The following is a 57,671-nucleotide window of genomic DNA, read 5'->3' as shown; positions in this document are numbered from 1 at the left end:
CCGACTATTGGGACAATCTGGGCAGCGCGCTGTCGTCCGCCGGCCGGCCGGCCGACGCGGTGCAGGCCCACCGAAACGCCGCCACCCTGGACCCGCAAGGGGCGCAGCGACGGCACAATCTGGGCAACGCCCTGGCCGTCCTCGGCCGCCACGACGAGGCGGAAGGGGCCTTCGCCGCAGCGCTGACGCTGAAGCCGGACTATGCCAAGGCCTGGTACAATCTCGGCAACGGCCACGCTGCGCGCCATCGCCATGGCGATGCGGTGACGGCGCTGGACCACGCCGTGCGGCTGGCGCCGGGCATGGTGGAGGCGCACAACAACCTGGGCGATGCGCTGGCGATGAGCGGACGGCTGGACGAGGCCATCGTCCAGCACCGGCTGGTGACCCGGCACCGTCCGGACGACGCCACCGCCCATTACAATCTGGGCGCCGTCCTGCAGCAGAAGGGCGCGCTGGAGAGCGCGGAGATCGCCTATCGTCAGGCGCTGAAGCGCAACCCGCGCCACAGCGCGGCGCTGAACAACCTCGGCAGCGTGCTGAAACGGCTGGGCCGTCCCGATCAGGCGGAAATCTGCCACCGGCAGGCGCTGGAGCTTCATCCGGAGTTCGTGGAGGCGCGATACAACCTCGGCAACGCTCTGCAGGCGCAGGGGCGGTATGACGAGGCGGCGGTCTGCTTTGAAGAGGCGCTGGCCCAGCAGCCCGACCTCGCCACCGCGACCTACAACCTGTCGCTCCTGGCGCTGCTTCACGGCGACCTGACGCGCGGCTGGACGGGGTACGAGCGGCGGTTCGCCGCCGGAGAGGCGATGCCGGACCGGCGCTTCGCCACTCCGCGCTGGGGTGGGCAGCTGTTGCGCGGCAAGCGGCTGCTGGTGTGGCGCGAGCAGGGGGTGGGCGACGAAGTCCTGTTCGCGTCCTGCTATCCGGACGTCGTCGCCTGGGCGGGCGGGCCGGTCACCATCGAATGCGATCCGCGGCTGGTCCCGCTGTTCCGACGCTCCTTCCCCATGGCCACGGTGCGGGCCGAAAGCTGCACCGGTGACGCTTTCGGCGACGTCCCGCGCGAGAGCATCGTGCCGCCGGACTGCGACCTGCAGATTCCCGCGGGCGACCTGCCGGAACTGCTGCGCGGCAGCCTGTCCGCCTTCGAGCCGCAAAGCCCCTGGCTGGTGCCGGACCCGGCGCTGGTGGAGCGCTGGCGGGAGCGGCTGGCGGCGCTGGGACCGGGCTTGCGGGTCGGCATCGGCTGGCGCAGCCAGCTGATGACGGCGGATCGCAAGGCTGCCTATGTGCTGCTGGAGCATTGGGGGCCGTTGTTCGCCGTCCCCGGACTGGTGTTCGTCAACCTTCAGTATGGCGACTGCGAGGCGGAACTGCGGGCGGCGGAAGAGCGCTTCGGCGTGACCATCCACCGCTGGGCCGACCTGGACCTGAAGGACGACTTCGACGGCGCGGCAGCGCTGACCGCCAACCTCGATCTGGTGATCTCGCCGGCGATGTCGGCGGGGGAGCTGGCGGGGGCGCTGGGCGTCCCGGTCTGGCGGTTCGGCAGCCGCGACTGGACGCAGCTCGGCACCGGCGTCCGGCCCTGGTTCCCGACCATGCGCCTGTTCCAGCCCAAGCCGGGCGAGGGGCTGGAAGCGACGATCCGGGCGATGGCGGACAGCTTGCTGGCCATCTCGCCGGAACCGGCGCCGGAGTCCGTACCGGTGGTCGCACCATCGCCGGAACCTGAGCCGCAAGCCGATTTCGACACCCTGCTGAACCGGGCCGCCGACCTTCACCGCGCCGGGCGGCTGGCGGAGGCGGAGGCCGCCTATCGCGCCGCCATCGCGGCCGATCCCGGACGCACGGCGCCCGGCCATGCCGATGCGCTGCATCTGCTGGGTTTGCTGATGCACCAGATCGGGCGGAACGACGAGGCGCTCGACCTGATCGGCGGGGCGTTGCGGGTCGACCCGGCCTTCCCCCAGGCCTGGAACCATCTGGGACTGGTGCAGGAGGCCGACAAGCGCCATGCCGACTCCGCCCGCGCCTTCACCCGCGCGCTGGCCCTGCACCCCGCCTTTGCCGAGGCGCTGACCCATCTGGGCCTCGTTCACCAGTCCTGCGGGCGGGTGGAGGAGGCCGTGAAGCTGCATCGCCGCTGCATCGCCCTCCAGCCGGAGCATCTGCCGGCCCATGCCAATCTCGGCCATGCCTGCGAATTGATGGGCCGTACGGCTGAGGCGAACGGCCATTACCGCCGGGCGCTGGCCCTGCAGCCCGGATCCGCCGAAGCCGGCAACAACCTCGCCACCATGGCCACGCTGGCCGGCCGGCCGGAGGAGGCGAAGACCCATCTGCGCCGCGCCCTGCGGATCGATCCGGACTTCGCGCTGGCGGCCTGGAATCTCGGCCTGCTGGATCTTGCCGACGGGCGCATCGCAGAGGGCTGGGCCGGCTATGGCCGCCGCTTCTCCGCCCGTCAGCTGCAGCGGGCGCGCCGCATCGACCGGCCGGTGTGGACGGGGGAGCCGTTGCAGGGCCGGCGGCTGCTCACCTGGTCGGAACAGGGAGTGGGCGACGAGATCCTGTTCGCCTCCTGCTTCGACGCCCTGCAGGGGCTGGACGGTCCTGTTACGGTCGAATGCGACCGCCGGCTGGTGAGCCTGTTCGCCCGCTCCTTCCCCTGGGTGACGGTGCGGGCGGAGACGGCGGACGCCGCCGGGCGGGAAACGATCATTCCGCCGGATTGCGACCTGCAGATGCCGGCCGGCACCCTGCCCGCTCTGGTCCGCGACCGGGTGGAGCGCTTCCCCGGCCGGCCGTCCTATCTGCGCCCCGATCCCGGCCGTCTCGCCCTGTGGCGCGACCGGCTGGCCGCCCTGCCCGGCCTGAAGGTGGGGTTGGCATGGCGCAGCCAGATCGTCACCGCCCAGCGGGCCGCCGCCTATACCGGCTTGGCCGATTGGACGGCACTGCTCGATCTGGCCGGCGTCAGCGTGGTCATGCTGCAATATGGCGACTGCCGCACCGAACTGGCACGGGTGGAAACGGCGACGCGCCGCCTGCACCGCTGGGACGACCTGGATCTGAAGGACGATTTCGAGGGGGTGGCGGCGCTGATCGCCAACCTGGATCTGGTGATCTCCCCGGCCACGGCGGTCGGCGAACTGGCCGGCGCCCTCGGCGTCCCGGTCTGGCGGCTCGGCACCCGCGATTGGACGCAGATGGGAACCGGCGTGCGGCCCTGGTTCCCGTCGATGCGGCTGATCCAGCCGCCGGAAGGCGAAGGACTGGCCGCTGCCGCCCGGCAGGCGGTGCGCGCGCTGGCGGCATTGGCGCCGGCCGGATGACCGGCCTTCGCGCCCTGCTTGCCGAAGCGTTCGACCGTCACCAGACCGGCGGATTCGAAGAGGCCGAGCGGCTGTACCACCGAATCCTCGCCATCGAGCCGGCCGAGCCGGACACCCTGCACCGTGCCGGATTGCTGGTCGCCCAGCTCGGCCGGCTGGAGGAGGCCGACGGACTGCTCCGCCGGTCGCTGGCGCTGGACCCGGCGGAGACCGAGGCGGCGGTCAATCACGGCAAGATCCTGCGCGCGCTTCGCCGTCCCGGGGCGGCGGCCCGCCGCTTCCGTCACGCCCTCGCACTCGTCCCCGCCATGCTGACGGCGCTGGAAGGGCTGGGCCATGCCGAGCGCGAGGGCGGAGATGCCGCCGCGGCGGCCACCGCCTATGGCCGGGCGGCGCGGGTCGGCTCCGGACCTGCGGTGCTTCACCAGTGGGGCGTCGTGCTGGACGGCATCGGCCTTGCGGACGAGGCGGTGGAGGCCCTGCATCGCTCCGCCCGTCTCGACCCGACGGTCCCGTCGGTGGCCCTGCGGCTGGCCGGGCTCCTGCAGCGGATGGGACGTGGCGGCGAGGCGGCCGGCTGGTATCGCCATGCACTGGTGCTTCAGCCAGGCCATGCCGAGGCGCGCCGGTCGCTCTCCGTCATCACCGCCCCCGGCACCGCGGCGGGAGGACCGCCACTGATGACATAACCCTTTGGTTCAAAGGGTCGGTTTACCTCCGGATGGTGTTGCGCGAAATGATTTCAAGACCCCACCCCTGCGACCCACTGTCATACGTCTGAACGGTTGGGGCATTTTTTCGCATGGTTTGACCGCATAAAACGCAAGATTAGGGTTGTTCGGCGCTTCGGATGGGTGAACACTGATGTCACCGGCCCGTCACATTGAGGCGGGACGCGGACTGATCCTATGGAGAGCGACTCATGCACACTGAAGCTCGCCTTTCGTCTCTGCAAGACAAGCACATGCGCCTGGACCGGGCGATCCTCGACGAGGAGAAGCGCTCCTGGCCGGATGAGAGCGCAGTGAAGCGCCTCAAGCTCGAAAAGCTGCACGTCAAGGAAGAGATCGACCGCCTGACGCGCACCGGCACGATGAATTAATCCCCCCAATCACAGCATCGACCTTCAGACATCACCCTTGAACAGGGTTTCAAAAGGCCGGGTTGAGGCGGATTGCCTCACCCGGCTTTTTTGATGCGCGGCTCTCTGACAGTCGGCTGTTTCATCCGATGGCCCGACGGAGACGTGCAAGTTCCGCCGCCACCGCCGGCAGCAGATCGGCCACCCGCTGGCCGGGGCCGGTTCGGAACAGACGCATCGACGGGAACCAGGGCCGCACCGCGGTGCCGAGCGTCGTCCAGTCACCCGTCCGTGCCAGCCGCCAGACCGGCACGCCCAGCGCCGCAGCCAGCTCGCCGGTGGAGGTGGCGGGCGCGATCACCAGATCCAGCGCCGACATCAGCGCCGCCGTGCCGTCGAGGTCGTCGCGCAGGTCGAGGTCGGGGAAGGCGTGCGGCGCGCGGCCGAACGCCTCCCGGGCCGCCGCCAGTTCGGCCCCGCAGTCGCCATATTGCAGGTTGACCGGGATCAGGCCCGGCAGGGTCAGCACCGGCCGCCAATCCGCGATCCCCGTATAATCGGGCATGCGGTCCGGATCGAGCTGGCCGCTGCGCCAGGCGATACCGACCCGCAAGCCCTCCCCCAATCCCTCAAGCCGCCGGCGCCAAACTTCGGCCGCCGCCGGATCGGCACGCAAGGCCGGCTCCAGCCCGGCGAAGCCGGTCAGGGAAGCACCCATATGGCGCGACAGCGATCCGATCGGGACGTGGCAGTCGACATCCGGTGACGGTTCGGCCGGAGAAGCCGGCGCCGCCCGCACCGTCGCCCGCGGGAAGGAGCGGGCGAACAGCGGCACGAAGCGCGGGTCGCATTCCACCACGATGCGGCCCCCGCCCCGGCCGGCCCGCGCAATCAGTTCGGGCAGGCGCTGGGCGAACATCAGCTCGTCGCCGATCCCCTGCTCGCGCCAGACCAGAAGGCCTTTGCCCGACAGGTCGCCGCCCGTCCAGAGCGGGACGGCCGGGCGGCGGGCCGCGGACAACAGATCGCGCGTGTCGAACCGCCGGTCATAGCCTTCCCAGCCCGAGGCCAACCGGCCGGCGGCGAGATCGAGAACCCCGGCATTGAAGGCCGCCGCCGCATGGCCGGGTTCAGCCGCCAGCCCGCGGCGGCACCAACGGGCCGCTGCGCCGTCGTCTCCGATCTCGCGCAGCAGCCGGCCGCGGTTCGCCATTCCGTCGGCCAGGGCGGGGGCGAGCGCCAGGGCACGGCGGCCCGCCCGCTCCGCGGCATCCAGCCGGCCGAGGCGCCGCAGCGCCATCGACAGGTTCACCCATCCCGCCTCCAGCGTCGGCGCCTGCCGGAGTGCCTGGGCGTGCGCCCGCTCCGCCTCGCCCCAGCGGCCGAGTCGGGCGAGGGCCGCGCCCAGATTGTCATGGGCCTCCGCAAGGTCGGGGGCGGCGACGACTGCCCGCCGGTGGAGCGGCTCGGCCGCCCCGCTCCGCTCCAGCGCGTCGAGCGCATTGCCGAGGTTGGTCAGCGCCGCGGCATTGCCGGGCTGAAACGCCAGGGCCGTTCGAAAACTGGCGGCGGCCGGTCCCGCCCGTCCGAGAGCAAGACGGACATTCCCCAGGCTGATATGCGCCGTCGCATAGTCCGGGGCGGCGGCGACCGCCGCGGCGATGCGCGCTTCGCCGTGGTCCGGCGCGCCGGTCTGGTGGGCGAGCAGGCCGGACAGATGGAGAGCCACCGGATCGCGCGGGCGGTGGCCCAGCACCCGCTCGTAAAGGGGAGCTGCCGCAGCGAAGGAACCGGCACGGTGGGCGGCGACCGCCTCTTCCAGAAGCCGATCCGGGTCGGGGTCCGCGGCTTCTCCATCCCCGACCCCGGCAGGCGCCCCGGCAGGTGCCTTCCCCTTCCCACGCGGCGATGCGGTGGCCCGCAATGCCTTTGCCATCTGGACCAGCGCCTGTTCCAGCCCCTCGCCGGGGTTGGGCTGGAACAGGCGCATCGACGGAAACCAGGGCCGGACGCCGGTGCCGAGCTGCGTCCAGTCGCGGCTGCCGAACCGCCAGACCGGCACGCCCAGCGCCCCCGCCAGCTCCCCCGCCGACATCGCCGGCGAGATCACCAGATCCAGGTTCGCGGTCAGCGCCGCCGTCCCGTCGAAATCGTCCTTCAGATCGAGGTCGGCCCAGCGGTGGATGGTCACGCCGAAGCGCTCTTCCGCCGCCCGCAGTTCCGCCTCGCAGTCGCCATACTGAAGGTTGACGAATACCAGTCCGGGGACGGCGAACAACGGCCCCCAATGCTCCAGCAGCACATAGGCGGCCTTGCGATCCGCCGTCATCAGCTGGCTGCGCCAGCCGATGCCGACCCGCAGGCCCGGTCCCAGCGCCGCCAGCCGCTCCCGCCAGCGCTCCACCAGCGCCGGGTCCGGCACCAGCCAGGATGGCCGTTCGGGGAAGCGCTTCAGCTCGGTGCGCAGCAGGCGCGGCAGGCTGCCGGCGGCGATCTGGACATCGGCGTCGCGCGGATCGGTACTTTCCGGGCGGACATCGGCGTCGGGGAAGGAACGTGCGAACAGCCGCACCAGCCGGCGGTCGCATTCGATCACCAGCCGGCCGGCGCGCCGCGCCGCCTCGTGATAGCAGGAGGCGAAGAGGAACTCGTCGCCAACGCCCTGCTCCCGCCACACCAGCAGACGCCGCCCGGCGATGTTCTCGCCGCGCCACGCCCGTATGGACAGCCGGCGCCGCTGGTTCCGGAACGGCGGCGTGCCGAAGCGCCAGTCATAGCCGGTCCAGCCCGGCCGGAGGGCGCCGGTCTCCAGAAGCAGGAGCGCGCGGTTGAATTGGGACTGCGCATGCTTGGGATCGGCCTGCAGGGCCGCATCGAAGGCGGCCAACGCCTCCTCATGCCGGCCTTGCCGCTTCAGCAGATAGGCCAGATTGCCGTGCACCTCGGCAAAGGACGGTTCGAGGCCGATCGCAGTGCGGTGGCAGGTCTCCGCTTCCGCGACCCTGCCGAGCGCTTCCAGGCTGTTGCCCAGGTTGGTCCAGGCGACGGCAAGGCCGGGGTTGCTGCGGGTCGCACGATCCGCCGCGCGTACGGCCTCGGCGAAACGGTCAAGCTTGTGGAGAGCGGAGCCGAGGTTGCTGAGCATATCGGCGGACCCCGGCATCAGGGAGACCGCGATGCAATGGGCTGTCACCGCTTCCTCGGGACGCAGCGCCAGTTCGCCACGATGGCCGTGGGCGGGCGCAAGATCGGGGCGCAGGCGCAAGGCATGGACAACGGCGGACCGTGCATCCCCGTCCCGCCCCATGCGGCGCAGCAGCGCGGTGCGGTTGACCCAGTGCCCGGCGCCCTCGGGCTGCACGGCGACACAGGCGCGTGAGGCCCGTTCGGCCGCGTCGAAGCGGGCCAACCCTTGGTAAACCTCGCTCAGGGCGGCATGGGCCGAGGCATTGACCGGGTCGGCGGCGACGGCGCGGACCAGCAGTGCCTGTGCCTCCTCCAACGCTCCGCGTCGCTTCGCCAGCACGCCGGCCAGATGCAGGGCAACCGGATGGCCGGGGGTCGTGTCGAGCACCTGCCGCACCAAGGCGTCGGCCGTCGCCGCGTCGCCGGCGCGGTAATGGGCGACGGCATCCGCCGTCAGTCTGTCGGCCTCGCCTTCCGGCATTCCGTCGTCCACGTTGGGAGCCGGAAGCTGTGCCGGAGTCCTGCAGGATGCCGCGCGCGCCAACTCCTGCGCCATTCGGACGAGCGTGGCTTCCAGCCCCTCGCCGGGGTTGGGCTGGAACAGGCGCATCGACGGGAACCACGGCCGGACGCCGGTGCCGAGCTGCGTCCAGTCGCGGCTGCCGAACCGCCAGACCGGGACGCCCAGCGCCCCCGCCAGCTCCCCCGCCGACATCGCCGGCGAGATCACCAGATCCAGGTTCGCGGTCAGCGCCGCCGTCCCGTCGAAATCATCCTTCAGATCGAGGTCGGCCCAGCGGTGGATGGTCACGCCGAAGCGTTCTTCCGCCGCCCGCAGCTCGGCTTCGCAGTCGCCATATTGCAGGTTGACGAACACCAGTCCGGGGACGGCGAACAGCGGCCCCCAATGCTCCAGCAGCACGTAGGCAGCCTTGCGCTCGGCCGTCATCAGCTGGCTGCGCCAGCCGATGCCGACCCGCAGGCCCGGTCCCAGCGCCGCCAGCCGCTCCCGCCAGCGCTCCGCCAGCGCCGGGTCCGGCACCAGCCAGGGGCCTTGCGGCTCGAAGGCGGACAGGCTGCCGCGCAGCAGTTCCGGCAGGTCGCCGGCCGGCACATGAAAATCCACCGCCCGCGGCCGGTCAGGCGAAAAAATCGTCTCGCGGCCGGCGGAATCGACCGATTCCGCCCGGACGGCCGCCCGCGGAAAGGATCGTGCGAACAACGGCACCAGCCGGCGGTCGCATTCGATCGCCACATGGCCGGCGCGCGCGATCAACGCCGGATAGCAGGAGGCGAACAGGATCTCGTCACCGACCCCCTGCTCGCGCCACACCAGCAGACGGCTGCCGCCGGGCTCCTCGCCGCGCCACAGCGGGGCGGCGATCCGGCGGTTCACATAGCCCTTGGCCCGGAAGCGCCAGCGGTATCCTTCCCACCCGCCGGCGAGATCGCCGCGGGCGAGACGCATCATGCCGCGGTTGAGGTGCGCCGTGCCGAGCCCCGGATTGACCGACAGGGCAAGGTTCATGAATGGCTCGGCCGCCGCGTGATCCTGGCGGTATTGCCAGATCATCATGCCGAGATTGCCCGCGGCCTCCGCATGGTTGCCGTCGATTTCCAGCGCGCGCCGATGGGCCGCCTCCGCCTCCCCGATGCGGCCGAGGATCTGCAGAGCCAGGCCGTAGCCGGTCAATGCGGTCGGGTTCCTGGCGTCGACCGCCAAGGCGCGCCGGTATAAGCGCACCGCACCGGCGGTGTCGTCGCGCTCGAGCAGCAGGCCGGCGAGGTTGGAATAGGCCTCCACACTTCCAGGATCGGCCGCAGCGGCACGGCGGCAGAGATGCTCGGCGCGGCCGGTCTCCCTCTTGCCGATGTGGGTGCCGGCGAGATTGACCAGCGCCTTCCCGTAAGCCGGGCGAAGGCGCAGGGCACGCCGGTACCACCGCGCCGGCCGTTCGAAATCGCACGCGGGGTCGTATCGATCCTCAAGCGACGTTCCGTGGTTGTTGACCGCCACGGCGTCGTCGGGGCTGAGGACCAGCGCCCGGCGCAGCACCGGGATGGCCTCGCCGGTCAATCCGAGTTCGAGGAGGGCAACGCCCAGATTGTTGCAGGCGCCCTGCATCGTCGGTTCGCGGTCCAGCGCAAGGCGGAACTGCGCGACCGCCTCCCGCAGCCGCCCCATGCCCTGCAGGGCGGTGCCGAAGGTGAAGTGCAACTGCGCATTGCCGGGATGGGCCGAGACCGCCGGTGCGAGAACGTCGCAGGCTTCCCCATGATCGCCCCGACCGTTCAGCAACACGCCCAGTTCCAGCGACAGCTCCTCGTCCGTCGGTGCAGCCTCCAGCGCGCGCCGCAGGCAGGCCTCCGCATCCGGGTGGCCCAGCCCGCGCAGGCAGATCGCCAGGTGGCGCCAGGCGACGGATCGCGACGGATCGGCCTGGACCACCGCGTAGAAGGCGTTGGCCGCCGGTGCGATCCGGCCCATCTCCCGCTGGAGGATGCCGTAGTTGAAACGGGTGGTCAGATTGTCGGGATCGAAGGTCAGCGCGCGGGCATAGGACTCCGCCGCCTCTTCCCGCCGGCCGAGGTGCTGAAGCACGGTGGCGCGGTTGCCATAGGCCTCGACATAGCGGTCGTTCTGCCTGATCGCGACCGCATAGGCGGCAAGCGCCTCCTCCGGCATGTTCAGATCGGCCAGAACATTGCCAAGGCTGTTGTAGGCGGCGGGGAAGCGGGGCTGCAGCGCCAGGGCCGCGCCCAGCCCGGAAAGGGCTTCGGCAGTCCGGCCGGTCTGGTAGGCGATCATCGCCGACAGGTGCAGCGCGTCGGCATGCGCCGGATCGTCGACCAGGATCCGGCGATACAGCGCGAGCGCCTCGGCGAAGCGGCCGGCGCGGTGCAGCGGCAATGCGGCGTCGAGCAGCTCGGCGGCGGTCACGGCATCCGGTCGGTCGTCGGGGTGTCGTCGTCTTCGCCGCCAATCTGGTCGGCGCCGCCATCGGCCGCCGTGGCATCCGCAGTGCCGTCCGCCGCCCTGAACAGCTTGCGGCAGAGCTTGAGCGCCCGGTAGTAATTGCGACCTTCGACCAGCCGCGCGATCTCGTCCAGCGTCTTGCCGGCGTCGGGCCGCGCCTCGCGCGTTTCGTCGAGAATTGAGGCGAAGCGCTGAAGGTTCAGCGTCGAATCTTCCGGGAAGATGTAGACGAGCTGAATGACGAAATAGAGCTTCTTCTCGATACAGTCGATCTGCTCTTCCTTCAGCACCTCGCGTCCACGCAGGAAATTGGCGGTGTTGTAGAGGAAGAACGAGCCCGGACGGTCGCCGGCACCGATGACGGCACCGTTGATGATGACCTTCTCGTTGGGACGAAGCACGAACTTGAGTGGCATGAGTGAGGAACCCGGGGCTTGCGGGCCGTCGCCGTCCGGCCTTTGCCGGCCCGGTCCGGCCCAAAAAAGAAACGGGCGGCGGCCTGATGCCGCCGCCCGCCGGGCGTGATCCTACCCGAACTTGCCGTCCGAACTCTACGCCTTAGAACAGGCGCAGGATCGACTGCTGCGACTGGTTGGCGAGCGAGAGGGCGATGGTGCCCAGCTGCTGCCGGGTCTGCAGCATCAGCAGGCTGGCGCCTTCCTCGTTCTGGTCCGCCAGCGTCAGCTTGCTGGCGCCTTCCGTCAGCACGTCGCTGAACTCCTTGGTGAAGTTCTCACGGGTCGTGATGATGTTCAGGTTGGTCGACAGCGACTGGGAGGCCGAACGGATCGTCGCCTTGGCGTTGTCGAGACCCTCGACCGCCTTGTCGATGTCCTTGCGGTCCGTCCAGTCGTTCTGCGCCTCGTCGAGCTTCAGGCCCTGACCGCTGGTGGTCAGGTTCACCGCGCCCACCGTGATCGAATTGGTATTCGTCTCGTTGAGCTGGACGGTGATGTCGTTCGACGAGTTGGCGTCGGAAATCTGCTTGGTGACGATGTTGGCCGAGCAGTTCGCCGAGGCGGCCTGCTTGATGGTCTTGGCATCGACGTTCAGATGCACCGTGCCGCTGTCGAAAGCGAAGGCCTGGTCGCCGGAAGCCAGCTTGCCGTCGCCCTGGTCGTTCGTGCCGTCGCGGGTGACCTGGGCGCCGTTGGAGTTGGTCACCTGGATTTGCAGGTCGACCTTCTTCTCGATGGTCGAGATGCCGTTGCCCTGGTTGTTCGCCGCTTCCAGCAGGCGGCGGTCGACCGTGAAGGACACGATGGTGCCCGACGCGAAGCTCTCCGAGATCTTCTTGGTCAGCGCGTTGGTCGTGCTGGAGGTCAGGGAGAAGTCACGCACCACGCCGGCCGTGGTGTTGCCGGTCAGGGTGATGGTGCCGCTGGTGCCGATGGAGGCGGTGGCGACATCCTTGCCGGCCAGACGGCCACCGCTGGCGATCGCGCCGCTGATCGAGGCCTGCAGCTTGGTCGCCACGTTGACGGCGGCATTCTGGCCGACGGAGACGTCGCCGCTGGTGGCGGTGTAGCTGAAGGTCTGGCCTTCCACCGTGATGGAGAAGATGTCGCCTTCTTCGATGGTGCCGCTGACGTTCACCGTCGACACCTGCGCCACGCCCGACGTGGCGGCTGTCTTCAGATTGGTCGAGGTCGTCTGCGAGTTGTCGAAGTAGGAAATCGTGCGGCTTTCGTTGCCGTCCGACACGATGAAGTCGCGGGTGCGGCCGTTGGCGCCGCGCACCTCGATCTGGACGTTGGAGAAGCTGCCCGAGGTGCTGGAGATGGTGCCCGACAGCTTCAGGCCGGTCAGGCCGTGCGCGTTCTCGGCCGAGTTGATGTCGGCGGTCTTGCCTTCGATCGAGCCGTCGCCCTTGATGCGGATCGAATAGGTGTCCGGCGCCTGCACGTTGGTGACGCGGGCGTTGTCGACGCCGACGATGGTGTTGACGGCTGCACGGGACGAGCTGGTGCTGTCCATGCTGAGGCCGTTGCCGGCGATCAGGTTCTTACCGCCGTAACCGCTGTCGGCGGCCAGCTTGTCGATCTGTCCGCGCAGCGTGTTGAACTGCGAGGCCAGCGACTTGCGGGTGGCGATGGAGGCGGCGTCGTTGCCCAGCGCCGCATAGGCGGCGGTGGTCAGGCCCTTGGCCTGGTCGACCATGGAGTCGATGGCGGTCAGGCCCTTGTCGGCGGCCTGAATGGTGCTGATCGACTGACCCATCGCGTCCTTCAGCGACGTCAGGTCGCCGGCGCGCTGGTTCAGACCCTTGGCCGAGAAGAAGGCGGTCGGGCCGTCGAGGGCGGTGTTGACCTTGTTGCCCGTCGACAGGATGTTCTGTTTCTTGTTGATCTGTTCCTGCGTGCTTTGCAGCTGCAGCAGGTTCGTCCGCATGGAGGACGAGAGGGTAACGTTGCCAGCCATGACAGCCACTCCTTTGGAGGATCAATGTCCGGACGCGCACCGCTTTCGGAACGCTTGGCCCGGAAGGGGACTAATTCCCCCGCCAAAGGGGTAGGCAAGAAGCGGGCCAGTTCAAATTTGCCGGGTTTCCTTGGTAATCCGTACCGGTAGGCAGGAATGCACCCGGCAAATTTTGCCCACCTGCCGGCAAATTCTGCCGGTCAGGGGGCAGGGGTTGCCGGGGCGGCAGATTCTGCCGGGTATTTCCTGCCGGGCAGGACAACCGTTTCGCACACCGCCAGCGGTCCAACGGCGAGGGCCGCGCTGCCCCACGACCAGCCGACGCCGAAGCCCGACAGCAGCAGCCGGCGGCGGCCCGAGGCCAGCGGCTCCGCCAGCGAACCGGCCAATGCCAGCGGGATGGAGGCGGAACTGGTGTTGCCGACCTCCCGCAAGGCGACGACGGTGCGATCGGCGGAAACCCCCAGCTTCTGGCCGAGATGGCGGATCATCTGGGCGTTGGCCTGATGCAGGACGAGGTGGTCGACCATATCCGTGGTCCAGCCGGCACCCTCCAGCACGGCGCGGACGCTGCCCGGCACCTCACGCAGGGTGAAGGCGAACACCTGGGTTCCGTCCATGAACAGCCGCGGCGGCCGGTCGGGATTGCGCATGGCACCGCCCTCCACCGCCAGATAGGGCGCACCGGCGCCATCGCTGCCCAGGTCGAAAACCATCGGATCAGCTGTTTCGTCCAGTTCCAGGGCGATTGCGGCGGCGCCGTCGCCGAACAGGGGCGCCACGGCGCGGTCCTCCGGATCGACCAGCCGCGAGGTGGTGTCGCCGACCAGCAGCAGCGCCCGCCGACCGGCCGTCTTCAGCAGCCCCGCCGCTGTCCACAGCCCATAGACGAAGCCGGAACAGCCATGGGTGACGTCGAGCACCGCCGCCCCCTTGCGCAGCCCCAGCCGCCGGTGCAGGAGCGAGGCGGTGCCCGGCAGCGTCTGGTCGTGGGTCTGGGTCACCAGGACCAGCAGGTCGATGCTGCCCGGTTCCCAGCCCAGCCGGTCGAGCAGCCGGCGGGCGGCGGCCTCCGCAAGGTCGCTGGTGCATTGGCCGGGGGCGACGATCCGCCGCTCCTCGATCCCCGTGGCGGCGGCGATCTTGCGGGCCGCGTCCCCGCCGAAGCGGCGGGCGAGATCCCCGACCGTCTCGCGTCCTTCCGGCACGCAGCCGACGACGCCGCGCACGCCCACCCCGTCGATCCGGCTGGCGACCATCTCCGCCTCCCCCGTTTGCTTGCGGCGTCTCTTGCGGCCTCAGCAGGTGATGCCGCCGTCCACCGTAAGGGTTTGTCCCGTGATGAAGCCACCGCCGTCACCGAGCAGGAAACGGACCAGTGGAACCACGTCCGCCGCGGTGCCGAGCCGCCCCAGCGGCGTACGGCGGACGATCTGGTCGCGCTGGCCGTCCGACAGGGTGCCCGACATCTCGGTGTCGAGATAGCCCGGCGCCACCGAGTTGACGGTGATCGACCGCCGTCCGACCTCGCGCGCCAGCGCCCGTGTCAGCCCGTCCATCCCGGCCTTCGACGCCGAATAGGCGGCGAGCCCGACATAGCCGCGCTGGCCGATGATGGAGGAGATGTTGACGATCCGTCCACCGCGGGCGCCTGCCCCCCTCTCCACCAGCTTGGCCCGCAGGAAAGCGCGGGCGGCCTGGAGCGCGCCGGTCAGGTTGGTCTGGATCACCGCCTCGGCATCCACCTCCGGGAAGGTGGCCAGCACGCCTTCGCGGGCGATGCCAGCATTGTTGACCAGCCCCCACAGCGGCGCCTCGCCGCCCCAGGCGACCGCGGCATCGAAGAATGCGCGCACCTCGCCGCCGTCGCCGATGCGGCAGGGGTGCCAGAACAGGTCGGGGCCGGCCAGCCGTTCCAGCGCTTCGGAGGAGGAGCGGCTGCAGGTGGAAACCCGATAGCCGTCGGCCAGCAGCGCCTCCACCAGCGCAAGACCAAGGCCGCGGCTGCCGCCGGTGACGATGACGTGGCGCTTCGGCCCAAATGCGACTGAGGCGGCGCCTGGCGCGGTCATGGGGTTCCCTTTCGGCTCTTCTTGCCCGCAGCGCTCAGCGGGATGTGGTCGGCGAAGGTCAGGGCGCGCGGACGGGCAGCGGGCGGCAGGTCGGCGGTGGCGGCGCGCAGGGATGCGCGCAGGGCGGCTTCCCCGGCACCTGGGACCGGAACGATGGTGGCGGTCAGGAGATGGCCGGTGATCGGGCTCGGCACCGCGACGACGGCGGCGTCCGCCACCCCGTCGACCGCCAACAGGCGCCGCTCCACCGCCTCCGGCGAGACCTTAACCCCGCCGACATTGACCAGCCCGTCGAGCCGGCCGGCGAACAGCACCCGGTCGTCCCGGCGTTCCACGAGATCGCCGGTCGACAGCCAGCCATCGGCATCGACCGCCCCCGGTGCCGCGCGCGGGCTGCGCACCTCCAGCACGCCGTCGGCAATGCGCAGTTCCAGCCCATCCGGCGCATGGTCCAGCCAGGCCGCCGGAAAGCCGGCCCGTCCATCGGCGACGGCGAACAGCGCCCCCGCCTCGGTCGAGGCGTAGATGTGGCGCAGCCGGGCATGGGGAAACCGCTCCGCCAGCCGGTCGAGAAGCGGCTGGTCGGCGGCCTCGCCCCCCAGCGTCACCGCAGCAAGCGGCAGTTCCTGGTTGCCAAGCGCCATCAAGAAGGCGCGCCAGAAGCTGGGCGTGCCGCTGACATGGGTCACGGCATGTTGGCGCGCCGCCTGCGCCAGCGCGGCGATGGTCACGCGGCCGCTATTGGGCACGGCGACCAGAACCGCTCCGGCCGCGGCGGCGGTCAGCATCACCTGAAGGCCGGCGAAGGCGCCCGGATCATAGGTCAGCAGCCAGCGCGCGCCCTCCTCCGCCACGCCGCGCAGCCGGCCGCGCAGCCGGGCGAAATCATGGCGCAGGCGCTTGGGCGTGCCGGTGGTGCCGGAGCTTTCCAACGAGACCGAGAAGCCCTGCCCGCACTGCCAGCCATCAGTGCCCACGCTGCCGCGGGCCAGCAGAAGCCCCTGCCCTGCCGCCTCTGCGGCCGCTAGTGCCGCCAGCACGCGCGAGGGCCGGTCGGCTTGCACGATGCCTCCGGCCGGCGCCGGCAGCGCGGAGATTTCCGCCCAGCCGAAGACGTCCTCCCCTTCGATCAGGCGGAAGGCGGGATGGATCCAGTCGGGGCGGCGGCCGGTCATGCAGGAACGGTGTAGAGCGCCGCCAGCTCGCCGACGGTGGTGAACTGGCGGAAGCCTTCGCGGAAGGGATCCTGGCCGGTGCGCTGTTCCAGCACCACCAGCAGCGTGGCGAGGTCGAGCGAATCGATCGGCAGGTCGCCGTCGAGGAACCGGCTGTCCGTGGTCAGGAGCGGCAGCACCTCCCCCTTGTCGGCGGCGATGCGGCCGAGTTCCTCGGCGATCATGGCGAAGATGCTGTCGGTCATGGTCTGGTCAGCTCAAGGAATGGGACTCGTCGCAGCCGTCCAGGAAGGTCCGGATGGCGGCGGTCACCGGGCTGGCGGCCTCGATGTGCGGCAGATGGCCGGCATTGTCGAAGACCCGGAACGGGCCGTCCGGCGGCAGCCGGTCGGCGGGCGGCAGCGGGATGATGCGGTCCTCGCGGCCCCACAGCACCTGGACCGGCATCGGATAGGCGCTCCAGTCCACCGGCGGCCCGCCGCCGTCGGCATGGGCGGCGAAGGACACCTCGATGATGCGCTCCAGCCCGGCACGGCGGACCGGATCGGCGCCCTGGGCATGCAGCACCTCGCCGAAGCGGGGGATCAGCGGCGACGGACCGGCAAACAGCCGTTCGGCGCAGGCACGCCCCTCCGCCACGTCGGCGGGCGCAATGGCCCGGCGCAGGAAGTCGAGGTCGAAGGGCGTGCCGAGCCCGGCGCTCGACAGCAGGGTCAGGCTCGCCACCCGGTCGGGCGCCAGCCCGGCCAGTTCGCGCGCGACATAGCCGCCCATCGAATGGCCGACCAGATGCACCCGCGGCAGTTCCAGCCCGTCGAGGAACTCGACCAGCCAGGGGGCGAAGTCGGCGACCCGGCCGCTGCCGACATCGGGCGTCGATCCGCCGTGGCCCGGCAGGTCGACGGCGATGGCGCGCCGGCGCGACGACAGTGCCGACAGGTTGAACTGCCAGGTCAGGCGGTCGCCGGCGAAGCCATGCAGAAGCAGGACGGGCACGCCGCCGCTGCCGACCGACATATAGGCGGCAGGGCCGCCGGCGACGGTGGCGACACCGGCGCGCAGGCGGCTGCCTTCAGAAACGGGCCGGGTGGAGACAGGCCGGGAAACGGGCACCGGCACCGCTCAGGCCGCGACCGGGGCACCCGCCAGCGCCAGCAGGTCGCCGACCGTCTTCGCCTTGGCCAGCTTCTCGCCTTCGACCACCACGCCGGTCTTCTCGTCCACCAGCGCGATGAAGCTGATGACCGCCAGCGAATCCCAGGCTTCCAGCGATTCCAGGGTCTCGTCGCCGGTCAGCGTGCCGGGATCCAGTTCGAGCATCTCGTCAAGAGCGAGAAGGAATTCATTGCGATCCATAAGCTTTTCTCCTTGGTCGAACCGGGACCGGATCAGTGCAGCGTCTTTTGCCGGACCGAACGGTTGATGTCCACCCAATCGGGGTGGTCGCGAAGAGTTTTGCAACAATCCTGCCAGCCGAAACCGGGGTTGGACGGGACCAGCGCCTCCAACAGGCGGCGGACCAACTCGTAGTCGGCGGGCTCGTCCACGCACCAGCGTTGGTCGGACGGCTCCACCGGCGCGTCTGGCGCCAGCGCGGTCCCCAGCCGGAAACGGTCGGGGCGGCAATAGAGGTAGGGCGTGACATGCTCCCGCTCGGCCGGGTCGGTGGCGTTGGCCGCCGCCTCGTCCAGCAGGCGGCGCGGGAAGATCTCGGCATCGAGGCCGCGCGGGTAGCGGGTGCTGTCGATCGACAGGTAATCCAGCGGCTGGCCTTCGCGGAAGGCGGCGATCAGGCGGCCGACCAGCGCCGGGTCGATCAGGGGACAGTCGGCGGTGACCCGCACCACCAGATCGGCCCCGGCCAGCGCCGCAGCACCGGCGAAGCGGCCCAGCACATCCTGCTCGTCGCCTCGGAAGACGGTGACGCCGAGACCCTGCGCGCACTCCGCCACCGGATCATCGGCGGCATTCACCGTCGTCGCCAGCACCACCGCGTCCAGGCCGGGCGTGCGGGACAGCCGCTCCAGATGGTGGGCCAGCAACGGCCGGCCGGCAGCCGGCATCAGCACCTTGCCCGGCAGCCGGGTGGAGGTCATCCGGGCCTGCGAAATCGCGACGACGCGTGGCTTATCCATGCCGGTCCTCCTGCATTGGAGGCGCCAGCATGTCCCAGGACAGCGGCTCCCCCCGGTTCAGGCGGCGGACGGCGTGGCGGCCGAGCACCTCCGGCAGATGCTTGGGCGCCATGCCGAAGCCGGGACGGATGGAGCGGATATTGGCGGCGGTGAGCGGCTCTCCCGCCTCCACGTCGGCGACGACATAGAGGGAGCGGCGGTAGTCGCGCCCGCCGGCCTCGCTGGGCTTCACCCTATAGTCGACCCGGCCCATGGCGGCGGTCGCCGCGCGCACGGCGTCGGCCATCGCCTTGAACTCGGCCGGCTCCAGGGAAAAGGCGCTGTCGACCCCGCCGTCGGCGCGCGACAGGGTGAAATGCTTCTCGATGATGGTGGCGCCCATCGCCGCGGCGGCGACCGGCACGGCGATGCCTTGGCTGTGGTCGGACAGGCCGGCGGTGACGCCGGCGAAGGTCTCCGCCAGATGCGGGATGGTGCGGAGGTTGCAGTCCTCCGGCGGGGTGGGATAGCCGCTGACACAGTGCAGCAGGGCGAGCGGCACGTCGCCGGCCGCCGCCACCGCCTCCTCGATCTCGCCCAGTGTGGCGAGGCCGGTCGAAATGATGAGCGGCTTGCCGGAGCGGGCGGCGCGGCGGATCAGCGGCAGGTCGATCATCTCGAAGGACGCGATCTTGAAGGCCGGGGCGTCGAGATCCTCCAGCAGTTCGATGGCGGTCTCGTCGAAGGGAGAACTGAAGATGGTCAGCCCCAGCGCCCGCGCCCGCTCGAACAGCGAGACATGCCACTCCCACGGGGTGTGCGCCTCGCGGTAGAGGTCATGCAGGGTGCGTCCGCCCCACAGCCCGCCCTCCAGCCGGAAGCCGGGGCCGTCATGGGCGATGGTGATGGTGTCGGCGGTGTAGGTCTGCAGCTTGACCGCGTCGGCACCCGCCTCCTTCGCCGCATCCACCAGCGCCAGGGCGCGGCCCAGGTCGCCATTGTGGTTCCCAGACATCTCCGCGATCAGATAGGGCGGATGGCCGGGCCCGATCGCACGGCCGGCGATGGACATCGGAGGACGCCCGGGGGAACCATGGCTGGGAATTGCGTTCGGCAAGGGGCGGCTTTCCAAGGGACCAAGAACCGGGGATCAGTTTTCCACGAAAATGTGAAGGAAGATTAATTCGCTCCGGCTCGTTCGGCGCGCAGCAGGGACCGCGCCTCCTCGCCATAGGCGATCAGCCGTTCGACGCAGCGGTGGCGGTCGCCGATCTCGATGAAGCGCGCCTTGGCGGCGGCTCCGGCCGCAGCAAAGGCAGAGTCATCGGTGGCAAGCGTCACGGCGCGCTCCAGATAGGCGTCGCGGCCGGACACGCAGAATTCTGGACCGGAAACCACCGCTCCGTCGCCCCAGCCATAGGTCACCACCGGCAGTCCTTCGGCCAGGGCGAAGGCCGCGCCGCCGCCGCCGCCCTGACGCGGCGGGTTGAGGAAGACGCGGCAGCGGCCATAGAGCGCGCGGATGTCGGGGACATGGCCCAGGCAGCGCATGCGCTGCCCGTTGCGCAGCGGCGCGAGTCGCGCCGGCAGTTCCCGCACCTCGCCGGCGAACAGGAGGCCGGCATCGGGGCAGCGGTCCAGGATATCGTCCAGCAGGCCTAGCACCTCCCCCGTCACCTCCTGGTCCAGGCGGGTGCCGACCACCGCGAACAGGGGCGTGCCGTCGGCGAAGCCGGTGTCCACGCGCACTCCCTCCGAAGGCGGCAGGGTGTAGCCGAAGGTGAAGGGGCGGAACCGGCGGGCAAAGGGGGCGCGATACAGCGCCGGAATCGACTGGGTGTGGTCGCGCTCCTCGAAGCCCAGCACGATGGGGGCCAGCGACAGGGTGATGCCGGAACTGGTGGGCAGCGCCACCACCGGACGGGCGCCGGAGTCGGCGAACAGGTCGGCGACGATGTTCGATCCGCCGAAAGACACGATCAGGTCGGGGTCGTAGCCGTCGATGGCCTCCACGATGACGCGCAGCTTGTCCTGGCTGAAGGCGGGCTGGGTGAAGGACGCGACCTTGACCTGCCGGCCGAACATCCTCAGCGCGTACACGCCCTCCAGATCGGCGGCGACCTCCGCCACCATCGGCGGGATGAAGACGCTCTCGACCCGTGCCGGCAGGCCGTTGACGTTGATGATGGCGACATCCAGCCCGAACTCGTCCTGCATGCGGGCGGCGAAATCGAAGCAGTCGCGGGTCGGCTGATGCCCCTGGTTGGTGAACTGGTTGGTCACCACCGCGACGCGGCGGATCGGCCCGTCGCGCAAGGTCGCCCGCGGCGGCGTCAGGCCCCAGCGCCGCGCGATCTGGCGGACCATCGCCGTGTAATAGCGGAACTGGTCGCAGGGCACGAAGCTCGCCAGCTTGTCGCCGCTGGCCGTGCCGAGGAACAGCTGCCGCGACATGCACCAGTGGGTGTAGTGCAGCGCCGCCGGATCGGCGCTGTCGCCGCCGAGAATCAGGTAATGGAGAATGCGCTCATAGTGATAGAGATCGCCGGTCAGCAGGAACAGGACCGAGCGGAGCCGGACATTGTCGTTCGACGGCGCCTCGCGCTCCAGCCGCTCGGCCAGCGCCAGACGGCCGTCGAGGTCGAGATCGCGGCGGATCTCCTCGCACAGGGCGGTGAACCGGTTGATCTTTTCGGCGTCGAACTGCCGGTCGGTCAGATAGACCATCATGGCGGCGGCGGCCGCGGTCACGCGGTCGGACGGGACCGATTCCGGCATCTTCTGGACCTTTCGACTGACAGCCTTCCCGTGTGTACCGCCGCCGCCACCGGCAGGGCAAGCGGGCACTGTCTCCCGGCCCGCCGATACAGGCGCTCCGAACGTCTCTTGTGCAGCGCAGCGGAAGCCGTTGCACTGCGGGGCGGATTGCGACACACTCCCGATATCCACATTTATATAAGGGATTTTCCCATGGCTGGTTTCGATTCTGCCGCCGGCCCGGCCGGCGTGGTGACCGGGCTGATCGAGAAGGCCGCCGCCGAACTGGACGCCATGTCCGACGCGGCGGGTGAGATCGCGCCGGAGGTCGGCGACCTGACCGGCGTGCTGGTGGAAGCGCAGCGGATCGCCGACCGCGCCGCACTGGAGCTGCGGCGTCTGGTCAATAAGCTGCCGCGGGCGACGGCCTGACCTCCTGGCGCTAAAGCTTCAGGCCGGCGACACCGTCAAGGACTGCCCCCTCGGCCAGGGCGCGGCGTTCGATCTTGGCGCCGAACAGCTTGGCTCCGGTCAGGTCGGTCCTGGCGAGGTCACAGCCGCGCAGGTTGGCGAAGGACAGGTCGGCATTGCCGAGATTGACCGACCGCAGGCAGGCGCCGCTGAGATCGGCATAGCGCAGCTTCGCCCCCGACAGGTCGGCATGGCGGGAACGGTGCTCGTCGAACACCAGGGGCCGCAGATTGACGTTGCGCAGGTCGGCGTTGTTCAGCTTCGCGTTCCGCAGGCTGATGCCGCGCAGATCGCCGTCCGCCAGCTTCGCCCCGCGCATGTCGGCCCTGTCGAGCACGGCGGCCTGAAGCTGCACGCCCGACAGGTCCAGGCCGTAGAGCGTCGCCCCCACTGCGCGCAGCATGGTCAGGCACAGGTGGGCCAGCGACGGGGCATGGCGCAGGTCGAATCCGGACAGGTCGAGCATCGCGCCCTGCGCCCCGCTCGACCCCACCCAGGTCATATGGTCGCCCAGCAGATCCTCCAGCGACCGCCCCAGCTCCGCCACCACGCGGCCGACCGGCTTGTCGGTCAGCGCCTCCTCCACGTCGGCGTCGGTGAGGTCGGTCATCACCATGACGGCGCCGGTCAGCACCGCGCCGCGCAGGCAGGCACCGCGCAGGTCGGCGCCGGACAGGTCCGCACCTTCCATGTTGGAGCCGGTGAAGTTGGCGCCGCGCATGGTCGCCCGCACCAGCTTGCAGCCGCGCATCACCGCATCGGAAAAGTCGGTGTGGATCGCCATCACGCCCGACATCCGGGCATTGGTCAGGTTGGCCCCCGACAGGTCGGCGCCGTCCGCCTCGGCCGGGGTGGAGTCGATCTGCACCATGTGCAGATGGCCGGACCGGTCCTTCTCGGCCAGGGAACCGTCGCGCAGGTCCGCCTCGAACAGGTTGGCGCCGACCAGGATCGCGCCGCGCAGGCAGGCGCCGCGCAGGTCGGCCTTGATCAGGCTGGCGCCGTCGAAATTGGCCTGCCGCAGATCGGCGACGAAGAAGGAGGCGCAGTCGAGACGCGCGCCGGCCAGATTGGCGCCGCGCAGACTGGCGCCGACGAAATCGGCGTGGGCAAGGTCGCGGCCCGACAGGTCCAGCCCGGACAGATCGCAGAAGGACAGGTTCGCGCGCGCTCCGCCCACCCGGGCATTGCGGAACATCTCGTGCTTCCGCACCGCCAGATCGAGCTGCGTCTGGTCAAGACGTCTGAGCGTGCGATTCTGCACCATGGCTCTGTGAACTCCCCTTTTCTGCGCCAGTTTGAGGCAACCCGGCTTCAGAAAGGGTTAATTCACGCCGCGGACTCGTTCTCCAGCGCCTGTTCGCCGCCATCGGATTCGCCGCCATCGGCCGAGCGGCTTCCCGGCCGTTCCGACAGAATGGCGGCGATGGCGTCGCGCAGCTCATCGGGGGACACCGGCTTGTGCAGCAGCCGGCAGCCGGTGGCGACCGCCTCGCGGATGCGTTCGGGCGCGGTATCGCCGGTCAGGATCAGGCCGGGCACCGGCCGGTCCAGCCGCTCCCCCACCGCCGCCACGGTCTGCACACCGGTCAGCCGTCCCGGCAACCGGAAATCGCTGACGATGAGGTCGGGCATGGGACCGACCGGTGGCGCCGTCCCCGCATTCTTCCCGCCGAACAGTGACAGGGCACTTTCGCCATCGACCGCCGCGATCACCCGATAGTCCCAGCTTTCCAGAAGCAGCCGCACGGCGTCGCGCTGAATCGGATCGTCCTCCACCACCAGGATCAGCCGGTCGCCGGCCTGAACAGGATCGGGCTCCTGGACCGGTACCAGGGTCGGCGGCCGTTCGGTGCCGACGACCGGCACATTGACCGCGAAGACGGAACCGCGGCCCTGGAGCGACCGCACCTCCACCGTGTGTCCCAGCAGCGCCGCCTTGCGCCGCACCTTGGCCAGCCCGAGGCCGAGGCCCTGGCGCCGGTCGCGCTCCGGATTGCCGAGCTGGACGAAATCCTCGAAGATGTTGTCGAGCTGTTCGGCGGGGATGCCCGTCCCGGTGTCCCACACCTCGATGCGCAGCCAGCGGCCATGGCGGCGGCAGCCGATGGTGACACGGCCCTTGTCGGTGAAGCGGATCGCATTACGCAGCAGATCGCCCAGCATGCGCGTCAGCAGCGTCCGGTCGGTGCGGATCACCATGCGGGTCGGCATCGCGCGCAGCGTCAGCCCCTTTTCCGTCGCCATGCCGCGGAATTCCGCCAGCAGTTCCTCGAACACCGCCGACACCGGCACGTCGGCCAGCTGCGGCCGGACGACGCCGGCGTCCAGCGTCGCCACCTCCAGCAGGGCGTGCAGAAGCTTTTCCCCGGCATCCAGCGCCTCGCCCATCTTTTCGGCGATGTTGCGGTCGCGCGTTTCGGCCAGCCGTTCCATCAGGATGTGATGGAACAGCCGCAAGGCCTGGAAGGGCTGGCGCAAATCATGGTTCGCGGCCGAGAGGAACCGGCCCTTGGCCTGATTGGCCCGCTCCTTTTCCTCCAGCGCCCGGCTCAGCTTCAGATTGAGGGTGCTGAGGGCGGCGGTACGCTCCTCCACCCGTTCCTCCAACTGCGCATTGGCCAGCTCCAGCTGGGCGTTCGCCTCGGTCAGGGCCTGACGGGCCAGCGCCTCGCGCCGCAGGCTGGCGGCCCCCAGCAGCGACAGTCCGGCAAGCGCCGCCACACCGGCAACCACCACGACGAGGCCGCGCTCCATCCGGACATACCAGGGCTCCAGCACGGCGCTGCGCGGGATGGTTACCGCCGACAGGATCGGCAGGTCGGCCATCCGCTTCACACCGATGACCGACGGCTTGCCGGTTCCCGTCCAGTTCGCATCGACCCGAATCGTCCCGTCATCCAGCCGCGGCAGGGGACCAAGCGAGGGGACGCCGATACCGGCCAGCCGGATGCCGTCGGGACGGTACAGGCCGACGGATCGCGCCATGCCGTCGCCGAAGGCGTTCAGCACCGGTTTCAGGGCCGACACCGGAACGGCCACCAGGACGGCACCGTCGAAAACGCCCGCCGCGGTGTGGATGCGGCGGGCGAAGAGAATTGCGGGCTGGCCGGCCATATGACCGAAGGCCGGAAGGATGCCATGTTCCTCCCCCGGCGGTAAGGGGCGGACCAGCAGCGAAAGGCCGTCGCTGGTTTCCGGCTCGGCAAAGGCGACGGTGGAGCCATAGCGCAGCGAACCGTCCGCACCCAGCAGGGCGATGCGGCCGTTGCGTTCCACCGCCATCGCTTCCGGCAGGCCGCGTTCCGCCCACGACTTCAGCCCCCGGCCATCCATCCGGCCGGCGATCTGTTCCAGCAGGTCGATGTTGGCGTCCAGCACGCCCCGGGCGTGGCTGTCGAACAGGATGGCCACCTGCCGGGCGTCGTCTTCGGCGCGTTCAAGCGTGTCCCGGTAATCGAGCGCGGTGACGGCCGCCCAGGATGCCGTTCCCAGCAATGCCAGCGTGGCGCAGAGAACCGCGACCAGCGTCCGCGGCGAGGCGGTGATCCGGCGGACGAAGGCGGAGGACGGCGTGGGTGATGGGGCCATCTGCGGCGATGACATCGGCCCGGTCAGGCAGGCATCGGACGGACCCGCGGTCGATGGGACCGAAGCTCCTTCCAAAGCGGCAGCGACAGGCGGGTGACGATCATCGGCGGGAAATCCTCGGCGGTGGCGAAAGGGACATGTTGCGGCTGGCAAGCACGAGAAATAATCGGTTCAACTCTGGCAGGAAAAGGTCGCGTTTCCGGCTGCAACGAATGTTCGACCGATGACTCGGCCTGCGGATCCCCATTCGGTTGATCGATCGGAACTATAGCTTAGCCCCAATAGCAGAAGGAACTTTATCACACGAAGCAATGCTACGCGACCGGTCTTGGCGACTATGACGATGTTCATAACCACCTGTCCGTCCGGTGAATACAGCTTCATCGACGATATGGCCTTCTGCGCGCAATTACCGCGCCGATCTCCACTTTTAGTATTTTCTGTGCTATTGGCTTCCGTAAAGGTCGAACACCGGAACCGAGCAGCCCCATAGGCACCGCGTCATTGGACGCGTGGAAAGCCGGGCAAACGGCAAAAGGCCGCACGCGCAGGATGCGCGGCGGCGTGATGTCGATCAGGCAGGCCGGTCAGGCAGGAACTTCAGGGAGGAGGTGCGACGGTCGGCGTCTCACCGCGCACGATCAGGATCAGGCCGTCGTCCGCAGCCTCCAGTTCCTTCCCGGCATCGCGGGGGATCGGAACCTTCTGGCGGCGACAGAAGAGCAGAAGCAGCGCCAGCGTCTTGCTGGGCGTGAACAGGACCTCCCGCGTTCTGGAGGCGCCGCTCTGCTGAATCTGGACCGACAAGCCACCGTCCGGGGTGGGCGCCACCGTGGTGACGACGCCCAGCGGCAGGTCCGTCTGATTGGGGGCCTTCTGGTACCAGGCGAGGGCTTTTTTCAGGGCGGAATTGGTGAAGAACAGCTCACGGGTCTCGACGATCATTCCATACCCTGACGAAGCACTCAGGCCCGGCCACCCTCCAGTCCCGGGTTCAGCCGGAACGTAATCGCGCGCCCCAGTTTGGATTCCCGCAGAAGGATCTGCTTGGTTTCCAGCAGCTTGATGGCCCGGTTCACATTGGGCCGCTGCATGCCCAGCGCGTCAGCCAGTTCGGACTGCAGCACCGGAACGGAACGATCGAAATGGAGCCTCCGGCTCAGATAAGTGAACACACGAAGCGCCTCCAGAGTGATCTCGCGGTCGGTCGACACGGCTCTGGAGATGACGTCATGATGATGCAGCATCGTGGCCTCGGTACGCAAGGTTGTCAGGTTGCTGGGGCGATAATCGGAATGGTTCGGCGGTGTGCCCGGCAGGACTGCTGCGCCGTGTGAAGTCTGCGATCCCGTGTTCGGCTCGGTCATCGTCCCTTCCCATCCGCTGCGGCCGGCACGGCCGGTGATTTCAGGTGGGGTGACCGTACCGCACGATTATTGTCCGAGTATGTCGCCAAGATTTCGCGGCTGACATAATTGGTGTCTCCGGAGGCAATCATGAAACCGGATTGAAACTGCCACGCACGGTCGGGCAGGCTCCCTCACGCCCGGCCATGCGATGATTTGTCGCGGGAACCGCTGCGGCTACAGGTCTGTTTCAACAGGGAAGTGCCCGATGGGCGGCCGGCTACCGAAGGGAGACCCGCCATGCACCGACTGATCCTGCTTCGCCACGGCCAGAGCGTGTGGAACGCGGAAGACCGCTTCACCGGGTGGACCGACGTCGGCCTGACCGACCGCGGGATCGCCGAGACGCACAAGGCGGCCGACCTGCTCAAGGCTGCCGGCATCGACGTCGACATCGCCTTCACCTCGGTGCTGAGCCGCGCGATCGAGACCCTGCACATCGTCCTGCGCGACATGGACCGGCTGTGGCTGCCGGTGCACAAGCACTGGCGTCTGAACGAGCGGCATTACGGTGCGCTGCAGGGGCTGAACAAGGCGGAGACGGCGGAGCGCCACGGGGCGGAGCAGGTGTTCCAGTGGCGGCGAAGCTGGGACGTCCCGCCGCCGCCGATCGAGCCGGACGACCCGCGGTCCGCCGTTACCGACCGCCGCTATGCCGGCCTCGCGAAGGCCAACCTGCCGCGCGGCGAAAGCCTGAAGGACACCACGGAGCGGGTGGTCCCCTTCTGGCGCGACGAGATCGCCCCGGCGCTGCGGCTGGGTGCGCGGGTGCTGGTGTCGGCCCACGGCAACAGCCTGCGCGGGCTGGTCAAGCATCTGGACGATGTCGCCGACCACGACATCCCGCTGTTCGAAATCCCCACCAGCCGCCCGCTGGTCTATGAACTGGGCGCCGACCTGACGCCGCTTCGCCGCTACTTCCTGGGCGAGGAGGGCACGGTCGAGGAGATCAACTGGCCAAAGCGCGAGGGAGCGACTCCGGGCAGCAGCGCGGCGGCGTGAGTTTGCCACTCCCGAAGCGGGAGAGAGCGCCTTATGGAGTGGCGCTTTTCCGCTTCGGGCCACGTCCAGTGCGGGGGCCTGGACCTGTACGGGGACCACCCCGGCCGGTGTCGCGACCGGCTTCCTTCGCCACCGGATGGTGGAAGTGGTGCGGGTGGCCGCCCGGCTTCTCGCCGTTGCCGCGCTCCGGCCCGCCGCGACGGCCGCCCCGGCGTTCCTCGACGCGGCTGCTGTAACAATTGTCGCAGACGCGGAAACGGTGGTTGGCCTTCAGCCGCGTGCCGCAGACCGGGCAGGCGCGGGCGAGCGAGCGCTCGGCGAGCGTCCGCTCGATGAAGGCGTTCAGGTGCGCCCGGCGCTCCTGGCACAGATCCATCTCGGGATAGGCATCGGGGAAGCGGTACGCCAGCCACGCGTAGGCGGTCAGCTCCTTCACCGCCCGCTCGGCCTTTTCCAGCTCCACGTCGGTGCCGACGCTGTGGCGGAAGCGCTCGGCGGCATCGGGGGCGGCGTTGGGAATGCCCCGGCCCTGGTTGACCGCCCAGCCGCCGAGAAGGCGCAGGTTGTTCTGGTCGCGGGTGTCGATCGGGCAGCGGGCCAGCATGTCGCGCTGCGCCAGCGGCAGCTTGGCGCGGTCCACCGCCGCCGCCGCCTGGATGCGCTGCTCCAGATCGGTCATGCGGAAGGTCTGGTTGGCGCGCAACAGCTCCTGCCCGGCGGTGCGCAGCACCTTGGCGAGGCTGTCGGTGTCCAGTTCGCGCGCGATGGCCTCGACATGGCTGAGGTTTGGCGAAATCCATGAGCGCGGGTCTTCCGGCGGCACCGGCGGCGAGGTCAGCGCCCGGCGCACCGGGTTGATGCTCTCGCCGTCCAGCACGGCGACGCGGCCTTCCTCATGCATGCCGAAGCGGCCGGCGCGCCCGCCGATCTGCCGGATCTCCGACGCGGTCAGCTCGCGCTCCTCGCGCCCGTCGTACTTGCGGGTGGTGGACAGCACGACGCGGGCGACCGGCAGGTTCAGCCCCATGCCGATGGCGTCGGTCGCCACCAGCACGTCGGCGGTGCCTTCGCGGAAACGGCGCGCCTCGGCCCGGCGAACCTCCGGCGACAGGGCGCCGTAGATCACCGCGACATTGTGGTTGCGGCCGAGCAGGTCGTGGCGCAGAGCCATCACGTCCTTGCGCGAGAAGGCGATCAGGGCATCGCCCGGCTTCACATCCTCCAGCTTCACCCGCTCCTCCTGGACGCGCAGCGGCGACTTGCGGGTGAATTCGACGACCTCCAGTTCCTCTCCCATCGCGTCGGCCAGACGCTTGACGTAGGGGATGGCGTCGGCGGAGCCGGTCATCAGGATTTCCGGAGCGGCCACGCCGGCCACCGCCTGGGTCCAGGCCCAGCCGCGGTCGGGATCGCCGATCATCTGGATCTCGTCGATGACGCAGGCGCCCCACACCTTGGACGTGTTCACCATCTCGATGGTCGATGAGGTGAAGGCGGCGCCCGGCCGCACGTCGCGCTCCTCGCCGGTGACGAGGCTGCAGGGCCGGCCGCGCGTCTCCAGCGCCTCCTGCCCCTCCAGTGCCAGCAGGCGCAGCGGGGCGAGGTAACAGCCGCTCTCGGCCTCCGCCAGCCGGTCCATGGCGGCGTGGGTCTTGCCCGAATTGGTCGGGCCGACGTAAAGCCGCAGCTTGCGGATCATCGCGCGGGCGGTGGCGAAGCTGTCCAGATAGACGCCCATGCCGGACGCATTCTCCAGCCGCTCCCGCCGGACCTTCAGGCCGGCGCGGGCGGCGGCGGTGGAGAACGCCTCCTCCATCGCGTCGAGCAGCGTCTGCAAGCGCGGAATCCGGCCGCCGAAGCCGACGACGCGGCCCAGTTCGTCGGCGAAGCCCTTCGGCCGCCAGGACTCGCCGAAGCCGGCCGCCCGCTGCCCCATCGAGGCGAACCAGCCGTCGACCCGGTCCTTCGCCTTGGCGATGGCGGGAGAGGACAGGCAGGCGCCCTTCACCCGTTTGCCCAGCGCCTTGGCCTGCGGCCGGCCGAAGCCCTCGTCGATGGTCAGCAGGCCCCACAGGTCGGCTTCGATGTCGGGAAGCGGGCCGAGAGCCACCTTGAAGCGCAGCTTCAGCTTGCGGTCGGTGCCGGGGATCTGGACGACGTGGTTGACCGCGACCGACCAGCGCGCCGGGGTGCTGTCGGCGTCCACCTCGATCCCGTCGCCGCGCACCACGGCGGCCACCGCGCGCAGGGCGTCGCGGCGGTCGAATTCGTCGGCGGTGCCGGGGGTGCGGCCCGAACGGGCGTTGTCGGAAGTGTCGTCGGTCATGGATCGTCTTTTCTTGGAATTGCCCCGGTCATGCAAGCGCTTCGGCCAGGATCATCGGCCGGGAGGCCGATCCGGCGGCGCGGATACGCCCTTGCCCCGGACAACAGCCATAGAGCGCCAGGGTCTCTCTTTATGGCAGGGGTCCCTCTTTATGGGTCTGACCGGTCGATTCGGCAAGCCGAATCCCCCGAAGGGAGCAAGCCCGGGCTAATTCGAATCCGTCGCCGTTTCGCCGATCTCGCCCGTGCGAAAAGGGGGGAGGACCGGCCACATAGAGCCACGCAGGTTTGGTGGCCGGCCCCAACGGGTTAGCCGCCGCCGCCCGGTGGACAGGCCCGACGTCGGGCCGGGCCGGATCGGCCGCAAGAACGGTCGCGAAACGGTCAATGCTTTGTTCCGATTAATTTTTTTGGGAGATGCGCATGCCGAATCCTCGTGAGGTCCTGGAACTGATCGAGCGCATGCGGTGCATTTCGAACGACGGCGAGCGCCGGGCCCTGATCGACCATCTGGGCGCGGTGGACCGTCCGACGGTGCTGTCCTTCCTGAACGCGCATGGCCTGAACGTCTGCATGGGCTCGGACGCGGCGCTGGCCGCCTTCGCCTCGTCGGACGTTCTGCTGCGCGACGGGATCGGGTTGCAGGCGGTGCTGCCGGTGCTGGGACGGCCGGCCGGCCTGAACATGAACGGCACCGACTTCATCCCGCTGCTGCTGAAATCGCTCACCCCCCGCAGCGTCGCCATTTACGGCACCGCTACCCCGTGGCTGGACCGTGCCCGTGTCGTCCTGGAAGCGGCCACCCCGCACCGCTACACCGACCTGCAGCACGGCTTCCACCCGACGGAGCATTACATTGCCCAGGCGCGGGCCACCCGCCCCGACGTCATCCTGCTCGCCATGGGCATGCCCAAGCAGGAAGAGGTCGCGACTGAGCTGAAGCGCGCTCTCGACCATCCGGTGCTGATCGTCAACGGCGGCGCCATCGTCGATTTCCTGGCGGGCCGCTTCAAGCGCGCCCCGGAAGCGGTCCAGCGCTCCGGCCTGGAATGGGCCTTCCGCCTGGCGCAGGAGCCCCGCCGCCTGTTCCGCCGCTATTGCATCGGTGCCTTCGGCTTCGCCTGGAGCACCGTCCGCCTTCGCCGTGCCGCATCCCTCCGCACCCACGGAACGGGCGCCGCAGCGCCCGCTTCCACCCGGCTCTCCCCCCGGCTCTCCCAGTCGACGATCCGCCGGTCGCCTATCCAGAAGGAGCTTTGAGACGTGGAAAATCTTCCCCAGATCAATAACGGAGGTCCAGGCGGCCCGCCGGCTCCGTCATGGCCCGCCCAGGTCGGCCATCACACGCCGCGCGAGTTCGACGGCCCTGCTCCGGCGATGGGTCCCGACTTCCGCTTCATCCTGCGGGTGCTGGCGGCCCACAAGACGCTGATCGCCGCCATCGTGCTGGCGCTGACCGCGCTGTCGGCCTTCGGCGTCTCGCTGATGAAGGACAAATACACCTCCGAAGCCCTTCTGCTGGTCGACAACCGGCAGGTCCGCGTCGTCCGCGCGGAGGATCAGGCGCTGAACGCGATCACGCCGGAAGACAGCGCGATCCTCAGCGAGATCGAAATCCTGAAGTCGACGGCGGTGCTGACCCAGACGATCGCCGATCTGGGGCTGGCCACCAACCCCGAATTCAACCCGCCGATCCAATCGGACGACAGCAAGCCCTTCGTCGAGCGCGCCACCGCCTGGACGCGTGAGCAGGCCCATGCCGTCTTCGGTCCCGACCTGCCGGGCGTCGTCGATGCAGTCCTGGCCCATGGCGACGACATGACCAAGGACACCCACCTGCGCGAGACCCGCGCCGCCGACAGCATCGACGGGGTACTGGACCGCGTCCGCCGCAATCTGGAAGTCGGCATCGTCGGCCGGTCGCGCGTGATCCAGGTCCGCTACACCTCGCGCGATCCGGAAATCGCCCAGAAGGTGGTCGACACCGTCGTCCACCGCTACATGGAAACCCGCCAGCAGATGGACCGCGACCTGTCCACCAGCGCCATCGCCTGGCTGGAAGACCGCATCGCCACCCTGCGCAAGGAAGTGGCCGCGGCCGACACCAAGGTCGACGCAGTCCGCTTCAAGGCCGGTCTGGTCAAGAACGGCACCAACGGCCTGATGGCGACCACCGAGCTTGAGCAGGCCCGCCTGCGTCTGGCCGAGGCCGCCGCCAACCGCGCCCGCGCCGTCGCCCAGGCGCAGACGCTGGAACGCAGCTCCGGCAACGGCGGCAGCCTCGCCTCGCCGGTCGTCGCCCAGCTGCGCGCCACGGTCGCCTCGATCTCCACCGAACTGGCCCAGCTGTCGCGCCAGTATGGTCCGAAGCACCCGCGCATCCAGGAACTGCAGGCCCGCCTGAACGAGGCGAACTCCTCGCTGCAGCAGGAGGTCCGCCACGAGATCGCCGGCGTCCGCGAGGCGGCCAACGTCGCCGTCGAGCAGGAAAACGCCCTGAAGTCGATGATCGCCAAGCTGGAATCCGGCTATCAGACCATGGCCGAGGAAGCGGTGCCGCTGCGCACGCTGGAGGCCGAGGCCCAGGCCAAGCGCCAGCTGCTGGACAGCCTGCTCGGCCGTCTGGAAGAGGTGCAGGCCCAGCAGGACAACCGCGCCTTCCCGACCGCCGTCAAGCTGGTCTCGGCGCCGCAGGTCCCGCATGAGCCGTCGGGTCCGTACCGCCTGCTGCTGCTGCTGGCCGGCTTCTTCGCCTCCATCGCCGTGGCCGTCTTCATCGTCTTCGGCATCGAGCTGTTCCAGCGCCGCATCCGCACCCCGGAAGCCGTCCGCCGCATCCTGGGCGTGGGCACGGTCCACATCGTCCCGCACCACTCCACCCGCGGTTCCCGCGGCCGTCTGGACCAGATCTTCCAGAACCACCCCTTCTCGCTGTTCTCGGAATCGATGCGCGCCCTGTTCCGCAACCACCTGGCGGACATGGGTCCGGTCGGCTCCATCGCCGTCACCTCGGCCCGCCCGCAGGACGGCAAGACCTCGATGAGCCTCGCCGTCGCCCAGGTCGCGGCCCAGGCCGGCCGCCGCGTGGTGGTGGTCGACACCGACTTCCGCCGGTCGCGCATCGATGCCCTGTTCAACCTGTCGGCCAAGAAGGGCCTGTCGGACTGGATTTCCGGCACCGCCACCCTGGACGAGATCGTGCATACCAGCGAAGACGCGCCCTATGCGATGATCCCGGCCGGCCGCCTGATGTCGGAGACGCTGGACCGCTTCAACGTCGACGGCCTGATCCACCTGATGGCCGGCCTGTCGCCGCACTTCGATCTGGTGGTGTTCGACACCGCCCCGGCGCTCGCCGTGTCGGATGCCCGCATCGTCTGCGGCGCCGCGTCGAAGGTGATGTTCGTCAGCCGCTGGGGCCACACCACGGCCAGCGACCTGCAGGCGGTCGCCGACCTGGGGCCGATCGACCATTCGAAGTTCGTGGCGGTGATGACCGACGTGAACCTGAAGAAGGCGGCCTCGCGCGGTTACCAGGGTCCCTACAACAGCTACATGGCGACCCGGAAATACTACGGCGACACCACCCTGCGGACCGCTCCGTAAAGCGGGCAGGGCAACCTGAAGCTCCTTCGACCCGAGGCCCTTCCCTCCCGAACGCTGCGGCGTCCGGAGGGAGGGGTCTCTTCGCGACCGGAACCCGCGACCGGCCCAACATCCGGAAGAGAGAGTCCCTCCGCATGACCGAGAGTCCGAAGTCCGGTTTTCCCAATTGGCGTCCCCAGTGGCGTCCCCAGTGGCGCCCGTCCCGACGCGATCTGATGTGGACCGCCGCCGCCGGCGCGGTGCTGGCGAGTTGCCGCGGCGCCAGCGGCCCGGCCCCGGCGGAGGCCGCCGCAACCCACGCGGAGGCGGCGGAGCCGGCGGTGACCCTGCGCGAGGCCTGCCGGGCGCTGGGTATCCGCCACGGTGCCGCCCGCGACCATTTCGTCGATCCGGAAGACCCCATGCTCGACCGGCTGATGGCGCGCGAATGCGACGTCGTCACCCCGGAGAACGGCGGCAAATGGGGGGTCTTCCAGCACACCGAGGGGAATTTCGACTGGCGCCGCTTCGACGCGGCGGTAGAACTGGCGCGCAGCATCGGCGCAACGCCGAACTGGCACACCATCATCTGGCAGCATATGGGCATGCCGCCCTACATGAAGCTGCCGACGGCCCGGCAGGCGGAGCTGAACATCTCCGAGAACGCCTATTTCTCGCCGGAGGGCACGCTGAGCGAGGAGAATGTCTGGCCGCGCTTCACCGGCGTGGTCGAGGCGGTGCGGCAGCGCTACGGCGATATCTTCTACCGCATCGACGTCGCCAACGAGGTCTTCTTCTGGGAAACGGCGGACAGCCATCCGCGCCAGCAGGACCGCTACGGTTTCCGCCGCGGCATGTGGTGGGTGGCGGCCGGCGGGGCGGAGAAGGGGCCGGAATGGCTCGATCCCTTCTTCCACCATGTCCATAAGGCTTTTCCCAAGGCGAAGCTGGTGCTGAACGAGTTCGGCATCGAGATCGACGAGGGCTGGCAGCAGCGCAAGCGCGCCTATCTGCTCGACTGGCTGACCGGGGCGGTGAGGCGCGGTGTGCCGATCCACGGCATCGGACTGCAGAGCCACCTGATCGGCGGCAAGCCCTATGACAGCGCCGGCATGCGCAGGTTCCTGCGCGCCGTCGACAAGCTGGGCCTCGCCGTGCATCTGACCGAGATGGACGTCGACGAGACGCGCCTGCCCCGCTCCTGGTCGCGGGGGGAGAAGGACCGGGCGATGGCCCAATTGGCCCGCAGCTATCTGGCCGACATGCTGGACAATGCACGGGTGGTGGAACTGTGCTGGTGGCACCTGCGCTCCGACCTGAATTTCATCGCGCGGGAGCATCCCGACCTGCACCCCCACCCCTCCCCCTATGACGAGAACTCCCGGCCGCTGCCGCTCTACACGGCGGTGGTGGACACGCTGCGGGAGAAGGCGCGTACCGGCAGGGTGCGGTCGGGCTGAGATTCGGCGCAAGCGGTGCGCAGGGGAGGTAAGCCGCTGTCGGTCGCCTCCCCCTCCGACAGGTTCACGCCTTTTCTCCTTCGCGTGCGGGCGCTGGTTCCCCTGCCCGATTAGAGTCCCTCAATGCGTCCGGTGTCCCCCTGATGGAGAGGTCGATCGTGCAGAATACAGCCGACACGTTGCCGATGGATCGCCTGCCCGCCGACCGGAGGACCGACGACGCGCTCGTCGAGCGCTACCGGCGGAAATTCCACCTCTCGCCAACCTATCCGCTGACCGTGGAGATGGTGCAGCGCCACTGGACCCTGGAACGGCAGCTTGCCCGCGAATTGATGGAGACCAAGCCGGAGGAGCGCTGGGACGCCTTCGAGGCGGCCTACACCACGCTCTACACCAGCTGCCCCTGGCTGAACGAGGCGGAGGACGACGCCCACACCCGCAACGACGACCTGGACTTCCGCCATTTCCTGACCCTGCTGGGCGGACCGCAGGACGTCTACGAGGTCGGGTCGGGCAAGGCGCGGCTGCTGCGCTACCTCGCCCGCCACGGCTACCGCTGCGTCGCGACGGAGGTGACGCGCGAGCGCGGCGCCAGTTGGATCGAGCAGGACTCCAACGTCACCTGGAAGAACAGCGACGGCGTGCATCTGGCGCAGTTCGAGCCGGCCGGCCGCTATGACAGCGTGGTCTCCACCCATGTGGTGGAGCACATGCATCCCGGCGACGTCGTCACCCACATGAAGAACGTCCACACCATCCTGAAACCGGGCGGCAAATATGTCCTGAGCATGCCGCACAAGTTCGCCGGCCCCGCCGACCTGTCGGAGGTGTTCGGACTGTACGAGCCGGTCTGCATGCATCTGCGCGAATATGGCTGGGGCGAGACGGCGGCGATGCTGCGCGAAGCCGGCTTCGGCCGGGTGGAGGCGGCCTATGTCGTGCCGATGGCGGTGCGCCGCCACCTGAACCTGCATTTCGCCAGCCGCGCCTATTTCGGCTACATGCGGGTGGTTGAGGCATTTTTGGGACAGCTGCCGTTAACCCTAAATCGCAAGCTCGGAAGGATAGGTCAGCTCTATCTGTTCCGCCCGGAGGTGTTCCTGGTCGCGCACAAACCGCGCTGACGGTTTCGAGCGGACAGAAAAGTTCTTTTAATTTCAAATACCTACCCGACAACGAACCCCTTTGTTGCTGCGATGCATCGACAAAGGGGTTTTTCGTGTCTCTTTCTTTTCACAAGTGGTAGTGGCATTCGAGCCGCATTTCGCTAAAATTTGAAATAGCTCGTTAACCTTTTCCGGCCAGTCTGGGCTCCAGCGAAAACACGGAAAAGAGGATGCTTCCAATGGCAACGAGCCCCGTCGATACGACCTTCGTAGTCAATGCCTCGGGTGTGGCTGCCGGAGGAGTCTGGCCGCACTTCAAGTTCCTTGTCGATGGCGTGTCCGTCGGCCAGGCGACGGTCAATTCCACCAGCGCCGGCCGGTACAGCTTCACCACCAAGGTGGCTCCCGACGCCGCGCACAAGGTCCAGGTCGTGTACGACAACGACTGGATGTCCACCGATAAGGCCGGCATGTACCGCGACCTGATCGTCAAGTCGATCGAAGTCAACGGCAAGACCATCGCTTCCACCCACTCGACGGTCTCCTACGCCGCCGACGGCCAGGGCACCCTGTCCGGCCGCGAAATGCTGTCCTGGAGCGGCTCGCTCGATTTCAACATGTCCAAGGACCTGTTCGCCAGCGCCGCCGGGACCCCGACCACGCCGACCACCCCCACGACGCCGACCACCCCGACCACCGGCGGCACGCCGATCGTCGTGAATGCGTATGGCACGGCGGCCGGCGGCGTGAACGCCCACTTCAAGGTCCTGGTCGACGGCAAGCAGATCGGTGAAGGCACCGCCGGCACCGCCGCCAAGGACTTCACCTTCAACGCGAACGTCGCCGCCGACGTCGCCCACAAGGTCCAGATCCAGTACGACAACGACGGCGTTGTCGGCGGCGTCGACCGCAACCTGTACGTCAACAAGATCACCATCGGCGGTCATGCCGTCGCCCCGACCGACAGCATCGTGTCGATCGACAAGGGCGCGCTGGACGGTCGGGATGTCGTCGCCGGCCAGAAGGCGCTGTGGTGGAACGGCACCATGGAAGTGAAGGCCGACAAGTCCTGGTTCGCCGGCAGCACCTCCACCCCGACCACGCCCACCTCCCCGAGCCAGCCGAGCCTGTCGGTCAGCGACGCGACGGTGACGGAGCCGACCGGTTCGAAGACCGCCGGCGGCATCGAAGGCTTCCTGCACACCCAGGGCAACCAGATCGTCGACGAGGCCGGCAACACCGTCCGCCTGACCGGCGTCAACTGGTTCGGCGGCGAGGGCTACAACTACGTGCCCGCCGGCCTGTGGGTGGACAGCTACCAGCACCACCTGGAAAACATGAAGTCGGTCGGCTTCAACACCATCCGCCTGACCATGTCGGACGCCATGTTCGACAGCAGCGCGGTGACCAACGGCATCGACTATTCGAAGAACCCGGATCTGGTCGGTCTGACCCGCCTGCAGGTCTATGACAAGGTCATCGACTATGCCGGCAAGCTCGGCATGAAGGTGATCCTCGACCACCACCGCAACGACGGCGGCGCCGGCACCAACGAACACGGCCTCTGGTACACCAGCGCCCACCCGGAATCGACGGTGATCGCCAACTGGAAGATGCTGGCCCAGCATTACGCCGGCAACGAGACCGTCATCGGCGCCGACCTGCACAACGAGCCGAGCGTGACCGCCACCTGGGGCGGCAATGCCGCCACCGACTGGGCCTCGGCCGCCGAGCGCATCGGCAACGCCATCCAGACCGTGAACAAGGACTGGCTGCTGTTCGTCGAAGGCACGGAATGGAGCAGCACCCTGGCCGGTGCGCAGTCCCGCCCGATCCACTTCGACACCCCCAACAAGCTCGTCTACTCGCCGCACGCCTACGGCCAGAGCGTCGGGCAGTTCAGCTGGCTGAACGACCCGAACTACCCGAACAACCTGCCGGCCCAGTACGACAAGATGTGGGGCTATCTCTACAAGAACGACACCGCGCCGATCCTGCTGGGCGAATGGGGCGGCCAGTTCAACAGCACGGCCGAGCAGACCTGGGCCAAGACCATGGCCAAGTACCTGAACGGCGACTGGAACCTGGACGGCAAGAGCGACATCGCGGCCGGCGACAAGGGCATGAGCTGGACCTTCTGGGCCTGGACTCCGGAATCGGGTGACGTCGGCGGCATCCTGATGGACGACTACAAGACGGTGAACCAGAGCAAGGTCAACATCATCAAGACCGCCATGGAAGGCGCCGTCTTCGATACCCCGACCACCGTCGCCAACAGCGTCAACGCCACCTTCACGGTGAAGCTGTCGGCCGCCTCCAGCAGCCCGGTCACGGTGGACTACTCCACGGTGGACGGCACGGCCAAGGCCGGCTCCGACTACACCGCCACCAGCGGCAAGCTGACCTTCGCCGCCGGCGAGACTGCCAAGACCGTGACGGTCAAGGTGCTGAGCGACAGCGTGACGGAAGGCAACGAGACCTTCAGCCTGAAGATCTCCAACCCGACCGCCGCCACGCTGGCCGACGCCACCGGCACCGGCACGATCGTCGACGCCGCCGCCAAGGCCGCCGCCGCTTCGCTCAGCTCGGCCGACCTGCTGGCCCACACGGTGACGGCCGCCAACGACACGACGGTCGACCACCTGCCGACGGCCACCGTCGCCAGCATCGACAGCTCGGTCACCGACCTGTCGCACGCCGCCTACGACACCGCCTATCACGGTGTGGAGTGGCACGACCCGATGGCCCACGCGGCCTGAGGATCGGCTTCACCGCAACCGGTGTAACGACGACGGAAGGGGCCGGCAGCCACACGCTGCCGGCCCCTTTCCGTTTCGCGCCCGGCAATCAGCCCGGAACGGGTGACGCCTGTACGGCAGCCGTATGGGTGGCGGACGCGCCGACGGGGGCCGGATGCGGGATGTCGGGGATGGCAACCTCCGCCACCGCCTTGCCCGGATTTCCGGCGACGACGGTACGGCGGGGCATCGGCTTGGTGACGACCGTGGACGCGGCGACGATGCACTCGTCACCGACGCTGACGCCGATGATCACCGCGTGCGGCCCAACCCAGACGCCGTCGCCCAGCTCCGGGTAATGGGTCACCCGGCCGCTGGGGAGCAGATCGTCCTTTTGGCCCAGGGTGACGCCGTGGAACAGGGTGACGTTGGCGCCGATGCGGGCGTTGGCGTTCACCACCAGCCCCCAGCCGTGCAGGATGCGCAAGCCGGGTCCGACCTGGGTCTCCCACGGCAGATCCATGGCGGCCGAATGCTGGGTCCAGCGGTGCAGCAGCCGGCATGCGGCCAGCAGCGGCTTGCGCAACGGCCCGCCCATCCGGTCGGCCGCCTGGCAGCTGCGCAGGGTGAAGGTCACCCGGAACATGCGGTTGCCTGCCAGCAGCTTCAGCACCGCCCCGAGGCCGGAACCGCCGCCGTAGCGGATGGCATCCGCCGCGACCGTCTGCCGATATGTGTAGCGCGGAACATCCTGCATCGCGGTGGGATCCTCCCGGATTAATGAATGTCAGGCCGATCGTTCGGCCGCCTGCGGCCGGCGAAAAAATCGGCCGAGCATGCGGAACAGCATGGCGCGGTCGGTCTTGCCGAAGCTCGGCCCGAACAGGGTGACGATGGCGAACAGCATGGTCAGACCGACCTTTGCCGCGGTGAAGGTGGGGTTCACCTCGAACCCGAACAGGGCGAGGCCGGCCAGATAGGCGATGGCGGCCGGCGCCAGGATGCCGGTCACCCTCAGGATGCTGAGCGGCGGTTCCTTCGGGCTGAGGCGGCGGCACAGCGTCTCGGTCGCGCAGAGCATCACCAGCTCGCGCGCCAGCACGCCGATGGCACCGCCCATCAGGCCGAGCGGCCCAAGCGTCACCCCCATGATCGCCGTGCCGACCGCCAGCCCGCCCAGCGAGATCGCCGGCAGGACGCCGACCTTCTTGGTCTTCACCAGTCCGACCTCGGCATGCATGCGCACACCGTGCAGCACATAGGCCAGCACCAGTAGCGGCATGCAGGGCAGTACGGTGTCGTATTCGCTGGACGCGATCAGCCACAGCACCTCGGGCGAGGTCAGCGCCATGCCCAGCGCCGCCGCCGACAGCAGGACGAGAAACAGGTAGAAGACGAATTCCGACTGTTCGCGCCCGGCGGCGTTGTCGCCGACGTCGTGCTGGGCCTCGATCCGGCTGACCGACCAGATCTGCAGGAAGGAGGCGGTCAGGAACATGTAGAGCATGGTGGCGAGCCGCAGCCCGAAGGACAGCACGCCGACCGCCGCCACACCCATCAGCAGGTTGACCAGATAGCGCATGGCGAACTGGTTGCCCATGTCCAGCATGGTCTGCGGCATGAAGGGCAGGCCCAGCACCGACACCCGCTTCAGGATGCCGAAGGAGAAGCCGACGCCGTTCGCGCCCAGGATCGCCACCGTCAGCGCGATGCCCAGCCCGACGAAGGTGATGGCGTTGGCCAGGAAGATGCCGGTCACGCCCAGGTCCATCACCAGCAGGAAGGTGAGGTTGAGGCCGATCAGCCCCACCGCCTTGCCGACCGAGATCAGCAGGCAGGTGCCCGACCGCTTGTGGACCCGGTAATAGGCGAGCGCCAGTTCGAACACCGCGCTGAAGGCGATGCCGGCAAAGGCGAAGGCGATGATCGGCGCCTGGTCGCTGCCGCCGAACAGCAGGTGGCTGGCGCCCCATCCCGCCGGCAGCGCCACCGCCAGCAGGAGCAGCGAGGCCGCCCAAAGCCCGATCATTGTGGTGCTGACCACGCGGGCCCGGCCGCGGGTGTCCGCATGTTCGAAATAGACGACGGTGAAGGCATTGATCATCCCGATCATCAGCATGACCGCGACGATGTCGCCCACGACGCTGATCAGGGCATAGACGCCGAACTCCGCCGGCGACAGGACCTTCGTATAGAGCGGCAGCAGAAGCAGTCCCGCGGCGCGGTTGACCACGTTCGCCACCATGAACATCCAGCCATGTTTGATGATCGTACCAGCTTCGAGAGCCATCCGGTTTCCTTCGCCCCCTATAGTCCGCTTCTTTTTCCGGTCCCGCCTGAGAGGGGAGCGCCTGCATCCGCCAAGTCGTGTGGAGTGGGGACGCAGATAAGGAAAAAGAACGCGCCAAATCTTGGCGGCGGCTGGGAAAGCGTCAATTCGGCCTTGAAGCGACCGCAGCACTCTTCGGTGCTAGTCACCACGGCTTCGGTCAGAGAAGCAGGACGTTCCGATTAGGCTTTCCGGCGAGCCCGCACGCTGCCTCCTACGCCCCGCAACAGGCAAGGGTTCCTTCGCGCCATGCTCCCGCTCGGAATTGCCCGGCGCCTCCCTTCGGTAAATCCGGGTGGCGGACCCACTCCGCAAGTTCGGCGAACACCTCCCTTCGCGCCCAGCGGTTCCGGCCGGTCGGGGTGGAGTTTGCCGGCCTCTACCCAAAAATTGCGGGGATCGAACGTGCCGCCGGGGGTGCGACACCACCTTGCCGCTAACCCGAAACGCTATCCCCGGCGGGGACGGCATCCGAAAGTATCCCCTTAAATATTCGGACACCCGCACCCTTTGAAACCCGGGTGGTATCGCGGACGCGAAATGAACGCCCGTATGCACTGTTGCTGGCCGAGCCTCCTCATCCTAATTCGTCCTCAACGAACTGCGGATCGGCCGATCGAAATCATGAAAGAGCGATCTTTACATAAATGCGCAGCTGAGATTGAGGCGGCGCAGCAAAGTAAAGACCGGCCGAATCCCAAGAGACGCTGATGACGAGCGACCATCCGCACGAATGGCCGTGCGGTGGCTGGCATTCCCTTCAACCACGGGACCTGCGATGAGCAAACTGGACCCAGAAGTGGTCATCGATCTGACCTCGGCGAAAAAGGCGACGATCCCGACGATCGCCCCCGGGCTGCTGCTTGCACTGTCCGACGGGCTGGTCCTCGCCCTTGTGGGGTGGACGCTCAACCATTTCCTCGGCGCCGATGCGCTGACGGAGCCGCTGGAGGCCGCCGCGTGGCAGCGATCACTGGTGACCGGACTGATGCTGGTGCCTTTGGTCAAGTCGGTGTTCGGCATCTACACGCTGGGCCGCTTCGACTATATGGAACGGACGCGGCGGACATTTCAGGCGGCCTTTCTGTGCTGCGCCGTGCTGGCCGTTCCCTTCATCGTGATGGAGGGCTTCCGCTCCTTCTTCGTGGAGGCGCTGTCGATCGCGCTGCTCGGCTTCGCGGTCACCTATGTCGCCGACCTGCTGCTGATCCAGGGGCTGCTGTCCAGCGCGCTGGACTGGCGCACCCCGGTGGTGATCGTCGGCGCCGGCCCGCAGGGTGCCGCCATCGCCGAGAAGCTGCAGCGCCTGCCCTGGCTCGGCATGCGTCCGGTCGGCTTCGTCGACGACGACGACAGCCTGTGGCAGACCCGCGTCTCCGGCCTGCCGGTGATGGGTCCGGTGGAGCTGCTGGCAAAGTCGCCCGCCGTCGCCGGCCAGGCCAGCGCCGCCATCGTCGCCGACATGAGCCGCCACGGCAGCGACCTGACCGGCCTCGTGCGCACCCTGCCCTTCCGCCAAGTCTATTGCGTGCTGGGCGAGGGCAACGTCAGCGCGGTCGACGCGACCTATCATAACCTGCACGGCTCGCTGGCCCTGCGCGTCAGCGTCCGTCCGCCGACCGGCTACCTGCGCATCCGCCGCGCCATGGACATCGTTCTGTCGTCCATCCTGCTGGTGCTGGTGGCGCCGCTGATGCTGGGTCTCGCCGTCGCCATCAGGCTGGACAGCCCCGGCCCGGTGATGTTCCGCCAGAAGCGCTGGGCCGGCGGCAAGCAGACCTTCGACCTGCTGAAGTTCCGCTCCATGCATGTCGACGCGGAGGAGCAGCTGCAGCAGCTGCTGGAGAACGACCCGGTCGCCCGCGAAGAGTACATGACCTACCACAAGCTGACGGTCGACCCGCGCATCACCCCGCTCGGCCGCTTCCTGCGCAAGACCTCGCTCGACGAGCTGCCGCAGCTGTGGAACATCCTGATGGGCGACATGAGCCTGATCGGTCCGCGCGCCTACATGCCGAAGGAGCTGCCGGAGGTGGGCGAGTCCGCCGCGGTGATCGGTACCGTCCGTCCGGGCCTGACCGGCTACTGGCAGGTCTCGGGGCGCCACCGCACCACCTTCCAGGAACGTGTGTCGATGGATGTCTTCTATGTCCGCAACTGCGGCCTGCTGTTCGACTTCTTCATCCTCTGCAAGACCGCCGTCATGGTCCTGAAGGGCGACGGGTCGTAACCCGTCCACCCAGAGCCGGATGCCAGCCGGACCCCCGCGCCGACCGCGCGGGGGTCTTTTCGTTGGAATGCTTCTTGTTGGAATGCTTCGGCTCCATTCCCTTTTTCGGCCGGCAAAGGAAGGGGGGAGCGCGAAAGCGGCTACCTCTTTCGGGTCCAGCCTCCTTCGGTCTAATGCCACCGCCCGGCTACGAGAAGGGGTGTGCCAACCGCATCTTCAGGTCTGCAAAGCCGAACGCGGTACGGCAGCAAGGGAAAGCCGATGAAAGTCCTCGATTTTCTGGAAAAGAGCATCGCCGTCATTGGCATCATCGCCTTCGGAGGCTCGGTGCTTCCGCTGATGCTGACCGGCGGCGACCCCCTGGCCGGCGATCTTGAGTCCGCCGGCGTCACCGTTCTCTACGGCGGCCTCTATCTGCTGGTGCTCGCCGCCATCGCGCTCAGGCCCGGCATCGCCTTCCAGATTCCCTTCGCCAGCCCGGCGCTGACGGCGATGATCGCCTTCGCCTTCCTGACCGCGCTGTGGTCGCTGTTTCCGGACGTGACGCTGCGCCGGTCGATCGCCTTCATGTTCACGACGGTGTTCGGCATCTGGCTCGCCCTGCGCTTCCGCTTCCCGGAGATCATGCGGCTGCTGGTGGTCGGGCTGTCGTTCCTGATGTTCGTGTCCTTCTACATGATCTTCGCCATGCCCTCGATCGGGCTGGACAGCACCCAGCATGTCGGCGCCTGGAAGGGCGTGTTCTTCCAGAAGAACGTGACCGGCCGCATGATGGTCTGGCTGGTGCTGGCGCTGGTCTGGCTGGACTGGCAGAAGGAGCAGAGCCGCTGGGTCAGCCGGCCGCTGATCCTGCTGGCGATGCTGCTGATCGTGATGAGCCGGTCCGGCACCGGTCTGGTCACCTCGGTCCTGGTGTCGGTGGCCCTGCTGTCCACCACCATGCTGCGCGGCAGCATCCGCAACTTCGCCCCAACCATGGCGCTGCTGATCGCCCTGCTGGTCATCATGGTCACGGCCGGCGCCACCTTCTGGTACGACGTGCTCTATGCCCTGGGCCGCGACCCGACCCTGACCGGCCGCACCGTGCTGTGGCAGCACATCGTCCAGTCGGTCACCGAACGGCCGCTGCTGGGCTACGGCTATGCCGCTTACTGGTTCGGCTTCAACGGGCCGGGCGCCAGCTTCACCCGCGACTGGGGCATCACCTCGGCCCACAGCGGCTGGCTTGAGCTGACCCTCGACCTCGGCCTCGTCGGCGTGGCGCTGGTGCTGGTGGTGCTGAGCCGGATGCTGTTCCAGGGCTTCTTCGCCGCCCGCTACGGCAACAGCCGGCCCGAGGCCGCCTGGGCCTTCGCCGTCGGCTGCGCCCTGCTGGCGGTGTCGGTGTCGGAGAGCGTGTTCGCCGAGCGCCATTCCATGAATTGGGTGATCGCCACCATCGCCGTGGTGCGCCTGATCCAGCAAAGCCGCTGGCAGCGCCTGCTGAACGACCGGGCGGAAGAGCAGCATCGCCTGCGACGCCATGCTCCCGCCGGCGCCGCTCCGGCCTATGCCGTCCAGAGCCGGGCGCTCTAGCCACGGACCTGACCAACGATTTCGGGCCCCAGGCCCCTTTCCCAGCGACCCTTCCCATTTTGCTTCGACCGAAGGCAGACCCATGAGCCCGAAGAAAGAACCGGCGAACAGTTACCACCCGGCGAGCAATGAAAAGGTCACCGTCGTGATCCCCACCCGCAATCGCCCGGACATGGTGATGCGGGCGGTGCGTAGCGCGCTCGACCAGACCTATCGGGACCTGGACGTCGTCGTGGTGATCGACGGGCCGGATCCTGCCACCGCCTCCCATCTGGCGACGCTCGCCGATCCGCGGCTGACCGTGATGGAGCTTGAGACGAACCACGGCGCCGCGGAGGCGCGCAACATCGGCGTGCGCAGCGCGCAGGGCGACTGGATCGCCTTCCTCGACGACGACGACCATTGGATGCCGGAGAAGGTGGCGCTGCAGATGGCAGCCCGCCCGGCCGGCATCCGCCTTCCCATCGTCAGCTGCCGCTGCCAGGTGGTGACCGCCCGCGGAACCTTCGCCTGGCCGCGGCGGCTCGCCACCCCGTCCGATGCCATCGGCGATTACCTGTTCGTCCGCCGCGGCCTGTTCAAGGGCGAGACCTTCGCCCCCACCACCACGCTGCTGGCGCCCAAGGCGCTGCTGCTGCGCAACCCCATTCCCGAATCCCGGTTCGACGACTGGGAATGGCTGATCACCTGCGGCCGGATCGACGGCGTGGCCCTGGTCCACATCCCCGAGGTGATGGCCGTCCATTACACCGAGAACAACCGCGTCACGCTTTCGACCTGCCACAACATCAACCACGCCCTGGAATGGGCGGAGTCGATGCGCGATAGCCTGTCGCCGCGCGCCTATGCCAGCCTGCTGCTGCAGGCGACCGGCGGCGAGCAGGCTGCCCGCACCGCCGGCACGCGCTGGCGCATCCTGAATTCCGCGCTGCGCGACGGGCAGCCGACGCCGATGGCGCTCGCCACCTTCACCATGCATTCGCTGATGCCGGTCGGTCTGCGCCGCCGCCTGCGGCAAGCCTTGTTTTCCGCGTCCGACGCCGCCTGAGCACGAAAAAGGACCCAGACGCCTATGGACAGCACAAACGACAGCCGTACCCCCGCAAGCCTGCCGGATGCATCCCACCGGATCGCGATCGTGTTCGCGACCCCGGGTGCACTCGACGGCGGCGGCGGCATCGGCCGCATGACGGGTTACGTGGTCGATCAGTTCGACAAGTCGGGCACGACCCGATCCATCATCCTCGACACGCGCGGCACCGGTAGCGTTCTGCTGTCACCCTTATATCTCGGCCTGACCTTAACGCGCATGGCCTGGATCCTGGCGCGCCGCAAAGCCTCGGTCGTGCACATCAACGTGTCCGAGCGGGCAAGCTTCCTGCGCAAGGCGGCGGTCCAGGCGGTGGCGGGGCTGATGTCCTGCCCCACCGTGGTCCACCTGCATGGCGCCTCCTTCGTCGAATTCTTCGAGGGCGGCATCTTCGCGCGCGCCATCAGCCGCTGGCTGTTCAACCGCTGCGGCCGGGTGGTGGTGCTGGGCGACAACTGGCGCGATTTCCTGGTGCAGTCGGTCCGCACCGACCCCCGCAAGATCCGGGTCCTCTACAACGCCGTGCCCGACGTCGGCGCCGACCTCGGCCCACCGGTGCCGCCGGAACCTGACGCGGTCCTGTCGCTGCTGGTGCTCGCCAACCTGTCGGAGCGCAAGGGCATCGGCACGCTGCTGCGCGCCGGCGCGCTGCTGAAGGAGCGCGGGCAGCCCTTCCGCGTCACCATCGGCGGCGGCGGCGACGTGGAGGGATATCGCGCGATGGCGGCCGAACTGGGGATCGCGGAGAACTGCAGCTTCCTCGGCTGGATCGGCCGGGAGGAGGCGCATGCGCACATCCGTTCCCACGACATGCTGCTGTTGCCCTCCACCCATGAAGGGCTGCCGATGGTGATCCTGGAGGCGCTGTCGGCGCAGCTGCCGGTCATCACCACGCCCGTGGGCTCGATCCCGGAGGTGCTGACCGACGGAGAGACGGCGCGGATCATCCCGGTGAACGATCCGCAGGCGCTGGCCGACGCCGTCGTCCAGGTCGGCCACGACCCGGATCTCTACCGCCGCCTTGCGGAGAACGGCCGCCGCCTGTTCCTGAAGCAGTTCGTCATCGACGCCTATGCCAAGTCCCTGCTGGCGATCTACCAGGAGCTGGACCGCAGCGGTGCCGAGTTGTCGGGGGATCTGGACAAGCTCGCCGGATCGGCCGCCACCGCTTCCAAACGGCGATGATCCAAGGTCATGGCGGCTTCGATGATCGGTCTGGAAAACAATCAGGGTGAGTATGACCGGAAGGAAGATGCCCATGCACAGGTTGGGTAACCATACCGGCAAGCCAACCCGTTCGGTCGCTCCACAGCGTGCGGGTGCCGTATCGCGTAAACTTGCAAGCGGACGTCGCCCGGCCTTGGGTCGCGGCATGTTCCAACCGGCGGCAGCCGACCGGCCGCACCACCACGCACCTCCCCGTACGGCCTGAAAAGCAAGCCGATCTGGGACCGAGGCCAAAAACATAACAAGCCCGCCGCAGCCGTCGAAGGACGGTCGTCACACGGTAAAAGCCGGGGCGCAACGCAGGAACGGCGGGCCGGGAAAGGATCAGGAGCGGACATGATCTATATCGTCTCCCCCGGCGGCACGCAGGAGAAAGGCGGAATGGGCCGTGTGGTCGACAACTTCACGACCGATCTGCGGCAGAACTGCCCGGACGTGAAGTTCGAGGTGGTCGACAGCTACGGTCCCGGCAAATTCCACCTGATGCCCCTCTATTTCGCACGGGCGACCGCCCGTCTCGCCGGCTGCTTCGCCGCCGGCAAGGCTGACCTCGTCCACATCCATATGGCGGAATATGGCAGTGTCCTGCGCAAGGGCATCCTGATCGCCATGGCCCGCAGCTTCGGCGTGCCGGTGGTCCTGCATCTGCATGGCGGACGCTTCCCGAAGCACTTCAAGGACAGCAGCCCGCTGATGCGCTGGGCGATCCGCCGCATGATGGCGATGACCAGCGAGATCGTCGTCCTGGGCGAGTTCTGGCGCGACTGGGTGGCTGAGGCCTTCGGGCCGGAGATGCGGCAGCGCACCACCCTGCTGCACAACGCCGTGCCGGGTCCGGCCTCCCCGCCGGTGCGCGACGACGCGGAGGAGGGATTCTCCGGTCCGGTGCGCCTGCTGTTCCTCGGCCGCCTGATCAAGCTGAAGGGCATCGACGTCCTGCTGAACGCTCTGGCCTCCTCCGCCTGCCGCGACCGGAACTGGCAGGTCACCATCGCCGGCGACGGCGATCTGGAGACTTACCGCGGCCTTGCCGCCCAGCTTGGGATCGCCGACCGCGTGCGCTTCACCGGCTGGCTCGATCAGGCCGGCTGCCGGCGCGAACTGGCGAACGCCCATGTGCTGGTCCAGCCCTCGATGTTCGAAGGCCTGCCGATGTCGGTGCTGGAGGCGATGGCGGAAGGGCTGACCATTGTCGCGACGCCGGTCGGCAGCGTTCCGGACGCCATCGCCGACGGCGAGACCGGGCTGCTGGTGCCGCCAGGCGATGTCGCCGCGCTGGCCGACACGCTGGCGCGGGTGATCGACGACCGCAATCTGCGCCGCAATCTGAGCGCCGGCGCCCGCGCCCGGTGGGAGCGCCAATTCGACGTCGCCGTCTTCCGCGAGCGTCTTCTGGAGATCTACCGCCGCAACGCCCGCGGCAGCCTGACCACCACGCCCGCCGTTCCCGCCGGCCCGGTGCCGGCCTCCGGACCGGCCGGCCACACGAAAAGCACGACCGGCTGACGCGGAGAGCGGCAGGCCGCTTCCGGCCAAGGCCTTACGCGGCCGGAGCCGGACGCATCGACATGAAGGAGGGGGCACCATGAAAAACGCCATCGCCAATCTGGTGCGCTGGTCGGGATTCGGCGCGATGCAGCGGTTCCTGAAGGCGCGGCACGCCGTGACCATCGTGGTCTACCACGACCCGGCCCCTGAAGTGCTGCGCGAGCATCTGCGCTGGTACGCCAAGCACTACGGCTTCACCACGCTGGACGCCGTCGCCGCCGCGATGGAGACAGGCCGCTGGGACAAGCTGCCGGCCTATCCGCTGGTCATCACCTTCGACGACGGGCATCGGAACAACACGGCGCTGGCGCCCTTGTTCCGCGAGTTCGACTTGCGGCCGACGATCTATCTCTGCAGCCAGATCGTCGGCACCGCCCGCCCCTATTGGTGGAAGACCGCCGCCGCCGATGGCATCGGGGTGGAGCGGCTGAAACGGGTGCCCGATCCCGAACGCCGCCGCCTGCTGGCCGAAGCCGGCGACGATCCGGACAGCGACGGCGCCGACCGTCAGGCGATGACCTGGGACGAGATCGCGCGGATGACCGATGTCGCCGACTACGGCGCCCACACGCGCACCCACCCGATCCTGCTGCAATGCGACGACGGCCGCTGTGCCGACGAGATCGCGCTGTGCCGTGCCGAGCTGGAGGAGGCGCTGGGCCGCCCCTGCCGCCATTTCGCCTTCCCCAACGGCGACTTCAGCGACCGCGAGGTGGAGGAGATCCGGCGTGCCGGCTACCGCACCGCCCGCACCATCGATCCCGGCTGGAACGACGCCTCCACCGACCCGCTGCGCCTGAAGGCTTTCCCCGTGTCCGACGATGCGACGGTGGACTGGCTCAGCGTCCAGCTGACCGGCATCCCGGCCTGGCTGCGCAAGCGCAAGGCCGCCACCGACGGCATCCCCGCCGGTGAGGCCATGCCCGAATGGGCAGGTTCCATGGCAAAGCCCAAGTCAGCAGGCGTATGACTGCCCCCGTGTGCGCCAAGCCGAAGGTCAATCGGCAAGCGACAAGCCCTATTACCGGACAACAGAGTGGCTAACCACAGACTTCAATCCACTCCTATCCTTTGATCCCTCGCAAACCGCCTCAATCATCACAATAAAATTGCATATCACGCGGATGCGAAAACAAGGAGCCGATCCACCGCGGGACACATGACCAGGGATGGCCGGCCCCACACCCCCATCCTCATCCCCGCGAGCCACCCGGCCCCGACCACACCGCACCCATTTCGACAGACCTCGTTAGACCTCGTTTCGACCGAACCCAAGTCGACCGAACCCAGCAGGAGTTTTCAGAGACATGCGGACCGCCACCCTGACCGACACGACCCTGACCGCTCCCGCCCTGCCGGAAATCCGCGCCTTCATCGTGGAGAATTTCCTGCTCGGCAAGGACTCCGGCTTCGACAACAGCGAATCCCTGCTGGAGTCGGGGATCATCGACAGCACCGGCATCATGCACGTCGTCGCCTTCCTGGAAGAGCGCTTCGGCATCGCCGTCGACGATGACGACATGATCGCCGACAACCTGGAATCGGTGGACCGCATCGCCAGCTTCGTCGACCGCAAGCAGGAACTCCGCAACGCCGCCTGACGAAGGTCGAGCGAGGGGCGCCAACGGTAGAACCCGGCGGAAGAGCCCGGCGGAAGAGCGATGGCAAGAAGGACGGTTCCATGGCCCATCTGGTTCACCAGTTCCTCAGCGAGTCGGCCGGGCGGGATCCCTCCCGGACCGCGCTGATCGCCGGGGATGCCCGCCGCAGCTTCGCCGAGCTGGACCGCGAGAGCGACGCCGTCGCCTGCGCGCTCCAGTCGGCCGGGGTGGCCCGCGGTGACCGCGTGGCGGTGATGCTGGAGAACTCGATCGAATATGTCGCCGGCCTGTTCGGCACGCTGAAGGCCGGCGGCGTGTTCGTGCCCGTCAACCCCTCGACCAAGGCCGACAAGCTGACCTACCTGCTGGCCGATGCCGGCGTCCGGGGCCTGATCGCGCCGGCGGCTTTGGCCCGGCAGGTCCTGCCGGCACTGGAGGCGGTGGAAACGCCGCCGGCGGTGTTGTGGGTCGGCGCCGGGCTGCCGGCCGGCGCATCCGGTCTGCTTTACGCCGACGCGCTGACCGCTCCGCAGCGCCGGCCGGCCGATCCCGGTCTGATCGACCAGGATCTGGCGGCGATCATGTACACCTCCGGCACCACCGGCCGGCCGAAAGGCGTGATGCTGACCCACGGCAACTACGTCAACACCAGCTGGTCGATCTCCACATATCTGGGGAACACCCCCGACGACGTGGTGATGTGCGTGCTGCCGCTGACCTTCGGCTACGGCCTGTCCCAGGTGCTGACCGGCGCCCGCGTCGGCTTCACCCTGGTGCTGGAGCGCTCCTTCGCCTTTCCGATGGAGACGCTGAAGCGGATGGTGCAGCATCGGGTCACCGGCCTGCCCGGCGTCCCGACCGTCTTTTCCACCCTGCTGGGGCTGGAGGCGGCGAAGACCGCCGATCTCGGCAGCCTGCGCTACCTGACCAACGCCGCCGCTCCGCTGCCGGCCGCCCATCTCCGCCGGCTGCGCGAACGCTTCCCGCAGGCCGTCTTCCATTCCATGTACGGCATGACCGAGTGCTGCACCCGCATCAGCACGCTCGACCCCGCCGACCTGGACGCCAAGCCGGCGTCGGTGGGACGCGCCATCCCGAATTGCGAAGCCTTCGTCGCCGACGAGGACGGCAACCGGCTTCCCCCCGGCCAGGTGGGCGAGCTGGTGGTGCGCGGCGCCAACGTGATGCGCGGCTATTGGAACCGGCCGGAGGAAACCGCCCGTCGCCTGCGCCGCGGCCCGCAGGGCGAGACCCTGCTGTTCACAGGCGACCTGTTCACCCAGGATGCCGAGGGGCACCTCTATTTCGTCAGCCGCAAGGACGACGTGTTCAAGTGCCGGGGCGAGAAGGTCAGCCCCAAGGAGGTCGAGAACGCTCTGTACGAGTTGGAGGGCGTGCTCGAGGCCTGCGTCATCGGCGTCCCCGACGATGCCGATGGGCTTGCAGTCAAGGCCTTCCTCGTTCCCCGCGAGGGCGCCGCCCTTTCCGAGGCGGCCATCCGGCAGCACTGCCGCGGCCGGCTGGAGAGCCACCTCGTGCCGAAATTCATCGAGTTCCGCGACAGCCTGCCGAAGACGGACTCCGGCAAGATCAGGCGGACGGAATTGATGGAGGAGGTGCAGGTGCATGCCCCCACCCCAACCCTCCCCCGCTGGGCGGGGGAGGGAGATTAGGCGCTTGAGCAGGACGGCAGCGGCAGTCCCTCCCCCGCCCAGCGGGGGAGGCTAGGTGGGGGTCCAACTCCGCCAAAACACAACAACACCCACCCCAGGACAGAGAGCACGCTCATGTGTGGTGTCGCCGGAGTTCTCGCAGGATCGCGTGCCGAACCGGCCGATCTGGACGAGCTGAAGCGCATGATCGCCATGCTGGGTCACCGTGGCCCGGACGGCTACGGCTTCTACCGTGACGACCGGATCGGGCTTGCCCATGCCCGGCTCAGCATCGTCGGTCTGGCCGGCGGCTTCCAGCCGATCCACAACGAGGACCGCACCCTCTGGATCAGCTTCAACGGCGAGATCTTCAACCATGTCGAACTGCGGCAGGATCTGGAGGCGCGCGGCCACCGCTTCTACACCCAGACCGACACCGAGGTGATCGTCCACGCCTTCGAGGAATACGGGCCCGCCACCTGGGCCAAGCTGAACGGCCAGTTCGCCATCTGCCTGTGGGACGCCACCCGGCGCGAGCTGTGGCTGGTCCGCGACCGGCTCGGCATCCTGCCGCTGTTCTACGCCCGGCGCGGCGACCATCTGGTCTTCGCATCCGAGGCCAAGTCGCTGTTCGGCGGCGGCCGGGTGACGCCCGCCTTCGACCCGGCGCGGCTCGCCCAGGTCTTCACCCATTGGAGCACCGCGCCGCACGGCAGCGTCTTCGCCGGGGTGGAGAGCGTGCCGGCGGCCACCGCCATCCGCGTCGACTCCACGCTGGCGCTGCATGTCGACCGCTATTGGCAGCCTGACTTCGCCACCGACCCGTCGCTGGCCGACCTGTCGCTGGACGAGGCGGCCGACCGGCTGGAGGAGAAGCTGCTCGACGCCATCCGCCTGCGGCTGCGCGCCGACGTGCCGGTCGGCGTCTATATCAGCGGCGGACTCGACAGCTCGGTGATCGCAGCACTGGCCCGCAAGCTCGACACCACCCACATGCACAGCTTCGGCGTCCGCTTCACCGATGCCGGCTTCGACGAGACGCCGCAGCAGCGGCTGGTCGCCGGCCATGTCGGGACCGACCACCACGACATCCTCTGCGGCCCGCAGGACATCCAGGCAGCCCTGCCCGACGTCATCCGCCATGGCGAGGCGCCGCTGGTCCGCACAGCCCCCGCCCCGCTGTTCCTGCTGTCGCGTCTGGTGCGCGAGAGCGGCATCCGCGTGGTGCTGTCCGGCGAGGGCGCCGACGAATGGCTGGCCGGCTATGACATCTTCAAGGAGGACAAGGTCCGCCGCTTCTGGGCGCGCCAGCCCGGCAGCAAGGCGCGGCCGAAACTGCTGGGCCGTGTCCATCCCTTCGCCGCTGTCAACGGCCAGAAGGACAGCCCGCTGTGGCAGGCCTTCTTCAAGCGCGGGATGATGGACACCGACGAGACCTTCTACGCCCACCGCACCCGCTGGCGGAACACCGCATGGTCGCAGCGCCTGCTCTCGGCCGATGTCCGGGCCACTGCCGTCGATGCCGCCTTCGAGGCGCATGTGGCGGCCCATCTGCCGGACGGCTGGTCGCGCTGGTCGCCGCTGGCGCGCAGCCAGTGGGCGGAAATCGCCACCTTCATGACCCCCTATCTGCTGTCGGCCCAGGGCGACCGGGTCGCCATGGCCAACAGCATCGAGGTCCGATATCCCTTCCTGGACCCGGCGGTCGACGATTTGTGCGCCGCCCTGCCGGACCGGGTGAAGATGCTGGGCCTGCGCGACAAGCTGGCTCTGCGCCGGCTCGCCGCCCGCCATCTGCCGGCCGAGATCTTCCAGCGGCCAAAGCGGCCCTATCGCGCACCGATGACCACCGCCCTGTTCGGCGACGGCGCCCCGGACTATGTCCGCGACCTGTTGTCGCCGGAAGCGCTCGCCCGCTACGGCCTGACCGATATCGACGCCGTCTCGGCGCTGGCCGACAAGGCTCACCGCCAGAACGGCCGCATGGCCGGCGAGCGGGAGGAGATGGCGCTGGTCGGCACGCTGACCCTGCAGATCCTCGCCCACCACGTCCACGACGAACTTCCCCAGCGCATCCGCGACCAGCGCGACACCCTGGACCGCGCCGAAATTCATGTGCTGGAGGACCGGGCTGGCGACGCCCGGACCGCCACGCCACAGCCCATTGCCCAGCCCACCGCGGCCTGACCTCCGCGATCTTTCCGACCGACGATGCATCAACCCCCATCGGGAACCGTGACCATGCTGAACGCCCTGTCCTCGTTCGACTCCAAGGCCCTCGATCTGGATTGCGCGTCCACGGCGCGCGAAATCGAAGCCGCCATCCAACGCATCGTCGCCCATGATCTGCGCCGCCAGGGCATCGTGCTCGGCGTGTCCGGCGGCATCGACAGCTCGGTCTGCGCCACGCTGGCCGTCCGCGCCCTGGGACCGGAGCGCGTGCAGTGCATCCTGATGCCGGAAAAGGAAAACTCGCCGAAGAGCACCCGCCTCGGTACCCTGCTTTGCGAGCATCTCGGCGTCACTCCAGCGATGGAGAACATCACCGGCCCGCTGGAGGCACTGGGCTGCTACGAACGGCGCGACAACGCCATCCGCCGGCTGTTCCCGGAATTCGGTCCGGGCTGGAAGCAGAAGATCGGTCTGGCCGGCAACCTGCTGGACGCCGACCGCGTCAACTACTTCACCCTGACCGTCGAATCGCCCGACGGCGAGCGCCAGACCAGCCGCATGCCGGTCGACGTCTATCTCGACGTCGTCGCCGCCACCAACCTGAAGCAGCGCATCCGCAAGACGGTCGAATACACCCATGCCGACCGTCTGAACTACGCCGTGCTCGGCACGCCGAACCGGCTGGAGTACGAGTTGGGCTTCTTTGTGCGCGGCGGCGACGGTCTGGCCGACCTGAAGCCGATCGCCCACCTGTACAAGTCGCAGGTTTACCAGATGGCGGCCTATCTTGGCCTGCCGGCGGAAATCCAGGCGCAGTCGCCCAGCACCGACACCTACACCCTGCCGCAGTCGCAGGAGGAGTTCTACTACGCCCTGCCCTACGACAAGCTGGACCTGGCGCTCTGCGCCTATGGTCGCGGCGCCAGCGAGGAGGAGGCCGCAGCGGCGCTGAACCTGACCGTTCCGCAGGTCCACCGCGTCTACAAGGACATCATCGCCAAGCGTCGCACGTCGGCACGCATCCTGCGCAATGCCCATCTGGTGCAGCCGGTGTCCGTCGGGGATGAGGCATGAGCGTCATCGACTGGAAGCAACGTGGCGTCGCCCGGTATGAACCGGGCGACCATGCCGCTCTGGACAGCTTCCAGCGCGCGCATTTCGGTGCCGAGGCGATCCAGCTGTGTCCCGACCATTTCCACTGGCTGTTCGAAGAACCGCCGGAGCGGGAGCACGAGGGGCCGCAGCTCTGGCTGTGCAAGCGCAATGGCGCGGTGGTCGGCCAGCAGGGCGGCATCCCCTTCGCCCTGAAATTGGGCGAACGCAACCGGCGGGCTTCCTGGGCGATCGACCTGATGGTCGCCCCGGAATGGCGCCTGCGCGGGGTCGGGCCCGCCCTGTCGGAGACACACTCCGCGGCCAGCGACCTCGCCGTGTCGCTGTCGATGACGGAGGCCGCCTACAAGTCCTACAAGCGCGCCGGCTGGCTCGATCTCGGCAATGTGCCCACATATCTGCGGGTGATCGATCCGCTGCGCTGCCTGCGCGTCAGCCCCTATGGCGGGGGTTTGGCCAAGCTGGTTGCCAGGGTGGGCAAGCCGGCACTGACCACCGCCTCCATGGGTTACGGACTGTCGGCCAAGCTGCTCGGCGCGAAGCTGGTGGAGATCGACCGCTTCGACTATCGGGTCGACGACCTGTGGGAAGCGGCCTCGCCACAGCATCCTGTGATCGCCCGGCGCGACTGGGCCTTCCTGAACTGGCGCTTCGACCTCACGCCGCAGGCCGACCGCTTCCGCCGTTTCTACGTCATGCGGGGCGAGACCGTGCTGGCCTATGTCGTGCTGCGGGTCGACTACTGGAAGGGCGAGCCGGTCGGCGTGGTCTGCGATTATCTGGCCCGGCCGGGCTGGCTGGTGGCGGCCTTCTCGCTGATGACCGAGCTGGCGCGCCGGCAAGGCATGGTCGCGCTGATGTGCCGGACGCTGAATGCCCAGGCGGCACGGCCGTTGTCGATGATGGGCTTCCTGTGCCTGAAGAACGGCCTGCGCACGCCCACCCGCATGATGGTGCGGCCGGCGCTCGACCAGCCGGAACTTGCCGGCACGGTCGGCGATCCGAAGAACTGGTTCGTCACCGTCGCCGACAGCGACATGGGCTTCAGAAGTCTGGGAGAGTAGGCGGAAACCATAACGCCAAATGCGAAAAGGCCGCCTTCCCATAAGGGAGGCGGCCTTTTCGCTGATCGCGATAAAATCGAGTTTCAAGTGACGGGATGCGTCTTCAGATCGTCCATGAAGCGGCTTACCGCTGTGCATGGCGCCCGGTGAGATCAAGCCGATCGAGCGATTAGTAAGGCTTAGCTTCAAGCATTGCTGCCCGTCCACATGCCTCCTATCGACGTGATGGTCTGTCACGGCTCTCAAGGGAGCTCTGGTTTAGAGGTGGGTTTCCCGCTTAGATGCTTTCAGCGGTTATCCCGTCCATACTTAGCTACCCGGCCATGCCACTGGCGTGACAACCGGTGCACCAGAGGTATGTCCATCCCGGTCCTCTCGTACTAGGGACAGATCCTCGCAAAACTCCGACACCCACGGCAGATAGGGACCGAACTGTCTCACGACGTTCTAAACCCAGCTCACGTACCACTTTAATCGGCGAACAGCCGAACCCTTGGGACCTGCTCCAGCCCCAGGATGTGATGAGCCGACATCGAGGTGCCAAACGACTCCGTCGATATGGACTCTTGGGAGTCATCAGCCTGTTATCCCCGGCGTACCTTTTATCCGTTGAGCGATGGCCCGTCCACGTGGAGCCACCGGATCACTATGGCCGACTTTCGTCTCTGCTCGACTTGTCAGTCTTGCAGTCAGGCGGGCTTATGCCATTGCACTCGACGAGCGATTTCCGACCGCTCTGAGCCCACCATCGCGCGCCTCCGTTACACTTTGGGAGGCGACCGCCCCAGTCAAACTACCCGCCATGCAGGGTCCCGGACCCGGGTAACGGGCCACGGTTAGATGCCAGAGACTTCAAGGGTGGTATTTCAAGGATGGCTCCACACGAGCTGGCGCCCATGCTTCCAAGCCTCCCACCTATCCTACACATGAAGTCCCTAGCACCACTGCAAAGCTGTAGTAAAGGTGCACGGGGTCTTTCCGTCTGACCGCGGGAACTCCGCATCTTCACGGAGAGTTCAATTTCGCTGAGTTGGTGTTGGAGACAGCGGGGAAGTCGTTACGCCATTCGTGCAGGTCGGAACTTACCCGACAAGGAATTTCGCTACCTTAGGACCGTTATAGTTACGGCCGCCGTTTACCGGGGCTTCAATTCAAGGCTTGCACCTCTCCTCTTAACCTTCCGGCACCGGGCAGGCGTCAGACCCTATACGTCGCCTTGTGTGGCTTCGCAGAGCCCTGTGTTTTTAGTAAACAGTCGC

40 protein-coding genes and 1 rRNA gene (2 of these 41 only partly in view) are annotated in these 57,671 nt (G+C 68.4%); 21 read left to right on the top strand and 20 right to left on the bottom strand.

Features of this window, described 5'->3' with window-relative positions; all coding sequences use genetic code 11:
* The 3 genes from PWS46_RS19215 to PWS46_RS19205 all read left to right on the top strand — a co-directional run.
* Positions 1–3,344: the 3' portion of a tetratricopeptide repeat protein gene (locus PWS46_RS19215; protein ID WP_434623017.1), read on the top strand. The gene continues 214 nt to the left of window position 1, outside the view; the window shows 3,344 of its 3,558 coding nt (coding positions 215–3,558); the start codon falls outside the window, past its left edge; it ends in the stop codon at positions 3,342–3,344.
* The gene (locus PWS46_RS19210; protein ID WP_434623016.1) at positions 3,341–4,033 is read left to right on the top strand and encodes a tetratricopeptide repeat protein; all 693 of its coding nucleotides are present in this window, start codon (positions 3,341–3,343) and stop codon (positions 4,031–4,033) included. The genes PWS46_RS19215 and PWS46_RS19210 overlap by 4 nt, the downstream gene beginning before the upstream one ends.
* Positions 4,034–4,266: 233 nt before the next feature.
* Positions 4,267–4,446: a YdcH family protein gene (locus PWS46_RS19205; RefSeq protein WP_434623015.1), complete on the top strand. Its 180-nt coding sequence runs from the start codon at positions 4,267–4,269 to the stop codon at positions 4,444–4,446.
* A 121-nt stretch (positions 4,447–4,567) separates the two neighbouring features.
* On the opposite strand, the gene PWS46_RS19200 is transcribed toward PWS46_RS19205, so the two are convergent.
* From PWS46_RS19200 to PWS46_RS19145, 12 genes are all read right to left on the bottom strand, one after another.
* The gene (locus PWS46_RS19200) at positions 4,568–10,552 is read right to left on the bottom strand and encodes a tetratricopeptide repeat protein (RefSeq protein WP_434623014.1); all 5,985 of its coding nucleotides are present in this window, start codon (positions 10,550–10,552) and stop codon (positions 4,568–4,570) included.
* The gene (locus PWS46_RS19195) at positions 10,549–11,004 is read right to left on the bottom strand and encodes a flagellar biosynthesis repressor FlbT (RefSeq protein WP_434623013.1); all 456 of its coding nucleotides are present in this window, start codon (positions 11,002–11,004) and stop codon (positions 10,549–10,551) included. The genes PWS46_RS19200 and PWS46_RS19195 overlap by 4 nt, the downstream gene beginning before the upstream one ends.
* A 142-nt stretch (positions 11,005–11,146) precedes the next feature.
* Positions 11,147–13,009, bottom strand: coding sequence for a flagellin (locus tag PWS46_RS19190; protein WP_434623012.1), 1,863 nt, complete (start codon positions 13,007–13,009; stop codon positions 11,147–11,149).
* A gap of 200 nt (positions 13,010–13,209) precedes the next feature.
* Complete coding sequence (locus PWS46_RS19185) at positions 13,210–14,268, bottom strand: 3-oxoacyl-ACP synthase III family protein (RefSeq protein ID WP_434623011.1); 1,059 nt, start codon at positions 14,266–14,268, stop codon at positions 13,210–13,212.
* A gap of 39 nt (positions 14,269–14,307) precedes the next feature.
* Positions 14,308–15,081 carry an SDR family NAD(P)-dependent oxidoreductase gene (locus tag PWS46_RS19180; RefSeq protein WP_434623010.1) on the bottom strand — a complete coding sequence of 258 codons (774 nt, stop codon included), beginning with the start codon at positions 15,079–15,081 and terminating at the stop codon, positions 14,308–14,310.
* Positions 15,078–16,256, bottom strand: a complete 1,179-nt coding sequence (locus PWS46_RS19175) for an AMP-binding protein (RefSeq protein WP_434623009.1) — start codon at positions 16,254–16,256, stop codon at positions 15,078–15,080. The genes PWS46_RS19180 and PWS46_RS19175 overlap by 4 nt, the downstream gene beginning before the upstream one ends.
* The gene (locus tag PWS46_RS19170; protein ID WP_434623008.1) at positions 16,253–16,501 is read right to left on the bottom strand and encodes a phosphopantetheine-binding protein; all 249 of its coding nucleotides are present in this window, start codon (positions 16,499–16,501) and stop codon (positions 16,253–16,255) included. The genes PWS46_RS19175 and PWS46_RS19170 overlap by 4 nt, the downstream gene beginning before the upstream one ends.
* A gap of 7 nt (positions 16,502–16,508) precedes the next feature.
* Positions 16,509–17,369: an alpha/beta fold hydrolase gene (locus PWS46_RS19165; RefSeq protein WP_434623007.1), complete on the bottom strand. Its 861-nt coding sequence runs from the start codon at positions 17,367–17,369 to the stop codon at positions 16,509–16,511.
* A 9-nt stretch (positions 17,370–17,378) separates the two neighbouring features.
* Complete coding sequence (locus PWS46_RS19160) at positions 17,379–17,612, bottom strand: acyl carrier protein (RefSeq protein WP_434623006.1); 234 nt, start codon at positions 17,610–17,612, stop codon at positions 17,379–17,381.
* Between the two features lie 32 nt (positions 17,613–17,644).
* A complete protein-coding gene (locus PWS46_RS19155; RefSeq protein WP_434623005.1) occupies positions 17,645–18,391 on the bottom strand; it encodes a cytidylyltransferase domain-containing protein in 747 nt (248 codons plus the stop codon).
* On the bottom strand, positions 18,384–19,442 hold the full coding sequence (gene pseI / locus PWS46_RS19150) for a pseudaminic acid synthase (RefSeq protein WP_434623004.1): 1,059 nt from the start codon (positions 19,440–19,442) through the stop codon (positions 18,384–18,386). The genes PWS46_RS19155 and pseI overlap by 8 nt, the downstream gene beginning before the upstream one ends.
* A gap of 107 nt (positions 19,443–19,549) precedes the next feature.
* Positions 19,550–21,148 (bottom strand): glycosyltransferase, encoded by a 1,599-nt coding sequence (locus PWS46_RS19145; protein WP_434623003.1) that lies wholly within the window; start codon positions 21,146–21,148, stop codon positions 19,550–19,552.
* Positions 21,149–21,340: 192 nt separating this feature from the next.
* On the opposite strand from PWS46_RS19145, the gene PWS46_RS19140 reads away from it, so the two are divergent.
* Positions 21,341–21,559 carry a hypothetical protein gene (locus tag PWS46_RS19140; RefSeq protein WP_434623002.1) on the top strand — a complete coding sequence of 73 codons (219 nt, stop codon included), beginning with the start codon at positions 21,341–21,343 and terminating at the stop codon, positions 21,557–21,559.
* Between the two features lie 10 nt (positions 21,560–21,569).
* On the opposite strand, the gene PWS46_RS19135 is transcribed toward PWS46_RS19140, so the two are convergent.
* The 4 genes from PWS46_RS19135 to PWS46_RS19120 form a co-directional block, all read right to left on the bottom strand.
* Positions 21,570–22,865, bottom strand: coding sequence for a pentapeptide repeat-containing protein (locus PWS46_RS19135; RefSeq protein ID WP_434623001.1), 1,296 nt, complete (start codon positions 22,863–22,865; stop codon positions 21,570–21,572).
* A 62-nt stretch (positions 22,866–22,927) separates the two neighbouring features.
* Positions 22,928–25,204, bottom strand: coding sequence for a hybrid sensor histidine kinase/response regulator (locus PWS46_RS19130; protein WP_434623000.1), 2,277 nt, complete (start codon positions 25,202–25,204; stop codon positions 22,928–22,930).
* A 585-nt stretch (positions 25,205–25,789) separates the two neighbouring features.
* Positions 25,790–26,134, bottom strand: coding sequence for a hypothetical protein (locus PWS46_RS19125; RefSeq protein WP_434622999.1), 345 nt, complete (start codon positions 26,132–26,134; stop codon positions 25,790–25,792).
* 20 nt (positions 26,135–26,154) lie between these two features.
* Positions 26,155–26,556 (bottom strand): MarR family transcriptional regulator, encoded by a 402-nt coding sequence (locus PWS46_RS19120; RefSeq protein WP_434622998.1) that lies wholly within the window; start codon positions 26,554–26,556, stop codon positions 26,155–26,157.
* A 279-nt stretch (positions 26,557–26,835) separates the two neighbouring features.
* On the opposite strand from PWS46_RS19120, the gene gpmA reads away from it, so the two are divergent.
* The gene (gpmA, locus tag PWS46_RS19115; protein WP_434622997.1) at positions 26,836–27,597 is read left to right on the top strand and encodes a 2,3-diphosphoglycerate-dependent phosphoglycerate mutase; all 762 of its coding nucleotides are present in this window, start codon (positions 26,836–26,838) and stop codon (positions 27,595–27,597) included.
* A gap of 31 nt (positions 27,598–27,628) precedes the next feature.
* On the opposite strand, the gene PWS46_RS19110 is transcribed toward gpmA, so the two are convergent.
* A complete protein-coding gene (locus tag PWS46_RS19110) occupies positions 27,629–29,923 on the bottom strand; it encodes a helicase-related protein (protein ID WP_434622996.1) in 2,295 nt (764 codons plus the stop codon).
* A 422-nt stretch (positions 29,924–30,345) separates the two neighbouring features.
* Here PWS46_RS19110 and PWS46_RS19105 point away from each other — a divergent pair, with 422 nt between their 5' ends.
* The 5 genes from PWS46_RS19105 to PWS46_RS19085 all read left to right on the top strand — a co-directional run bounded on the left by PWS46_RS19105 (position 30,346) and on the right by PWS46_RS19085 (position 38,832).
* Positions 30,346–31,182 (top strand): WecB/TagA/CpsF family glycosyltransferase, encoded by an 837-nt coding sequence (locus PWS46_RS19105; RefSeq protein ID WP_434622995.1) that lies wholly within the window; start codon positions 30,346–30,348, stop codon positions 31,180–31,182.
* 3 nt (positions 31,183–31,185) lie between these two features.
* Positions 31,186–33,528: a GumC family protein gene (locus PWS46_RS19100; RefSeq protein ID WP_434622994.1), complete on the top strand. Its 2,343-nt coding sequence runs from the start codon at positions 31,186–31,188 to the stop codon at positions 33,526–33,528.
* A 215-nt stretch (positions 33,529–33,743) separates the two neighbouring features.
* On the top strand, positions 33,744–34,967 hold the full coding sequence (locus PWS46_RS19095; RefSeq protein ID WP_434622993.1) for an endo-1,4-beta-xylanase: 1,224 nt from the start codon (positions 33,744–33,746) through the stop codon (positions 34,965–34,967).
* A gap of 158 nt (positions 34,968–35,125) precedes the next feature.
* Complete coding sequence (locus PWS46_RS19090) at positions 35,126–36,091, top strand: class I SAM-dependent methyltransferase (RefSeq protein WP_434622991.1); 966 nt, start codon at positions 35,126–35,128, stop codon at positions 36,089–36,091.
* A 221-nt stretch (positions 36,092–36,312) separates the two neighbouring features.
* On the top strand, positions 36,313–38,832 hold the full coding sequence (locus PWS46_RS19085) for a cellulase family glycosylhydrolase (protein ID WP_434622990.1): 2,520 nt from the start codon (positions 36,313–36,315) through the stop codon (positions 38,830–38,832).
* Between the two features lie 88 nt (positions 38,833–38,920).
* On the opposite strand, the gene PWS46_RS19080 is transcribed toward PWS46_RS19085, so the two are convergent.
* Both PWS46_RS19080 and PWS46_RS19075 read right to left on the bottom strand, forming a co-directional pair.
* Complete coding sequence (locus tag PWS46_RS19080) at positions 38,921–39,568, bottom strand: serine acetyltransferase (protein ID WP_434622989.1); 648 nt, start codon at positions 39,566–39,568, stop codon at positions 38,921–38,923.
* Between the two features lie 30 nt (positions 39,569–39,598).
* Entirely contained in the window at positions 39,599–41,101 is a 1,503-nt protein-coding gene (locus PWS46_RS19075) for a lipopolysaccharide biosynthesis protein (RefSeq protein ID WP_434622988.1), read from the bottom strand.
* Positions 41,102–41,918: 817 nt separating this feature from the next.
* On the opposite strand from PWS46_RS19075, the gene PWS46_RS19070 reads away from it, so the two are divergent.
* The 11 genes from PWS46_RS19070 to PWS46_RS19020 all read left to right on the top strand — a co-directional run bounded on the left by PWS46_RS19070 (position 41,919) and on the right by PWS46_RS19020 (position 56,412).
* A complete protein-coding gene (locus PWS46_RS19070; RefSeq protein WP_434622987.1) occupies positions 41,919–43,370 on the top strand; it encodes an exopolysaccharide biosynthesis polyprenyl glycosylphosphotransferase in 1,452 nt (483 codons plus the stop codon).
* A 261-nt stretch (positions 43,371–43,631) separates the two neighbouring features.
* Positions 43,632–44,945 (top strand): O-antigen ligase family protein, encoded by a 1,314-nt coding sequence (locus tag PWS46_RS19065; RefSeq protein ID WP_434622986.1) that lies wholly within the window; start codon positions 43,632–43,634, stop codon positions 44,943–44,945.
* A gap of 82 nt (positions 44,946–45,027) precedes the next feature.
* On the top strand, positions 45,028–45,993 hold the full coding sequence (locus tag PWS46_RS19060; protein ID WP_434622985.1) for a glycosyltransferase family 2 protein: 966 nt from the start codon (positions 45,028–45,030) through the stop codon (positions 45,991–45,993).
* A 90-nt stretch (positions 45,994–46,083) separates the two neighbouring features.
* Complete coding sequence (locus PWS46_RS19055; protein ID WP_434622984.1) at positions 46,084–47,220, top strand: glycosyltransferase family 4 protein; 1,137 nt, start codon at positions 46,084–46,086, stop codon at positions 47,218–47,220.
* A 378-nt stretch (positions 47,221–47,598) separates the two neighbouring features.
* Positions 47,599–48,768: a glycosyltransferase family 4 protein gene (locus tag PWS46_RS19050; protein ID WP_434622983.1), complete on the top strand. Its 1,170-nt coding sequence runs from the start codon at positions 47,599–47,601 to the stop codon at positions 48,766–48,768.
* A 79-nt stretch (positions 48,769–48,847) separates the two neighbouring features.
* Complete coding sequence (locus PWS46_RS19045; protein ID WP_434622982.1) at positions 48,848–49,780, top strand: polysaccharide deacetylase family protein; 933 nt, start codon at positions 48,848–48,850, stop codon at positions 49,778–49,780.
* Between the two features lie 337 nt (positions 49,781–50,117).
* A complete protein-coding gene (locus PWS46_RS19040; RefSeq protein WP_085083499.1) occupies positions 50,118–50,411 on the top strand; it encodes an acyl carrier protein in 294 nt (97 codons plus the stop codon).
* Positions 50,412–50,491: 80 nt separating this feature from the next.
* Positions 50,492–52,084 (top strand): class I adenylate-forming enzyme family protein, encoded by a 1,593-nt coding sequence (locus PWS46_RS19035; protein WP_434622981.1) that lies wholly within the window; start codon positions 50,492–50,494, stop codon positions 52,082–52,084.
* A 114-nt stretch (positions 52,085–52,198) separates the two neighbouring features.
* Positions 52,199–54,250, top strand: a complete 2,052-nt coding sequence (asnB, locus tag PWS46_RS19030; protein WP_434622980.1) for an asparagine synthase (glutamine-hydrolyzing) — start codon at positions 52,199–52,201, stop codon at positions 54,248–54,250.
* A gap of 54 nt (positions 54,251–54,304) precedes the next feature.
* Complete coding sequence (gene nadE / locus PWS46_RS19025) at positions 54,305–55,309, top strand: NAD(+) synthase (RefSeq protein ID WP_434622979.1); 1,005 nt, start codon at positions 54,305–54,307, stop codon at positions 55,307–55,309.
* Positions 55,306–56,412, top strand: a complete 1,107-nt coding sequence (locus PWS46_RS19020; protein WP_434622978.1) for a GNAT family N-acetyltransferase — start codon at positions 55,306–55,308, stop codon at positions 56,410–56,412. The genes nadE and PWS46_RS19020 overlap by 4 nt, the downstream gene beginning before the upstream one ends.
* A gap of 148 nt (positions 56,413–56,560) precedes the next feature.
* On the opposite strand, the gene PWS46_RS19015 is transcribed toward PWS46_RS19020, so the two are convergent.
* A 23S ribosomal RNA gene (locus tag PWS46_RS19015) occupies positions 56,561–57,671 on the bottom strand; it runs 1,634 nt beyond the window's last position.

This window comes from Azospirillum sp. B2RO_4, assembly GCF_051124815.1.
GTDB lineage: Bacteria > Pseudomonadota > Alphaproteobacteria > Azospirillales > Azospirillaceae > Azospirillum.
The sequence above is the reverse complement of the archived record's forward strand: the minus strand, read 5'-3'. Positions and strand labels throughout refer to the sequence as shown.

What these genes read in the sequence shown, in the direction of transcription:
- PWS46_RS19210 (WP_434623016.1), top strand. Translation starts at nt 3,341, where the DNA reads ATGACCGGCCTTCGCGCCCTGCTTGCCGAAGCGTTCGACCGTCACCAG.
- PWS46_RS19205 (WP_434623015.1), top strand. Translation starts at nt 4,267, where the DNA reads ATGCACACTGAAGCTCGCCTTTCGTCTCTGCAAGACAAGCACATGCGC.
- PWS46_RS19195 (WP_434623013.1), bottom strand. Translation starts at nt 11,004, where the DNA reads ATGCCACTCAAGTTCGTGCTTCGTCCCAACGAGAAGGTCATCATCAAC.
- PWS46_RS19190 (WP_434623012.1), bottom strand. Translation starts at nt 13,009, where the DNA reads ATGGCTGGCAACGTTACCCTCTCGTCCTCCATGCGGACGAACCTGCTG.
- PWS46_RS19185 (WP_434623011.1), bottom strand. Translation starts at nt 14,268, where the DNA reads ATGGTCGCCAGCCGGATCGACGGGGTGGGCGTGCGCGGCGTCGTCGGC.
- PWS46_RS19180 (WP_434623010.1), bottom strand. Translation starts at nt 15,081, where the DNA reads ATGACCGCGCCAGGCGCCGCCTCAGTCGCATTTGGGCCGAAGCGCCAC.
- PWS46_RS19175 (WP_434623009.1), bottom strand. Translation starts at nt 16,256, where the DNA reads ATGACCGGCCGCCGCCCCGACTGGATCCATCCCGCCTTCCGCCTGATC.
- PWS46_RS19170 (WP_434623008.1), bottom strand. Translation starts at nt 16,501, where the DNA reads ATGACCGACAGCATCTTCGCCATGATCGCCGAGGAACTCGGCCGCATC.
- PWS46_RS19160 (WP_434623006.1), bottom strand. Translation starts at nt 17,612, where the DNA reads ATGGATCGCAATGAATTCCTTCTCGCTCTTGACGAGATGCTCGAACTG.
- PWS46_RS19155 (WP_434623005.1), bottom strand. Translation starts at nt 18,391, where the DNA reads ATGGATAAGCCACGCGTCGTCGCGATTTCGCAGGCCCGGATGACCTCC.
- pseI (WP_434623004.1), bottom strand. Translation starts at nt 19,442, where the DNA reads ATGTCCATCGCCGGCCGTGCGATCGGGCCCGGCCATCCGCCCTATCTG.
- PWS46_RS19145 (WP_434623003.1), bottom strand. Translation starts at nt 21,148, where the DNA reads ATGCCGGAATCGGTCCCGTCCGACCGCGTGACCGCGGCCGCCGCCGCC.
- PWS46_RS19140 (WP_434623002.1), top strand. Translation starts at nt 21,341, where the DNA reads ATGGCTGGTTTCGATTCTGCCGCCGGCCCGGCCGGCGTGGTGACCGGG.
- PWS46_RS19135 (WP_434623001.1), bottom strand. Translation starts at nt 22,865, where the DNA reads ATGGTGCAGAATCGCACGCTCAGACGTCTTGACCAGACGCAGCTCGAT.
- PWS46_RS19130 (WP_434623000.1), bottom strand. Translation starts at nt 25,204, where the DNA reads ATGTCATCGCCGCAGATGGCCCCATCACCCACGCCGTCCTCCGCCTTC.
- PWS46_RS19125 (WP_434622999.1), bottom strand. Translation starts at nt 26,134, where the DNA reads ATGATCGTCGAGACCCGTGAGCTGTTCTTCACCAATTCCGCCCTGAAA.
- PWS46_RS19120 (WP_434622998.1), bottom strand. Translation starts at nt 26,556, where the DNA reads ATGACCGAGCCGAACACGGGATCGCAGACTTCACACGGCGCAGCAGTC.
- gpmA (WP_434622997.1), top strand. Translation starts at nt 26,836, where the DNA reads ATGCACCGACTGATCCTGCTTCGCCACGGCCAGAGCGTGTGGAACGCG.
- PWS46_RS19110 (WP_434622996.1), bottom strand. Translation starts at nt 29,923, where the DNA reads ATGACCGACGACACTTCCGACAACGCCCGTTCGGGCCGCACCCCCGGC.
- PWS46_RS19105 (WP_434622995.1), top strand. Translation starts at nt 30,346, where the DNA reads ATGCCGAATCCTCGTGAGGTCCTGGAACTGATCGAGCGCATGCGGTGC.
- PWS46_RS19095 (WP_434622993.1), top strand. Translation starts at nt 33,744, where the DNA reads ATGTGGACCGCCGCCGCCGGCGCGGTGCTGGCGAGTTGCCGCGGCGCC.
- PWS46_RS19085 (WP_434622990.1), top strand. Translation starts at nt 36,313, where the DNA reads ATGGCAACGAGCCCCGTCGATACGACCTTCGTAGTCAATGCCTCGGGT.
- PWS46_RS19080 (WP_434622989.1), bottom strand. Translation starts at nt 39,568, where the DNA reads ATGCAGGATGTTCCGCGCTACACATATCGGCAGACGGTCGCGGCGGAT.
- PWS46_RS19075 (WP_434622988.1), bottom strand. Translation starts at nt 41,101, where the DNA reads ATGGCTCTCGAAGCTGGTACGATCATCAAACATGGCTGGATGTTCATG.
- PWS46_RS19070 (WP_434622987.1), top strand. Translation starts at nt 41,919, where the DNA reads ATGAGCAAACTGGACCCAGAAGTGGTCATCGATCTGACCTCGGCGAAA.
- PWS46_RS19065 (WP_434622986.1), top strand. Translation starts at nt 43,632, where the DNA reads ATGAAAGTCCTCGATTTTCTGGAAAAGAGCATCGCCGTCATTGGCATC.
- PWS46_RS19060 (WP_434622985.1), top strand. Translation starts at nt 45,028, where the DNA reads ATGAGCCCGAAGAAAGAACCGGCGAACAGTTACCACCCGGCGAGCAAT.
- PWS46_RS19050 (WP_434622983.1), top strand. Translation starts at nt 47,599, where the DNA reads ATGATCTATATCGTCTCCCCCGGCGGCACGCAGGAGAAAGGCGGAATG.
- PWS46_RS19045 (WP_434622982.1), top strand. Translation starts at nt 48,848, where the DNA reads ATGAAAAACGCCATCGCCAATCTGGTGCGCTGGTCGGGATTCGGCGCG.
- PWS46_RS19040 (WP_085083499.1), top strand. Translation starts at nt 50,118, where the DNA reads ATGCGGACCGCCACCCTGACCGACACGACCCTGACCGCTCCCGCCCTG.
- PWS46_RS19035 (WP_434622981.1), top strand. Translation starts at nt 50,492, where the DNA reads ATGGCCCATCTGGTTCACCAGTTCCTCAGCGAGTCGGCCGGGCGGGAT.
- asnB (WP_434622980.1), top strand. Translation starts at nt 52,199, where the DNA reads ATGTGTGGTGTCGCCGGAGTTCTCGCAGGATCGCGTGCCGAACCGGCC.
- nadE (WP_434622979.1), top strand. Translation starts at nt 54,305, where the DNA reads ATGCTGAACGCCCTGTCCTCGTTCGACTCCAAGGCCCTCGATCTGGAT.
- PWS46_RS19020 (WP_434622978.1), top strand. Translation starts at nt 55,306, where the DNA reads ATGAGCGTCATCGACTGGAAGCAACGTGGCGTCGCCCGGTATGAACCG.